The sequence below is a fragment of the Roseateles noduli genome (assembly GCF_050626985.1).
GTDB classification, from domain to species: Bacteria; Pseudomonadota; Gammaproteobacteria; order Burkholderiales; family Burkholderiaceae_C; genus Roseateles; species Roseateles noduli_A.
In genome coordinates this window covers 4120273-4177360 of sequence record NZ_CP192463.1, presented here as the reverse complement: position 1 = coordinate 4177360, position 57088 = coordinate 4120273, and the positions used below count along the sequence as shown (strand labels likewise).

Genomic DNA, 57088 nt, shown 5'->3' with positions numbered 1-57088 from the left:
CTCGCCTCGGCCTGCGCCGACCTGTCGGCCGGCGCGAGCGCGCTGGGCGCGACACGCGAGGCGGCGTTGTTCGGCGACCTGCCGGCGCGCACCGAGGACGTCGAAGACCCGGCGTCGGAGTCCGATCGCAAAACCTTCTTCCAGGGTGAGGGCGCGGCGCTGCTGCAGGCGCTCGCCCGGCTGGCCGTCGATCCGGCCATCGCCGCCTTGCTGCGGCGGGAACAGCTGGTCCTGGCCGCCGAGGCCATCGGCCTGTGCGTGAGAGGTTGCGTCACGGCCTTGCGCGACGCGGTGCACCGGCTGAGCTGCGCCGCGGGCGGTGCGACGCAGGCCGCCGCGCTGCGTCGCACCGAACTCATCCGGCAGACGCTGATCGAGGTCGTGCGCGCGACCGTGGGCCGTGATCCGGACGAAGGGTTCCGGTCGCTCGCGAATTACGAATCCCACTACGTCACCGCGCTGGAGCAGCGGTTGCGACTGCCGTTCGCCCCGGATCAGCCTCACGACCGCTACTTCGACGCCGGGACCTTGGCGCCCGAGATCGTGACGCGCGCCCGGCTCGCCTTGCGCCAGCGTGTGACGCCGACGGCGGTCGCGCGCTCGCTCGCCGAAGAGGCCTTGGAGCGCCTGCGCGCACGCCTGGGCGAGGCGGGTGTGAATCTGGCGTGCGTGTGGCCGGCGACTGCGGACCAGCAGGCGGTGATCGACGAGGAGATCGTCGCCATCGAGCGCGCGCTGGGACCGGTGGACCGCTGGGCCTTGTTCCATGAGGACGCCGACAGCGGCCAGGCCGGCCTGCTCTCACATCCGACCTGGCTGGCCGTGCAGGTGCTGCTGAACCTCATGCACAACGGGGCGCTGCCGGCCCGTGCGATCGACACGCGTCTGGCCTGGACGGCCGCCGACGGCCCCCACCGGCTGCGCCAGCTGGGCGAGGGACTCTGGTGGGTGCAGACCGGCCGCGCGGAGGACTTCGACCCCGGCGAGGCCTTGCCGGTTCGTGTCCGGCAGTTGCGCGAACTCGATCACGAGGAGACCCAGGGGCCGCCTCATCGCAGGCGCCTGGGCGCGGCGGAGCGCGAGGGCCTCGCGCGGATGCCGATCCTGTTCGATACCGAGGACGCCTTGCGATGGATCACCCCGCATTGGCTGGTGACCGATGAGCTCACCGGCATCTGGTGGCGCCGCATGGGCGAGGCGCGCTGCAAGGACTGGCTGCAGAGCCATCGGACCGATGGCCTGCCGGCGGATCTGCGTCATCGGCTGATGCTCGCCGCGGACGCCGCCGACCAGGCGTGGGCGTTCGCCCGCCTGCTGCCGAGGAAAGAGGAAGCCGCGGCCCGGGCATGGCTCGTGTGCGATGGCCCCGGCATCGTGGCCGCCGCGGTCCGGCGCGACGACGTCACGCGGCTCCAGCGTTGGCAGGTCCTGCTGCTGATCGCCGCGCCGGCGCTGGGCGCGCGGCAGCGCGGGCGGGCGCTGGTGGCTCGCGACGACCACGGGCAGGCCGCACTCGCGCGCGCCATGAGCCTGCCGCACGGCGCGGACACGGTGCGTGAACTGGTGGCGACGATGCTCGCGATCCGGGCGCATCCGCGGCCGGCGCCGCTGTCCATGTGGCCGCCCTTCAACGAGATCCTGGCCGGAGGCGACGCCGACTCGCTGGGAGCCATCGGCGTGGCGCTCGCGGAAGGCCGGGCCGCGCCGCTGCAGGCCTTCCTGGACGCCGTCGAGGTCGCCCACGAGCGTGGCGTGCTGACGCATCCGGAAGTCCGGGGGCTGCTGATGGGACTCGACGATGCGGACGGTCCCGGGCACTGGTGCGGATTCGAGTACGCGATGGCGCGCAACCACGCCGACGTGATCGTCGTCTGGACGCAGGCCCTCATCGGCATGGCGCGACAGGGCGTGCTCGACGGTCCTGATCTCTTCGATGCCTTGAAGGTGCCTCGCGTCGACGGCTCGGGCGTCTATCACCAGGCGATGCGCGAAGGATCGTGCGAGGCGGCGGCGAGCTATCGCGATGCGCTCCACGCCGCGCGGACGGATCGTCTCCTGTCGCGCGACCAGGTGAGCCGGCTGCTGCTCGGTGAGCGCGACGAGCCGCAGCCGCTGTGGCTCGCCGCCGCCGCGGGCCATGCGCGGGCGGTGGCGGAACATCTCCGGGAAGAGCTGACCGTGCTGGACCTCGGGCGCTTCTTCGACGTGGAAGACAGGGTGCATGCGCGCTGGTACCGGCGCGGTGGGCACGTCGCGATCGGCGCGGCGATGCGGTACGGCCAGGTCGAGGTCGTGGCTCTGCTGACCGGGCATGCGCTCGCACTGCAGCGTGCCCTCTGGCGGGGGGCGTTGTTCCCGTCCTTCGAGGGGGGGCCGGGCGACACGCCGGCGATCGTCGTCGCCGTGACGGCGGGCCATGTCGATGCGGTGAGCCTGTGGATGGGAGCGCTGGTCCGTGGCGTGGACATGGGCTGGATCTGCCGCCGGGACATGCTGGCCCTCATCGCGGCCAAGGACCGCCGCGGCGTTCGGCTCTTCCACATGGCCGCGCTGGTGCTGGAGCCGGTCGCCCTGGGCGAGCTGCTGGACCTGACGGTCGAGACCGTCCGCCCGGCGCGGCTGCGATCGTCGGATCTGATGCGACTGCTCGGGCCGGGGCGGCGCCAGCCGTCTCCGCTCGCGGCGGCCCTGCTCGCGGATCGGGCCGGGGCGGTGCGGCAGATCGGACGCTGCCTGCTGCGTCTGCACGGCGAGGGCACCTTGTCGTCGCGCGACCTGCACCGCCTGCTGGCGCTCCGGGGCCGACCCCGCTGGTGGGGCGGCAAGGCGCCGCGTCAGACGCCGGCGGCCGATTCGCAGCGTCCCGCGGCCGCGATCGAGGCCTACGTCGCGCTCATCCGGTCGGCCGTCAGCCGCGGCTGGGTGGACGAGCCACGCGCGCGTCGGTGGCTGCAGGCGTGGACCGCCGCTCCGGGCACCGTGCCGCCGACATCGACACACCAACTTGACGTCGACGCAGACGACGACGGCGCCGACGCAGACATAGTCGCAGCTGCCGACGCAGCCGCAGCCGCAGCCGCAACTGCAGACGCCGACGCCGACGCCGACGCCGACGCTCCAGCCGACTAATGCGGCGTCTTGAGCGGCGGCACGACGGGCGCCAGCAGCCGGGGGCCGTCGAAGCCGTGGACCGCGCCGAAGCGGCCGCCGTCCTCGCGGCTGTTCCATTCCTCGGCGTAGACCTGCATCTCCTCGCGCGTGCGGCCGACGAAGTTCCAGAACAGCAGTACCGGCTCGCCGAACGGCGGGCCGCCGAGCAGCAGCGCGCGGCTCTTGCCGCCGCCCGACAGCAGCGTCAGCGACTGCGCGCCCGGCGCGATGTAGAGCAGCTCGCCGGGCTTGCTCGCGCCGGTGGATTCGCCGTCGAGCGTCACCGACAGCTCGCCCTCCAGCACCATCAGTCCGTACTCCTGATCGGGGTGCAGCGGGATCGTCGCCTCCGCGGCGCGCGTGGCGCTCAGGTCCACGCCCAGCAGCGGCGTGTGGCTGGGCACCGGCGAGCGGTGACCGCCGAACTCGCCCACCAGCAGCATCGTGTCGAAGCCGCCCGTCGCGAACGACGGCAGCTCGGGGAAGTGCTCGAAGGCTGGCTCGCGATGGCGGTCCGCGTCCGGCAGGGCGATCCACAGCTGGGCCAGCTGCAGGCGGTCGGACTGCGACTCCTCCGTGTGGCTGATGCCGCGGCCCGCCGTCATGAGGTTCACCTGGCCGGGGCGCAGCATCTGCTCGGAGCCCAGGCTGTCGCGGTGCAGCACCTCGCCTTCGATCATCCAGCTGAAGGTCTGCAGGCCGGTGTGCGGATGCGGGCCGACGCGCATGGCGTTCTCCGGCGTCAGGTCGGCGGGACCCGCGTGGTCGAGGAAGCACCAGGCGGCGATCATGCGGCGCTTGGGCGTCGGCACCGCGCGCCGGATCGTCAGGCCGCCGACGTTGCCGAGATGCGCGGTGATGCGCTCCCAGCGGGCCGGGACGGGATCGGCAGGGCTGCCGGACGTGGGATCGGAATCGAGGGGGGCGCTCATGGGGCGGCTCCTTGTGCGAGGTCGTCGAGGATGGGGCAATCGGGGCGGTCGTCGCCGTGGCAGCAGTGTGCGAGCTCGGCCAGCGCGCGGCGCATCGCCTGCATCTCCGCCATGCGGCGGTCGAGGTCGGCGATGTGCGTCTCGGCGATGCGCTTGACCTGGCCGCTGGCGCGGCGGCGGTTCTGCCAGAGCTTGAGCAGCTCGGCGATCTCCGCCATCGAGAAGCCCAGGTCGCGCGCGCGGCGGATGAAGCGCAGCGTGTGCACCTCCTTCTCGCCGTAGAGGCGGTAACCCGCCTCCGTGCGCGCCACCGGCGGCAGCAGGCCCAGCGATTCGTAGTGGCGCAGCATCTTCGGCGACACGCCGGAGCGCTCGGCGGCCTGGCCGATGGTCAGCGGCGCGCCCTGCGCGGCGGCGGCCCTGGCCGGCGGGGCCGAAGTCGTCGAAGTGTCCGAACGGGGCGAAGTGACCGCCGAGGACGCGGAGGACGAGGAGACGCTCATCGGGAAGCTCCTTTCCAACGCTTGAGCAGCAGCGCGTTGCCCAGCACCGAGACGCTGGACAGCGCCATCGCCGCGCCGGCGATCACCGGGCTCAGCAGTCCCAGCGCGGCCAGCGGCACGCCCAGCAGGTTGTAGATGAAGGCCCAGAACAGGTTCTGTCGGATCTTGGCGACCGTGGCGCGCGACAGCGCGATCGCTTCCGCGACGAGCCGCGGATCGCCGCGCATCAGCGTGATGCCGGCGGCTTCCATCGCGACGTCCGTGCCGCCGCCCATCGCCATGCCGACGTCCGCGGCGGCCAGCGCCGGCGCATCGTTGATGCCGTCGCCCACCATCGCCACGTGCGTGCCGTCGGCGCGCAGCCCGGCCACGATGCGGGCCTTGTCCTCGGGCAGCAGCTCGGCGCGGACGTCGTCCAGCCCCAGGGCATCGCCCGCGGCCTGCGCGGCGGCGGCGTTGTCGCCGCTGAGCATCAGCGTGCGCAGGCCCAGCGCCTTCAGATCGGCGATCGCCGCGGCCGACGAGGCCTTGACCCGGTCGCCGAACGCCAGCATCGCGAGCAGCACCGGCGCGCCGGGACCATCGGCGGCGGCCAGCCACGACAGCGTGCGGCCTTGCGCCATCGCCGCCTGGGCCTGCACCTCCAGCGCCGACAGGTCGACGCCGAGTTCGGTCATCCATCGCCCGCTGCCCAGCATCAACGCGCGGGCCTGGACACGGCCTTCGATGCCGCGTCCCGCGATCGCGCGCACCGAGGCCGCCGGCGCCGTCGTCAGCGCACGCTCGAAGGCGGCGTCGCGCACCGCGCGGGCCAGCGGATGCTCGCTGCCCATCTGCAGCGCGGCCGCGAGGCCGAGCGCATCGTCCTCGCGCACGCCGGGCGCCGCGACGAAGTCCGTCAAGCGCGGCTTGCCCTCGGTCAACGTGCCGGTCTTGTCGAACACGACCAGCTCGACGCGCCGTGCCTGCTCCAGCGCCTCGGCGTCCTTGATCAGCAGCCCGCGCCGCGCGGCCACCCCGGTGCCGACCATGATCGCCGCGGGCGTCGCCAGACCCAGCGCGCAGGGGCAGGCGATCACCAGCACGGCGACCGCATGGATGAGCGCGCGTTCCCAGTCGCCCGTGAACAGGCCCCACGCCAGCAACGTCACCGCCGCGATGCCGAGCACCGCCGGCACGAACACCGCGCTCACCTGGTCCACCAGCCGCTGGATCGGGGCCTTGTGGGCCTGCGCGGATTCGACCAGACGCACGATCCGCGACAGCGTGGACTCCGCGCCCAGCGCCGTGACCTCGACGAGCAGCAGCCCGTCGCCGTTGACCGCGCCGCCGACGACGCGGTCTCCTTCGGCCTTGTCCACCGGCAGGCTCTCGCCGCTGATCAGCGACTCGTCGACGGGACTGCGGCCCTCGCGGATGCGGCCGTCGGCGGGAATACGTTCGCCGGGACGAACCACCATCAGGTCCTTCAAGCGCAGCTGCGCGAGCGGGACCTCGATGTCCGTCAGCGCGCCGGCGGGTCCGCGGCGCACGCGCGCGTTGTCGGGGCGGAGCTGCTTGAGCGCGGCGATCGCGCTGAGCGTCTGACGCTTGGCGCGGCCTTCCAGCCACTTGCCCAGCAGCACCAGCGTGATGACGGCGGCGGCCGATTCGAAGTACAGCGCCGTGCTCATCGGACCTTGCCGGAGGAGTTCGTAGATGCTGAGGCCATAGGCGGCGCTGGTGCCCAGCGCGACGAGCAGGTCCATGTTGCCGCTGCGGTCCTTCAGCGCGGCCCAGCCGGCGCGGTAGAAGCGCGCGCCGAGCCAGAACTGGACGGGGGTGGCGAGCGCCAGCTGCCACCAGCCGGACAGCATCCAGTGGTCGCCCCAGGCCATGGCGACCATCGGCGCGATCAGCGGCAGCGTGAGCAGCGCGGCGGTGAGCACTGGCCAGCCGGTCGTGGCCCAGGGGGGCGGCGGAGGCGGCGTGTCGTCTTCGGCAATGATCTCGCGGGCCTCGTAGCCGGCCTTCGTGATGGCGGCGATGAGCGCGTCGGCGGCGATGCCGGATTGCGTGCGCACGGTGGCGCTTTCCGTGGCGAGATTGACTTCGGCGCCTTCGACGCCGGGCACCTTGCGCAGTGCGCGTTCGACGCGGCTGACGCAGCTGGCGCAGGTCATGCCGGACACGGCGAGCTGGAGTTCGCCCGTGACTCCGGCAGCGGCAGCGGCGATGGTGGGGGTGGTGGCGATGTTCATGGCGTCAGTCTCAAGCTTGCCATGATGGGAAGGTCAAGGCCATGCCCCTGATGGGAGAGGTGTCCGAGGCCCGAGCGACGCGGTGGATCGGTCTGCGGGATCCGGTGCCGGCCGACCGATTTGCGGAACATGTGCAGCGTATGAGGGCGGCCGGCACCGGATCCCGCAGACGTGCTCGACGGTGGCAGGCTTGACCTTCCCCTCATGGCAAGGTTTACGCTTCGGGCTGAAGACTGATCCGAAGGAGATCCCCATGCATGAATTCAAGCTTCCCGACATGAGCTGCGGCCACTGCCTGGCTGCCGTGACCGAGGCGGTGAAGGAGGCCGACGCGCACGCCGAGGTGAACGTCGACCTGCCGCAGAAGACGGTGAAGGTGGAGAGCGGCCTGAGCCGAGAGCAGCTGGCGGGTGTGCTCAGCGAGGCCGGCTACCCGCCGGCCTCCTGAGCGTGGGACAGGCGCTCAGGCGCCTGCTTGATCAAGCCTGCTTGAGCGCCTCGCTGTCGAACGGCAGCTGGCGCAGCCGCTTCCCGGTGGCTGCGAAGATCGCGTTGGCCACGGCCGGCGCGATCGGCGGCGTGCCGGGTTCGCCGATGCCGCCGGGCGCTTCGTTGCTCTGCACGATGTGCACGTCGACCTTGGGCATCTCGTTCAGTCGCAGCACCGGGTAGTCGTGGAAGTTGCTCTGTTCGACCTTCCCGTCCTTGAACGTGATGCGCCCGTACAGCGCCGCCGACAGCCCGTAGACCACCGCGCCCTCGATCTGCCGGACGATCGTCTGCGGGTTGACGGTCTGGCCGCAGTCCACCGCCGCGGTCACGCGATGGACCTTGATGCCGCCGTCCTTGGCCACGGACACCTCCGCCACCTCGGCGACCCAGGTCCCGAAGCTTTCCGCCACCGCGATGCCGCGATGCCGGCCCTTGGGCAGCGCCCGGCTCCAGCCGGCCTTCTCGGCCGCCATCAGCAGGACGCCCCGGGCGCGCGGGTGCTTCTCGAGCAACGCCAGCCGGTACTTCAGCGGATCGGCCTTGGCGGCGTGCGCCAGTTCGTCGATGAAGCTCTCGATGAAGAACGCGTTCTGCGAATGCCCCACCGAACGCCAGAACCACACCTGCGGCCCCGGCTCCGCGCGGCCGTAGGCGATGCGCTGGTGCGGGATCTCGTAGGGGTGGTCCGCGAGCCCTTCGACGGCCATTGCATCGACGCCGTTCTCGGGGATCTTCATGAAGCCCGATGCCGCCATGATCGACGGGCTCGCGACATCGGCGCGCAGCATCAGCGGCTGGCCCTTGTCGTCGAGCCCCGCCTCGAAGCGCACGCGCGACGTCGGCCGGTAGTAGCCGGCGGCCATGTCGTCCTCGCGGGCGTAGACCAGCTTGACCGGGCTGCCGCTGAGCTTGGACAACAGCGTCGCGTCGATGGTGAAGTCCGGCGCGAAGCGGCGTCCGAAGCCCCCGCCCAGCAGCATCGTGTTGACCTTCACCTTGGCCGGGGTGACCTGAGCGACCTGCGACAGGATGCCCTGCGCCGGCCCCTGGCTCTGCGTGCCGGCCCAGATGGTGACCTCGTCGCCCTTGACCCAGGCCAGGCAGTTCAGCGGCTCCATCGCGGCGTGGGCGAGGTAGGGCACGTCGTACTGCGCGGACAGGTTGCGCGCCGCGTTGGCGCTGCCGTCCTTGACGTTGCCCACGTCGCGTGCGATCGCGGTGGCGTTCTGCAGGCCGTCATCGAGCGTGCTCGAGACCTTCTCCGACGACAGGTCCGCATGCGCGCCCAGGTCCCATTCGATGCCGAGCGCGTCGCGTCCCTGCTTCGCCGCCCAGTAGCCGTCGGCCAGCACGGCCACGCCCGACGGGATGGTGATGACCTTGCGCACGCCCTTGATGGCCTTGGCCTTGCCTTCGTCGAAGGCCTTGGGCTTGGCGCCGGCGATCGGCGCGCGCGCCATCACCGCGACCAGCAGGCCGTCCACGTGCGCGTCGATGCCGAACTTGGCCGTGCCGTTGATCTTGGCCGCGCTGTCCAGCCGGCGCGTCGGCTTGCCCATGATGCGGAAGTCCTTGCGGTCCTTCAGCGTGGGCTTGTCCGGCACCGGCTGTTTCGCGGCGGCGTCGACCAGCGAGCCGTAGCTGGCCTTGCGGCCGTTCGGGCCGATCACCTGGCCGCGTTCGGTGCGCAGCGAGGAGGCGTCCACGCCCCATTGCTTCGCCGCCGCGGCGACCAGCATCTGGCGCGCGGCGGCGCCGGCCTGGCGCACCGGCGTCCAGTGCGCGCGCACCGTCGTGCTGCCGCCGGTGGCCTGCATGCCGAACATCGGATTGTTGTAGGCGGCGTCCGCCGGCGCCTGCTCGACGGAGACCAGCGCCCAGTCAGCGTCCAGTTCCTCGGCCACCATCATCGGGATCGCGGTCAGCACGCCTTGGCCCATCTCGGCCGAGCCGCAGACGACCGTGACCTTGTTGTCCGGCGTGATCCGCAGCCAGGCGTTGGGCGCGAAGGTGTTGGAGGCTGCGCCGGGCTGTGCCAGCGCCGCGCGACCCGCGGCCAGCGGCAGCGCGAACGACACGGTCAGCGCCGCACCGCCCTTGAGCAACGAACGGCGGCTCGTGGAAACCGGAGAGGCGGGAGCAGCAGGAGAAGCGGGCGAGGACGGCGTTGTCATCGCGTCCTGGTCGAACATCATGCTCATGATCAGCCTCCCTTCGCCAGCGTGGTCGAGGCGTCGTGGATCGCCGCCCGGATCTGGTTGTAGGTGCCGCAGCGGCAGACGTTGCCGCTCATCGCGCCGTCGATGTCGGCGTCGGTGGGCTTTTTCTTGCCGGCCAGCAGCGCGCAGGCGCTCATGATCTGGCCGCTCTGGCAGTAGCCGCACTGCGGCACGTCGATCTTGAGCCAGGCGTGCTGCACCGCGCGGCCGGTGGGCGTGGCGCCCACGCCCTCGATCGTGGTGATCTTCTTGCCCGCGGCCGCCTCCAGCGGCGTCTGGCACGAGCGCACCGGCTGCCCGTCCAGGTGCACGGTGCAGGCGCCGCACAGCGCCATGCCGCAGCCGAACTTGGTGCCGGTCAGTTGCAGGTCTTCGCGCAGCGCCCACAGCAGGGGCATCTGCGGATCGGCATCGAGCGTCACCGCCTTGCCGTTCACGGTCATCGAAATGGACATGGGGGGTTCCTCCTGGGGACGCCTGGGCGGATCCGTCGCGCCCGGCCCTTCTGAAAGGGGGTCGGGTCTTGCGTCGGGGGTGCGCAAGCGTATCGCTTTCGAACTTCCAGCGTGCGGGGTCAGGGTTTGAGGGGGGCGTTGCCCGCCGAAGTCCTGAATCCTTCGAGGAGCCCCACAGGGTTAACTCGCATGAAAGGGCGGTCAGCGCACCTGAATGGTGCCGCCTTCAACTCAGAGGGTTTTCCCTTCCTGGAACCGCTGTCATGCCCCGTTTCCACGCGCCCTTCGCCCGCTTTTGCGGCATCGGGGCGTTGATCGCCCTCCAATGCGAAGAGTGAATGCTGCGATGTGAATGATTGTTGCGGTTTTGCAATGGATGACGACGGACATGGGGGAGGGGGCTCCCCAGAATCCGCCCCCTCGCGCCCTTCGGGAGATCCCCCGGACGCGACCCCGGTGCCCACCCGGCTGCCGGTCTCCTCGGCCGATGCCACCCATCCGGCCCTTCATCAATTCGCAAGTGGAAGTATGAGAAAAAACACCCAGCTCTCCCTGTCCCTGAGCGCCGCCGCGGCGCTGCTGTGCTGCGTCCAGATCGCGCAGGCCCAGGCACAGGACACGACCCAGCTTCAGCGCGTCGAGGTGACCGGCTCCAACATCAAGCGCCTGGCCTCCGAGACGGCCTCGCCGGTGCAGGTCTACAACCGTGACGAGATCCGCCGCACCGGCGCCAACACCGTGCGCCAGGTGCTGGACACGCTGACCTCGACCTCGAGCAGCGAGATCAGGGACGACGGCAACACCTCCAGCTTCGCGTCGGGCGCCTCGGGCGTGTCGATGCGCGGCCTGGGCAAGGGCGCCACGCTGGTGCTGCTGAACGGCCGCCGCGTCGCCAACTTCGGCCTGGCGGACGGCGCCAAGGACACCTTCGTCAACGTCGACTCGATCCCGGCCGACGTGGTCGAGCGCATCGAGGTGCTCAAGGACGGCGCGTCCGCCATCTACGGCTCCGACGCGATGGCCGGCGTGATCAACATCATCACGCGCCGCTCGTACAACGGCGTCGGCGCTTCGGCCAGCTACACGTTCAACGAGCACCCCAGCGTCGGCGCGCAGCGCCAGGCCAGCGTCGTGGCCGGTTTCGGCGACCTGGACAAGGACCGCTTCAACGTCTTCGCCAACATCGAGGCGTACCGGCGCGAGGGCTACACCGTGGCCGACGTGAAGGACGACTATCCGGCCTGGCACAAGGGCTTCTACAACCCGGCCTTCGGCGACCCGAGCCTGAGCTCCTACCCGGGCAACCTGCGCGTGGGCACGACCCGCGTGCCGGTGGCGGGCTGCACGACGCTGAATTCGGCGGGCCAGTGCGTGACCGACATCAACGGGCTGAATCCGGTCTCCGACCCGGCCCGGCGCGTGAACCTGTTCAGCGCGGGGCGCCTGAAGGTCACCGAGGACATCCAGGCCTTCGCCGAGGTGTCCTACTCGAAGACGACCACCGAGTACCTGACCGTGCCGATGACCATCGGCGCCGGCGCCACCTCGCGCTGGTACGACGGCTACAACAAGGTCGCGCAGTCGGTGCCGCATCCGGTGCTGTCGGCCACGAACCCGGCCAATCCCACGGGCCAGGCCCGCGGCATCGACTACCGGTTCATGGACGACCCCAGCCTGTTCAACTATGACGGCACCGGCAAGCAGTACCGCGCGATGACCGGCCTGCAGGGCACGTTCCGCGACATGGACTGGGAAGTCTCGATCGGCCGCAACGCCGCCGAGGCCGAGAAGCTGGCCCGCTGGGGCTCGCGCGACCTGTTCGCGGCCGTCGCGTCGGGCGAGTACAAGATCGGCGGCGGCAACAGCCGCGAGCTGCTGGAGCGCCTGTTCCCGGTCAACGGCTCCAAGGGCAAGAACCACCAGACCTGGGTGGACGCCAAGCTGAGCGGCGAACTGTTCCAGCTGCCGGGCGGTCCGCTGGCTTTCGCGCTGGGCGCCGAGCACCGTCAGGAAGGCGTGTCGATCAAGTCGACCGACAACGTCCTGAAGGCGCAGATCGTCGGCCGTGGGTCGGTGCTGATCGACGGCGAGCGCAACCTCGACGCCGCCTTCCTGGAGCTGAACGCCCCCGTGCTGAAGAAGCTGGAGCTGAACGGCGCGCTGCGCTTCGACAAGGCCTCGGGCTTCGACGGCCGCGTGTCGCCGAAGCTGGGTGTCCGCTTTGAGGTGCTGCCGCAGCTGCTGCTGCGCGGCACGGTCGCCGGCGGCTTCCGCGCGCCCAACATCCCCGAGACGCTGGGCCAGGTCGGCGTGACCGGCTTCTTCAACAACACGGTGGATCCGGCGCGCTGCGCGACCGCCACGGCCATCAGCGACATCCTCAAGAAGGGCAACGCCGCCGACCAGTCCGATGCCGCGCTGGCCCTGGCCAGCGGCTGCCGCGCCTCGGTGCCGGCGATGATCTCGGCCAACCCGGACCTGAAGCCGGAGACGTCCAAGAGCGTGACCGTGGGCTTCGTGTTCGAGCCGACCAAGAACGCGTCGATCGCCGTCGACTACTTCAAGATCGAGCGCAAGAACGAGATCAACTCCCGTGATCCGTCCTACGTGCTGGACCGTGAAGGCAAGCCCGGCTACGAGAACATGATCAGCCGCGGCGCGCTGACCGCGCAGGAGCAGGCCTGGGCGACCCGCGCCAACCAGCTGTCCGGCGGCACGCTCGCGTGGCAGGCGGGCCAGATCACCTCGCTGCTGCTGCAGTACGAGAACTTCGGCAAGACCGAGACCTCGGGCGTGGACATCGACGTCAAGGGCCGCGTGGCGGCGGGCTCGTTCGGCACGCTGAACCTCGGCGTGGCGGCGACCTATGCGCTGACCTACAAGGCCTGGGACATCGACGCGAACACGTGGCGTCCCAACCAGGTCGGCCTGTACGAGAACCCGCGCCTGAAGGCCGTGTTCTCGGCCGCCTGGAACAAGGGCGACTGGACGACCGGCCTGCGCTTCAACTACACGTCCCGCACCGCGCTGAACCGCGACGAGACGGACGTGGCCAGCTGGGGCGAGGAGGGTTGCCAGAAGACCCTGAAGCCGGGCGCGCTGCCCTGCTACATCGACGAGGACATCCGCACCGACTTCAGTCTGGGCTACACCGGCATCAAGAACCTGCGCCTGTCGCTGAACATCAACAACCTGATGGGCGACGAGCGTCCGGTCAACCTCCGCGATGGCTACCGGATCCGTCCGCGCAGCTACAAGGTGGGCGCGTCCTACGACTTCTGATCGCCGCGCGCGATCTCCGGACACCGCCGTCGGGTTTGCCCCGGCGCGGTGCGCCGCACCCAAGCCCGGCCTCGGCCGGGCTTTTTTTCGTCCGCCGATCACGGCGAGGAGGCCTCAGGCATGTCGAACCGGACAAGAACCGCGGAGGACCCCCTGCCTTTTGACACCGTGGATGCCTGCGTCATGGGAATGACCCGGCATATCCGTGTGATTTGCGCCTGCATTTGAGGGGGTTTGTGGGGATAGGGTTCCCCCTGCTTTGACCCATGACTTTCGGGTTTCTTCTTATAGGTCTGTCGCTCTTTTGCTGCGCGATGTAGCAAATGTTTAAGTCGGTGAACCACTTGTTTGAGCTGCTGAAAAAATCCCGTCACGCATCGCACCGGGCACATCGACCGGGGTGCGCTCTGCAACCGTTCGGGAAACAGCGCCATTACCGGGTGCGACCCCACTTCAGAAGAGGACCGCAATGTCTCGTCAACTTACCCACAGGGCGCTGGTACTCACCAGCATCGCGATCGCCAGCACGCTGGCCTGCGGCATCGCCGCCGCGCAGGAGTCGCAGCAACTGGAGCGCGTGGAGGTCACCGGCTCCAACATCCGCCGGACATCCGCCGAAGGCACCTCGCCGATCGACCGGATCACCGCCGCGGAAATCCGCGCCAGCGGTGCGAAGACCGCGCTCGAGCTGATGAAGATGGTGCCCGCGGTGGGCACCGATGGCTTCAACGACACCCCGACGCAGAACGGCTTCTCGCGCGGCGTCGCGACGGTGTCGCTGCGTGGCCTGAGCTCCACCTCGACGCTGATCCTGCTGAACGGTCGCCGCATCGTCCCGGCCGCCTACGCGAACCCGAACAACGGCACGTCGACGCTGTACGACCTGAACTCGATCCCCGCCTCGGCGATCGAGCGCGTTGAAATCTTCAAGGACGGCGCGTCCGCGGTGTACGGCTCCGACGCGGTCGGCGGCGTCATCAACTTCATCACGAAGCAGGACTTCCAGGGCGCCCAGATGGGCGCCACGCTCGGCGCCAACGACGACGGCGAATTCTCGCGCCAGACGATCAACGGCAGCTTCGGCATCGGCGACTTCGCCAAGCAGGGCTTCAACGTGATGATCGGCGCGGACCTGACCCACCGCGGCCGCACGATGACCCGCGACGTCAAGGACATCCACGCCGACGACTATCGCGCCATCAACCTGCGTCTGAACCCGTTCGGCTCGAGCGTGTCCAACCAGGCCTTCTTCACGAAGGAATCGGCACCCAACAGCCTGAACTTCCCGCAGAACACGGCGGCGTCGCGCGTGATCAACCAGACGAACTGCGATCCGTCGCGCCTGCTCACCGGCAGCGCCGTGCACGGCATCAGCACGTTGCCGCTGCTGGGCCGCACCTTCTGCAACTTCAACCTCGACGACTACAACGAGGCGCAGAACAAGGGCACCGACCTCAGCCTGATGAGCCGCGGCACCTTCCGCGTCACCAACGACATCACCGCCTTCGCCGAAGCGGGCTACTCGCGCGTCGAGCGCGATTACCTGGCCGCCTCGCGCACCATCAGCGGCCTGAGCCCGACCAGCAACTTCATCATCGGCGGCGGCACGGTCCCGACCTACCAGGCGATCCTGCCGATCGGCCACCCGGACAACCCGTTCAACAACGACGCCGTCCCGGGCCGCGCCGCGGTGCAGTACCGCTTCGAGAACGCCCCCGGCGGCACCAATCTGGTCAACCAGCAGTACCGCGCGCTGGCCGGCGTGAAGGGCTCGTTCGGCAACTGGGACTGGGAAACCGCCCTGCTGTGGAACAAGGCCAAGCGTGACGAGACCTCCAACGGGTTCCTGAACCTGGACGTGCTGCGCACCCTGCTGACCGGTCGCACGATCGCGCAGGTCGCGGCCGACCCCAACCTGTCGCCGTCGCTGACCAACAAGGCCGATTCGACGATCACGCAGTGGGATGCGAAGGTCGCGACCGAATTCGGCTCGCTGCCGGGCGGCGCGATCGGCATGGCGACCGGCGTCGAACTGCGTCGCGAGTCCATCGGCATCAATCCCGATCCGCTGAACGCCGCGGGCAAGATCCTGGGTCTGGCCAACACGGCCGTCGACGGCGGACGTAACGTCAAGTCGGCGTTCGTCGAGTTCCGTACCCCCTGGTTCAAGTCCTTCGAAATGGACTTCGCCGGTCGCTACGACAAGTACGACAAGATGAAGGGCAACTTCGTGCCGAAGGTCGGCGCGAAGTGGACCGTGATCCCCACCCTGTCGTTCCGCGGCACGTACTCCGAGGGCTTCCGCGCTCCGGCGGTGTCGCAGGTCAGCGCGGGCGGCGCGCAGTTCTTCGTGAACGGCCTGATCGACCCGGTGCGTTGCGAAGAGGACGGCGTGACGCCGAAGCCCGGCGCGGCGGCCTCGGACTGCTCGAAGAGCGTGTCCGGCACCGGCGGCGCGAACCCGGCGCTGAAGCCCGAGAAGTCCAAGAGCCACTCGCTGGGCATCGTGTTCTCGCCCAGCAAGCACCTGGACATCCTGGTCGACTACTTCAACATCAAGAAGAAGGGCGAAGTGGCGCTGGGTTCGGCGCAGGACGTGATCGACCACCCCGAGCGTTATGACCCGGGCGCGCTGATCCGCGACACCAATCCCGCGCTGCTGCTCAACGGCGTGGCCGGTACCGGCCCGCTGCTGGTGGTGGCGACGCCCTGGACCAACCAGGGTTCGACGGAAGTGTCGGGCGTCGACTTCGAGGTCAAGACCAACATGAACCTCAAGGAAGGTCTGCGTTGGACCAACCAGCTGCGCGGCACGTACATGACCAAGTACAGCCGCGTCGAGGTGCCGGGCTACGACGACAACAACCTGGTGGGCACCAACGGCGGCCTGTACGACTGGGCGACCTCGGCCGGCGACATCCCGCGCCTGAAGTTCCGCGCCACCTCGACGCTGGACATCGACAGCAAGCACTCGATCATGGGTGCGATGAACTGGATCAGCGGCGTGTCCTTCCTGCGTCACATGGACAGCTCGTCGAACCCGGCGATCATCTACAACGGCACGACCTGCCATTGGGGTGGCCCGAGCTCGGATCCGCGCATCACCGGCCGGACCACGCTGGGCGTGGCGCCGACGCCGACCAACGGTCGCGACCTGTACATCAACCGCTACCCGAATTGCGCGGTCGCCAAGTGGATGACGTTCGACCTGGCCTACACCTACACGGGCTTCAAGGATCTGGCGCTGACGCTGAACATCCAGAACATCACCGACGAGAAGGCGCCGTACTACCCGACGACCAACAACAGCGCGACGGCCATTCCTGGCTGGAACGCCGGCATGCATAGCGGCACCGGCCGCTACTGGACGCTGAACGCCAGCTACAGCTTCAAGTGATCGACACCGGCTCCGGCCGGTTCGAACCTCACTCTGAACGTCACTCCGAAGGGGACCGCAAGGTCCCCTTTTTTCGTCTGTACGGGCTCAACGTCGACGCTTCTTCTTGGGCGAGGGCACTCGCACGCGGGCCTGGTCCTTGAAATGCTCGAAGCGCGCGGCTTCTGACCTTCCCAGGTCTTGCGCGCCGGGGCGCGATGCGCTGAGGGTCAGGGCTTGCCGTGGTCGGGCTTGGATTGGCGGTGCTCACTGTGCTCATCGAACGACGGGCTCGCTGACTTCCGCGATGACCGCAATGAGGAAGGGCGACCGCATGCGGTCGCCCTTTCGCTGGGAATCAGCTTGCCAGTGCAGAGGCTGAGGGGTCCGGCCAGTTCTGTCGCGTATGGACGATGTCCAGCACTTGGATCGCCTCGGGCGTGACTCGATACGGAACGAAGTAGTTGGGGGTCACGACGATCTCTCGTGTACCGGTCACACGAGAGGAGGCTCGGTACAGCATCGGGAACCGCGAGGCCAGGCCAATCTTCTTGGTGACCAGCCGAGCAAAGTCGTCTGCAGCCATTGCGTTGTGCTGACCAATCTCGTCGATCAGGAGGTCGAAGCGAAGCAGGGCTCGGGGCCGCCATTCAAGCGTTGCAGGATTGAGCATGGCGGCTCCTTAGCGATTGAAGCTTGCGTTCCATCCAGTCGAGGACGTCTTCATGAGGGATGCTGGGTCGCGGGTCCTCGATGGACAGGCGAATTTGCTCCCGGTACCACTCGTCCCAGGCTTCCTGATCAAAGTTGTCCTCGCTGATGCGAGGCGCGTACTCGCCGGGGGCAGTGGGTGGAGGGATCTGCATCGGCGCATGGCCGGTGCCTCGCAGCTCTTGAGCCGCGGGATCGATGTCGTGGTTCACGTTGTCGGTCTCCATGGAATGACTCGAAGTCGGAGCCGTCATCGTTCCCGAACAGGGGCCGTCGAGCTATGACCTCAACTGCTGATCTTTTGACCTTCCCAGGTCTTGCGCCCGTCGCCGTGTTGCGCTGAGGGTCAGGCCTTGCCGTCGATGGCGTCCATGCCGCCGCCGTCCAGCGCCTCGGCCACGCGGGCCTTCAGGCGGCGCAGGGCCTTGAGTTCCTGGTCCGGCGCCTGCAGCGCCGGCCACAGCAGCGCGACCAGATCGCGCGCCGCCGCGTCCACCTGGATCTGCCGGCCGGCGATGATCACCTCCCACAGCATGTGCTCCATCGGCCCGAACACCAGCGAGCGCAGCAGCCGCAGCGGAATGTCCTGCCGCACCTCGCCCTGCGTCTGGCCGCGTGCCAGCAGGTCCATCAGCGGCGCCGTGTAGCGCCGCTGCAGGTCGACGAAGGCCGCGCCGAAGTCCTGGCCCTCGCCGCGCGCCACCGGCGCCTCGCGCTTGCGGCCTTCCGACAGCACCAGCTCGCACAACCCCGTGCCCTGGATCAGGAACAGCCGCAGGTGGGTGTGGACCACGAACTCCAACTGGTCCCGGATCGGCCGCTCGCGCGGCAGGCCCGATTCGATGGCCTCGATGATCTCGTCGTACCAGTCGCCGATCACCCGCATGCAGAGCTCGCGCTTGCCGCGGAAGTAGGTGAAGACCGTCGCCTCGGAGATCCCCAGCCGCTGCGCGATCTCGGTCGTCGTGGCGCGCTCGTAGCCGCGCTCGGCGAAGACCGCGCGGCTCGCGCGCAGGATGTCCTTCACCCGCTGCTCGGCCTTCGCGCCCACCGGCGAACGGCGCTGCGCGGGCAGGGCGGCCGCGGAGGGCGGATCGAGGCGGGCGTCGAGGCGGGTGTCCTCTCGGGACATCGGTGCGGGGCTCATGTGGAACGCATTCTCCGGGTTTGTTGAGCCGGGCTCAAGTCGTTTCTCCGCAGGCTTGGAAACCCCCGCCATCTCGCTTATGCTTCGCGCCTTGCGTCGTTCCGGCGATCCCGGAACGGCGCCGTCAGCCAGCGCTCCTGCACCGAATTGAGCGTGGCTCATAAGACCGTCCCCGACGGTCACAAGACCGGAGACCCAGAACCATGCCCTTGCTGCCCACCAAGCTCAACGCCCGTTCGGCCGACTTCAAGGCCAACGCGGACGCGATGCGCGGCCTGATCGACGACCTCAACGCCCGCCTGGCGAAGATCGCCGAGGGCGGCGGCGAGGCGGCGCGCGCCAAGCACGTCGGGCGCGGCAAGCTGCTGCCGCGGGACCGCGTGGAGATGCTGCTCGACCCGGGCACGCCCTTCCTGGAACTGGCGCCGCTGGCGGGCCTGGACATGTATGACAACGCCGCCCCGGGCGGCGGCGTGATCGCGGGCATCGGCCGGGTGTCCGGCGTCGAGTGCGTGATCGTCTGCAACGACGCGACCGTCAAGGGCGGCACCTACTACCCGATCACCGTCAAGAAGCACCTGCGCGCGCAGGAGATCGCCGACCAGAACCGCCTGCCCTGCATCTACCTCGTGGACAGCGGCGGCGCCAACCTGCCCAACCAGGACGAGGTCTTCCCGGACCGCGACCACTTCGGCCGCATCTTCTTCAACCAGGCGAATCTCTCGGCCAAGGGCATCCCGCAGATCGCCGTGGTGATGGGCTCCTGCACGGCGGGCGGCGCCTACGTGCCGGCGATGAGCGACGAGACCGTCATCGTCAAGAACCAGGGCACGATCTTTCTGGGCGGCCCGCCGCTGGTGAAGGCCGCGACCGGCGAGGTCGTCAGCGCCGAGGACCTGGGCGGCGGCGACGTGCACACGCGCCTGTCCGGCGTGGCGGATCATCTGGCCGAGAACGACACGCACGCGCTGGCGATCGCGCGTCAGTCCGTCGCGCGGTTGAACTGGCGCAAGCAGGGCGAGCTGCTGACGCAGGCGCCCCAGGCGCCGGCCTACGATCCCGCCGAGCTGCACGGCGTGATCCCCACCGACACGCGCAAGCCCTTCGACGTGCGCGAGGTCATCGCCCGCATCGTCGACGGCAGCGCGTTCGATGAATTCAAGGCCCGCTACGGCAACACGCTGGTCTGCGGCTTCGCGCACATCGAGGGCATGCCCGTCGGCATCGTCGCCAACAACGGCATCCTGTTCGCGGAGAGCGCCAACAAGGGCGCGCACTTCATCGAGCTGTGCTGCCAACGCAAGATCCCGCTGGTGTTCCTGCAGAACATCACCGGCTTCATGGTCGGTCGCAAGTACGAGAACGAAGGCATCGCCCGCGCCGGCGCCAAGATGGTGACGGCGGTGGCGTGCGCGCAGGTGCCCAAGTTCACCGTGATCATCGGCGGCAGCTTCGGCGCGGGGAACTACGGCATGTGCGGCCGCGCCTACTCGCCGCGTTTCCTGTGGATGTGGCCGAACGCCCGCATCTCGGTCATGGGCGGCGAGCAGGCCGCGTCGGTGCTGGCGACGGTCAAGCGCGACGGCATCGAGGGCAAGGGCGGCCAGTGGTCCGCGGACGAGGAAGAGGCCTTCAAGGCGCCGATCCGCCAGCAGTACGAGGACCAGGGCCATCCGTACTACGCCAGCGCCCGGCTCTGGGACGACGGCGTCATCGATCCGGCCGACACGCGCCGCGTGCTGGCGCTGGGCCTGTCGGCCGCGCTGAATGCGGAGATCCCCGAGACGAAGTTCGGCGTGTTCCGGATGTAAGGTGCCGAGTTTTCGACCGTGCCCATGCCCGTTCCGACGATGACCGACCTCACCCTGCGGCCCCTTGCGCCTGACGATTCCATCGAGGCCCTGACCGCGCTGCTGCACGCGTCCTACGCGTCGCTCGCGGCGCAGGGCTGGAACTTCACGGCCGTCGACCAGAGCGTGCAGACGACGCGCGAGCGCGTGGCCGCCGGGCAGGCCTTCGTCGCGCTGACCGCGACCGGCGAACTGGTGGGCACCATCACCATCGCGCCGCCGAAGCGACCCGATGGCCGCTATCTCGGCGATCCGGTGCCCGAGTGTTACACGCAGAGCGACACCGCCATCCTGGCCCAACTGGCCGTGCATCCGTCGTGCCGCGGGCAGGGCGTCGCCGAACGGCTGATGGACATCGCCGAAGCCTGGGCGCTGGCCCAGGGATATGCGCACGTGGCGCTCGACACCGCCGTGCCCGCCGAGGCGCTGCGTCGGCGCTACGAGCGCCGCGGCTACGCCTATGTGGGCGACGTGCAATGGGCCGGCAAGACCTATCCCAGCGTGCTGATGCGCAAGGTGCTCGTGCGCCCGACAGGACGCGCAGGAACCGCATGAAGGACGAGGACCGCATGAACGTCGTTCCGCGCTCACGCCCACGCCCCGCACACAGGGTGGCGCTGGGCCTCGTGATCGCGCTGGGCCTCATCGCCGCCGGCGCGCGCGCGCAGGACGCGACCGTCGGCGAGGCGCAGCAGGCCGCGCCGGCGCGACTGGCCACCGACATCCGCGAGGCCGTCGTGCGCGTGCCGGTGTCGGTCGAGAACCACATCGGCCGCACCGTCCAGGCAGACCTGATCGTGACGACCTTCCGGCCGGCGGGACAGGGGCCGTTCCCGCTGGTGGTGCTCAACCACGGGCGCCCGGTCTACGAGCAGGAACGCGCCGCGATGAAGCGTCAGCGGCTGGAAAGCGCGGCGCGCTTCTTCGTCCGCAAGGGCTTTGCCGTCGCCGTCCCGACACGCATCGGTTACGGCGAGCTGGCCTCGGTCGGCGATCCGGAATCCAGCATCAAGTGCGATGCGCCGCGCTACGAGACCGCCGCGGCCGCGGCGGCCGCGCAGGTGGCCGCCGTCGTGCGCTTCATGCAGTCCGCAGCCGACATCGACGCGCGACGCGTGGTGCTGGCCGGCCAGTCCCTGGGCGGCTTCGCGACGATGGCCGCGACCGGCGAGCGACTGCCCGGCGTCGTGGCCGCGATCGATTTCGCCGGCGGCCACGGCGGCAGCCCGGATCTGCATAGCGGCGAGCCCTGCCGCCCCGACGAACTCACGCGCCGCTTCGCCGACTTCGGCCGCCGTGCCGCCGAAGGCGGTCATCCGGTGCCCACGCTATGGGTGTTCACCGAGAACGACCGCTTCATCGCGCCGCGTTTCCAGGAACGCTGGTCCGCGGCCTACCGCGAAGCCGGCGGGCTGGCGCAGACGCGGCTGATGCCGGCCTTCGGCGAGGACGGCCATTCGCTCTTCGTCAAGGGCAACGACCTCTGGCAGCCGATCGTCGACGACTTCCTGAGGCCGCTGGGCTTTCCGATTCCCGGCGCGCTGGCGGTGCCGTCCGGCGGCACGGTCGCCGTCGAGGACACGTCGGCGCTGCCCTCGGACGGGCGCGTCGTCAACGGCTACCGCAAGTTCCTCGCGGCCAAGGAGCCGCGCGCCTTCGCGACCAACGGCAACCATTGGGGACTCGCGACCGGCGACGACGCGCCGTCGCGCGCGCTCGCGTTCTGCGATCAGCACACCGACGGCGAAGAACGCTGCCGTCTCTACGCCATCAACCGGACCGTCGTCTGGAGCCACCCATGATCCCGACCCGCTCGACTGATGCCCCGACCCCGACCCCGACCACGCTGCGCGTCGAGCGCTCCGGCCCGGCCGATGCCGTCGCCCGCGTCACGCTGAACCGGCCCGACGTCCGCAACGCCTTCGACGACACCGTCATCGGCGAGCTGACCGCGGTGTTCGAGGCGCTCGGCCGCGACCCGTCGCTGCGCGCGATCGTGCTGGCCGCCGAAGGCAAGGCCTTCTGCGCCGGCGCCGACCTGAACTGGATGAAGGCGATGGCCGGCTACAGCTGGGACGAGAACCACGCCGACGCCGGCCGCCTCGCCCACATGCTGTGGACGCTCTACAGCTGCCCGGTGCCGGTGATCGCGCGCGTGCAGGGCGACGTCTACGCCGGCGGTGTCGGGCTGGTGTCGGTGTGCGACATCGTCGTGGCCGCCGAGTCCGCCGGCTTCTGCCTGTCCGAGGCCAGGCTCGGCCTGCTGCCGGCGACGATCGGTCCCTATGTCGTGCGCGCGCTCGGCGAGCAGGCGTCGCGCCGATACTTCGTCACGGCCGAACGTTTCTCCGCGGCCGACGCGTATCGCCTGGGTCTCGTCCACGAACTGGCGACCGATGCCGAAGCGCTGGACGCGAAGGTCGAGGCGCTCGTCGCGTCGCTGCTGGCTAATGGGCCGGCCGCCGTGCGGGCGTGCAAGCGCCTCGTCCAGGACGTCGCGCATGCCCCGATCAGCGCGGCGCTGCGCGACGACACCGCGCGCCGCATCGCCGACATCCGCGCCAGCGACGAGGGTCGCGAGGGCGTGCAGAGTTTCCTGTCGAAGGGCAAGCCCTCGTGGCTCGCCTGATCGATCCCGCCGATCCGACGCGGGTGCCCGCTCGAGCACCGCGTCCTTGTTTTCCGAGAGCAGGTCTTTTGAATGTCTGAAGCAGTACGACAAGATTGGCAGCGCCGCAGCCTCGCGGCGGTCTGGCACCCGTGCACGCAGATGGCGCGCGCGCAGGACGTGCCGCCGCTGCCCATCGCCCGCGGCGAGGGCCCCTGGTTGTTCGACCACGAGGGCCGGCGCTATTTCGACGCCAACAGCTCGTGGTGGGTCAACCTGTTCGGCCATGCCGACCGGGGCCTGAACGACGCGATCAAGCGGCAGCTCGACACGTTGCCGCACGTGATGCTGGCCGGCTGCACGCACGAGCCGGCGGTGCGCCTGGCCGAGCGCCTGTCCGCGCGCACCGGCGGCGCGCTGGGACATCTGTTCTTCGGCAGCGACGGCGCCTCGGCGGTCGAGATCGCGCTGAAGCAGAGCTTCCATTCCTGGCGCAATCGCGGTCTCACGGACAAGCGCGAGTTCGTCTGCTTGAAGAACGGCTATCACGGCGAAACCATCGGCGCGCTGGCCGTCACCGACGTCGCGATCTTCCGCGACGCCTACGACCCGCTGCTGATGCGCAGCCACATCGTGACCTCGCCCGACCAGCGGCTGGGCAACGAGGCGCAGGCGATCGACGAGATGCGGGCACTGCTGGCCGATCGCCACGACCACATCGCCGCCGTCATCGTCGAGCCGCTGGTGCAGGGCGCCGCGGGCATGTCGATGTATGCGCCGAGTTATCTGAAGGCGCTGCGCGCGCTGTGCACCGAGTTCAAGGTGCATCTGATCGCCGACGAGATCGCCGTCGGCTGCGGCCGCACCGGCACCTTCTTCGCGTGGGAGCAGACGGCTCCCGCCGCCAAGGCCGACTGGCCCGATTTCCTGCTGCTCTCGAAGGGCATCACCGGCGGCACGATGCCGCTGTCGCTGGTGCTGACGACCGATGACGTCTATGAAGCCTTCTGGTCGCAGGACGTGACGCGGGGCTTCCTGCACTCGCACAGCTACACCGGCAATCCGCTGGCATGCGCCGCCGCGAACGCGGTGCTGGACCGCTTCGATGCGGGCCAGCTCGATCGCAACCAGCAGCAGGCCGCATGGCTCACCGCAGCCTTCGCGCCGCTGGCCGCCGATCCGCGCGTCACGCATCTGCGCCAGCGCGGCATGATCCTGGCCTTCGACATCAATCCGAAGACGACGGTGCCCGTCGAGCGCTTCTCCGAGAAGTTCCACCTGGCGGCGCGCCAGCACGAACTGCTGATCCGCCCGATCGGCCAGACCGTGTACCTGATGCCGCCGTACCTGATCGACGAGGCGGCCGCGAAGTTCCTGGCGAATGCCGTGACCGTGACGCTGGAGGAGGTGCTCCATGCTGCTTGATCACCTGCAGTCGAAGCTGGACGCGATCCGCGCCCAGGACCTGACACGCGTCACCCGCATCGCCGAGACCGGCACCGCGGCGCGTCAGATGGTGCGTGGCGCCGACGGCGTCGCGCGTGAGCTGACGATGTTCTGCAGCAATGACTACCTCGGTCTCGCCGCGCATCCGGCGGTGGCAGACGCGCTGATCGAGGGCGCGCACGTCTACGGCGGCGGCTCGGGCGCATCGCCATTGGTGAGCGGCCATTCGCGTGCGCACCATGACGTGGAAGCGCTGCTGGGCCGCTGGTTCGAGCCTCACATCCCGAGCGCCAAGGCGATCGGCTTCTGCACCGGCTACATGGCCAACCTCGCGGTGGTGACCGCGCTCGGCGACGCCGATGCGGAGATCTTCAGCGAGACGCTGAACCACGCCTCGCTGATCGACGGCACGCGGCTGGCGAAGGCCAAGGTCTCGCGCTACGGGCATTGCGACGTCGAGGACCTGCGCGCGCAGCTCGCGGCCAGCGCCTCGCGCGTGAAGCTGATCGTCACCGATGCGGTCTTCAGCATGGACGGCGACATCGCGCCGCTGCCGGCGCTGCTGGCCGCGGCCGAGGAATTCGACGCCTGGCTGATCATCGACGACGCGCACGGTCTGGGCGTGCTCGGCGACAACGGCGTCGGCTCGCTGGAGCACTTCCAATTGCGCAGCGAGCGGCTGATCCTCGTCGGCACGCTGGGCAAGGCGGCGGGACTGGCCGGCGCCTTCGTCGTCGCGCATTCGACGATCACCGACTACCTGCTGCAGGCGGCGCGCAACTACATCTTCTCGACGGCCTCGCCGCCCGCGGTGGAACACGCGCTGCTGACCAGCCTGGACCTGATCCGCGGCGATGTCGGGCGCGAGCGTCGCGCGTCCTTGCGCGCATTGCAGGCGCGCTTGCGCGATGGCATCGGGGCGCTGCTCGATCGGCATCCGACGCTCACCTGGAAGCTCGCCGATTCTCAGACGCCGATCCAGCCGCTGATCGTCGGCGGCAACGCCGAGGTGATGGCGCTCGCCGCCGCGCTGGAACGCGAAGGCCTGCGCGTGCCCGGCATCCGCCCGCCGACGGTGCCCAAGGGCGAGGCGCGTCTACGCATCACGCTGTGCGCGACGCACACCGAGGCGGATGTCGATCGCCTCGTCGCCGCGCTGGAGGCCTGCGCATGAGCACGATGCATCCGCTCCACGGCTTCTTCATCACCGGCACCGACACCGAGATCGGCAAGACCTGCATCACCGCCGGCCTGACGCGCGCGTTCGACGGCCTGGGCCGTTACGTGACGCCGATCAAGTCGCTGGCCGCCGGTCAGACGCAGAACGCCGACGGCGTCTGGGTCAACGACGACGTCGCCCTGTTGCATGCCGCGCAGCAGCAGGGCATGACGATGGACGAGGTCGGCCCGCTGCAGTTCCGCGAGCCGTGCGCCCCGCACATCGCCGCGAAGCTTGAAGGCCGCGAGATCGATCGCGCCGCGTTGCTGGCCGCGATCCGGCGCTCGGCGTCCAAGGGCGACTTCGCGCTGATCGAAGGCGTCGGCGGCTTCCGCGTGCCGCTCACCGACGACTGGGACACCGCCGACCTGGCCGTCGACCTGGCGATGCCGGTGGTGCTCGTGGTCGGGCTGCGACTGGGCTGCATCAACCACGCGCTGCTGACGGCCGAGGCCATCCTCGCGCGCGGCCTGCGCCTGGCCGGCTGGGTCGCGAACACCGCCGACCCCCATCAGCCGCATGTGTCGGACAATCTGGCCGCCTTGCGCGCGCGCCTCGACGAGGCGCTCGGCGTGCCGTGCTGGGGCCATGTGCCCCGACTCCAAGATCCCTCTCCCGCGGCCGTGGCCGCGCACCTGCAGCAGCCGCTGCTGTTGAACGCATTGAAAGCATGACGATGAAGCAGACCGTCAACCAGATCCAGACGCTGACGCCCACCACCGACGAGCAACGTCGCAACGCCAAGCCCTGGACCGTCAACGAGATCGCCGCGCTGTTCGAGCTGCCGTTCAACGACCTGCTGTTCCGCGCGCAGCAGGTGCATCGCGAGCACTTCGACCCGAACGCGGTGCAGCTGTCCACGCTGCTGTCGATCAAGACCGGCGGCTGCGAGGAGGACTGCAAGTACTGCCCGCAGTCGGCGCACTTTGATACCGGCCTGAAGGCCGAGAAGCTGATCCCGCTGCAGGAGGTGATGGAAGCCGCCCGCGCCGCCAAGGCCAACGGCGCGACCCGCTTCTGCATGGGCGCCGCCTGGCGTTCGCCGAAGGAGCGCCACCTGGAGGCCATCGGCGAGATGATTTCCGAGGTCAAGGCGATGGGCCTGGAGACCTGCCTGACCGCCGGCATGCTGGGCGACGGCCAGGCCGAGCAACTGCGCGAGGCGGGGCTGGACTACTACAACCACAACCTCGACACCTCGCCGGAGTTCTACGGCCAGATCATCACGACGCGGACCTACCAGGACCGCCTGGACACGCTGGAGCGCGTGCGCGGCGTCGGCCTGAAGGTGTGCTCGGGCGGCATCGTCGGCATGGGCGAGACCCGCCGCCAGCGCGCCGGCCTGATCGCGCAGCTGGCCAACCTGGATCCGTATCCGGAGTCGGTGCCCATCAACAACCTGGTGCAGGTCGAGGGCACGCCGCTGGCGGGCACCGAGGCGCTGGACCCGTTCGAGTTCATTCGCACGATCGCGGTGGCCCGCATCACGATGCCGCGCGCGATGGTGCGCCTGTCCGCCGGCCGCGAGGAGATGCCCGAGACGATGCAGTCGCTGTGCTTCCTGGCCGGCGCGAACAGCATGTTCTACGGCGACAAGCTGCTGACCACCAGCAACCCGCAGGCCGAGAAGGACCGCCAGCTGATCGATCGCCTGGGCATGCACTGCGCGACCGAGGCCGAGCTGAGCGCCGACACCGTGCCCGGCTGCGCGCCGGTGGGCGAGGACGCCGCGGCGTCCTGCGGCCATCGCCATTGAGCTGAACCGACCTGACCTGAACCGACCCGACGACGCGTGACGGCCCCAGCCGGCACGCGGCCCCGGACGATCGCGAAGCGCGCTCGTCCGGGCGCACCCGGCGCGAAGCGGCCACAAGCCGCGACACGTCGAGGACCCGAAACATGAGGAGACACCCGTGTTCAAGAAGATCCTGATCGCCAACCGCGGCGAAATCGCCTGCCGCGTCGCCGCCACGGCACGCCGTCTCGGCGTGAAGACCGTCGCCGTCTATTCCGACGCGGACGCGAACGCGCGCCACGTCCAGGTCTGCGACGAGGCCGTGCGCATCGGCGGTCCCGCGCCGCGCGACAGCTACCTGCAGTGGCAGCGCATCCTCGAGGCCGCGAAGGCCACGGGCGCGCAGGCCGTCCACCCCGGCTACGGCTTCCTGAGCGAGAACGAGGAGTTCGCGCAGGCTTGCGCCGACGCGGGCCTGGTGTTCATCGGCCCGCCGCCGTCGGCGATCCAGGCGATGGGCCTGAAGGCCGAGTCCAAGCGGCTGATGGAACAGGCCGGCGTGCCGCTGGTGCCGGGGTATCACGGTGCCGATCAGGATCCGGCGTTGCTGCGTCGCGAGGCCCAGCGCATCGGGTATCCGGTGCTGATCAAGGCCAGCGCGGGCGGCGGCGGCAAGGGCATGCGCGCGGTCCACGCGGACGAGGAATTCGACGCCGCGCTCGCGTCCTGCAAGCGCGAGGCGATCAACAGCTTCGGCGACGACGCGGTGCTGATCGAGCGCTACGTGCAGCGCCCGCGTCACATCGAGATCCAGGTCTTCGGCGACAGCCACGGCGATTGCGTCTACCTGTTCGAGCGCGACTGCTCGGTGCAGCGCCGGCATCAGAAGGTCCTCGAGGAAGCGCCGGCCCCCGGCATGACGGCCGAGCGCCGCGCCGAGATGGGCATGGCCGCGGTCTCGGCCGCGAAGGCGGTCGGTTACCAGGGCGCGGGCACCGTCGAGTTCATCGCGGAACAGGACGGCCGCTTCTATTTCATGGAGATGAACACGCGGCTGCAGGTCGAGCATCCGGTGACGGAGGCGATCACCGGACAGGACCTGGTCGAGTGGCAACTGCGCGTCGCCGCCGGCGAACCGCTGCCGCTGAAGCAGGACCAGCTGCGCATGCACGGCCACGCGATCGAGGCCCGCATCTGCGCCGAGAACCCCGAGGGCGGTTTCCTGCCCGCGACCGGCACGCTGTCGGTGGCGCGCTGGCCGGCGCACGAGGCGTTCCGCCGCGCCGACGTGCGCATCGATTCGGGCGTGGGCGAGGGCGACGCGATCAGCCCGTTCTACGACTCGATGATCGCCAAGCTGATCGTCTGGGGCGAGACGCGCGAGCAGGCGCTGGCGCTGCTGGACGCGTCGCTGCGCGACACGCACATCGTCGGGCTGCATACCAACGTCGCGTTCCTGCGCCGCTGCGCAGCGACGGCGTCGTTCACGAACGCCGACCTGGACACCGCGCTGATTGAGCGCGAGAAGACCGCGCTGTTCGGCCAGCCGGGCCTGCCGCTGGCGGAAGCCGCGGCGGCCGTCATCGCCCATACGCTGGCGGAAGAATCGCTGACCGAATCCGACGATCCATGGAGCCGTCGCGACGGCTGGCGGATGTTCGGCGCGGCACAGCGCCGCTTCGAGCTGGACGTCGACGGCGAGCACCATCAGGTGCTGCTGGCGCGCCACCATCACGGCAGTCTCTCGCTGACGGTGGGCGGCGAGTCGATCGCGCTCGCGTTGCGCTCGGCGGGACCGGAGCGCCATGAGCTCTACCTGAACGAGCGCCGCGTCGCGGTGTCGACCTACAAGGTCGGCGAGCAGGTGGCGGTGTTCGGTGCGTACGGATCGGCGCTCGTGACCGAGGTCGACGTCATCGCCCACGCGGGCCAGGGGCAATCGGAAGGCGGCCGCCTGACCGCGCCGATGCCTGGCAAGCTGGTGGCCTTCCTGGCGCAGCCCGGCGATGCGATCACCAAGGGCCAGCCGCTGGCGGTCATGGAAGCGATGAAGATGGAGCACACCATCACCGCGCCGCGCGACGGCGTCGTGGCGGAGCTGCTGTTCGCGATCGGCGATCAGGTCGGCGACGGCGCCGAGCTGCTGCGCCTGCAGGCGTGAGGCTGCTGGCCCTCACCCCCACCCTTTCCTGAAAGCGGGAGAGGGAGTAAGCCAGACAGACAGCCAGAGGATCAAGCCATGAAGACATTGCCAACTCGCGTCACGCTCGTGGACGTCGGCCCGCGCGACGGTCTGCAGAACGAGAAGGAAAACGTCGGCACGGCCGACAAGGCCAGGCTGGTCTCGCTGCTGCAGGACGCCGGCCTGAAGGAGATCGAGGTCACCAGCTTCGTCTCGCCGAAGTGGGTGCCGCAGATGGCGGACAACACGGCGGTGATGGCGGCGATCGAGCGCCGGCCCGGCGTGCGGCACAGCGTGCTGGTGCCCAACATGAAGGGCCTGGAGGCCGCGCTGCCGACGAAGCCGGACGAGATCGTCGTCTTCGCGGCCGCGTCGGAAGCCTTCTCGCAGAAGAACATCAACTGCTCGATCGCGGAGAGCATCGAGCGCTTCGCGCCGGTCGTGGCCGCGGCGCACGAGGCGGGCATCAAGGTGCGCGGCGCGTTGTCGTGTTCCGTCGGCTGCCCGTACCAGGGCGATGTGTCGGCGGACGAGGTCGAGCGCGTGGTGCAGCTGATGAAGGCCATCGGCGTGGATCACCTCGGCGTGGCCGACACGATCGGCGTCGGCACGCCGCGCAAGGTGCAGGCCGCGATGGAACGTGCGCTCAAGCACTACCCGCTGGTCGAGGTCAGCGGACATTTCCACGACACCTACGGCCAGGCGCTGACCAACATCTACGCCTGCCTGGAGATGGGCATCCACACCTTCGACGCGAGCGTCGCCGGCCTCGGCGGCTGCCCGTACGCGAAGGGCGCGACCGGCAACGTCGCGACCGAGGACGTGGTGTTCCTGCTGAACGGCCTGGGGATCGAGACCGGCATCGACATCGACAAGCTGGTCGATGCGGGGGCGTTCATCTCGGGCGTGCTGGGCCGGCCGCCCGTCTCGCGCGTGGGGAAGGCGATCCTGGCGAAGCGCAAGGGCTGACCAGCGCGAGCATCTGGATCAGAGGCCGAAGAGTTCGTCGAAGAACGCGACGATCTGCTTGGGCCGATCAAGCTTCAAGCCTTCGGTGCCGAGCCAGTCGTTGTCCTGGATGGATACTTGAACGGCCTTGCCGGGACGCAGGAGCGTGGAGATCGAGCCCACGAGTGCCTTCTTCTGACCCGCTGGCAAATGCAGGTCCTTGAAGCTCGGCTTCGGACAGTGCGGCATCGCAGAGGCGATGAAGTCTTTCGCTGCCTGGAGGTGATGCGGATAGACCGCCTCGCCACACTCGATCAGCAGATCCTCCAGCGTGCCGAGTGCCACGTTGTCCGGCAGCACATAGACGCCGCAACGGGGTGTTCCCGTGCTCACGACGCCAGGCAGGGCAGGAAACGAGATCGACGCGTCCTTCGCCAGCGTCAGCAACTGCGCATGGCGTTCTGTTGGCGTCTTCTTCGAGTCGGAGTCGAGGATCGCGCCGACGGCGATGAAATCGCTCGGGGATAGCAGCGTGAAGGTGTCGATCAAGCAATCTGCGATCTTGGAGTCGCCGCCTGCGGAATGCACCGCAACAGCGAGATCGGCGTTCTGAAGGAAGGTAGGGACTGGCACGCGCTTCAGCAAGTCTCCATCGTGCGGGAACTTGCTCGGCACGAGGTGACGCAACGGCGATTCGAGCTGGTCCTCCTTGGATACGCGCGCTAGGTTGGCGCGGTCCTTCAGCAGCCGACAGGCAAACTCGACGTCATGTGGTCCCTCGACCACCAGGTAACCCAACTTCCGCATGCGATCGATTACCTGATGTCGAGGCCGCGCTCATAGCGCAGACGCTTGAGGGAGTCGAAGGAGAAGCGTTGGCACTCGGTACGTTCATCGCCCTGTCTGATTCGATACGCGGCAAGGTCCGCTTCACCGACTTCCGCGGCAAGTAACGCGTCCAGCACTTCTAGGCTGTGGGTTGTTGCGAAGACCTGGACGCCAAGTTGGCGCGCCGCACGGGCCAGCCAACGGAAGACTTTCGGTAAGGATTCAATATGGATGCCAACCTCAACTTCGTCGAGAAGCAAAGCTGAACCCGCACTCAGGCTTGTCAAAGTAGTTGCTAGAAGAAGGCACCTGCGCATCGCGTCCCCAAACGCCGAGAGCGGCACGACTCCCAAGCGACGATGCTTGATGTAGATCGCTGGTCGCAGCCCGGCAAAGGACGCCACTTCGACGTTCTGAACGTCTTGGTCGAACTCTCGCATCAGCTCAAGAAGCAGGAGAGGACCCTCTTCAACAAAAAGCTGAGATGACCTGGCTCCTACTTGCAGAGTGTTTAGCTGATACGAATAGGGCAGCAGCGCTGCGTATCCGCATCCGTAGCCTGACCTTTGCGTCGTGGCCGGAGTGGCCCTTCTCAAGAACTCTTCTGAAAAATCGTTCAAGAGAAGTCCGCTGGATTCAGGTGGGTGCCGTGCGGTGGAAGAGGGTGAAGACGCCAACGTCTCAGCGGCCCATCGGAACTTCGTGTCCACAACCGCGCTGAGGATCTGCGTCGCATCAACGCCGGGATAAAGGCGAGAGATCTCTTCGATCTGCGAATGCGTCAGTGTTGCCGGGCGTTCGTAGTAGTGAGAGATCATCTCGCGGATCGGGGTTGCTCCGTCCACGGTGAATCGGCTGACCAACGTCTGAGGATCACCCTGGCTCTGCGGTTCAGACCAACCATGTTGAGCGCCAAAGCACCACCGCAAGGACTGCACAATGGACTCGTCCAGACGCCCATAGTCGCGGCGACGGATGATTTGTACCCACTCGTAGCTGCTCGTAGGGTTTGAGAGCAACGCGAGCACCTCGAGCACGCTCGTCTTCCCCGAATTGTTCCCTCCCACGAAGACATTGATCCCACGAAGCTCGCTCACTTCCAGCGAGCGAAGACCCCGAAAGCCGTCTGCGGTGAATGCACTGAAGGGAAGGGAGGACATGAGGGGTGGGCGCGGTCGATGAGCCGATCGATGCCGCCTAGTGTAGGTTCCCATGCCAGGCGCCGCAGGCGCCTCTGTTGCCTCAGCCTCTGACCCGCTCCACGAACCACCACAGGTGGCCGCCGAGGTCGAGCACGCCGTAGCTCTTGTCGGCCCAGTACTCGGGGCCGTAGTCCTCGATCTTCGGCTCGTAGACGATCGTGGCGCCCGCGGCGCGGGCGCGCTCGCAGTGCGCGGCGGCGTCGTCGACGTACACCATCAGGCTCTGCGTGTTGGCCCCGCCCACGCCCTTGGGGCTGCGCAGCGGGATGCCGAAGCGCTGCGAGCGCTCCCCTTCGCCGCCCTCGCTGACCATGATCAGCGCGTCCCCGTAGATCAGCTGGCTGTGGACGACCGAGCCGTCGTCGCCATCGACCCGCAACTGCACCTCGAACCCGAAGGCCTCGCACAACCATGGGATCGCCTCGGCGGCGCTGTCGTAGAACACGGCGCTGGACAGACGCGGCCAGCCGGCGGGCGTGGGTTTCATCGCAACTCCTGCGGGTCGGCTCCGGGGCGAAGCCAGGCTTCAGCATAGGCGATCGGAGGTCCGACGCGCGACGAGCCCATTTCGAACCATCTGTTCGATCCGCCAACCAAGACGCCTTTCCACGTTCGAAAGGCGCTTCGATGAAGGTCTCCCTGCGACAGATCGAGGGTCCTTGGACCGCTGGTTTCGTGCTCGACAAGCAGATGCTGAGCAGCGTCTACCTCGGCGACGACCGCGAGGGTCGTCCGCAGTTCGAGCACACACGCACCGACGCCGGCGAGGCCCTGTTCCAGCTGAAGTACCGCGGCGACAAGTCGCAGGCGGAGCCGCTCGCCCGCGCACTGCGCAACTTCATCCTGCCTCGTCTCGGATCGGTCGGTTTCATCGTGCCGATGCCGCCGTCGCGCGTGCGTCCGTGGGACCCGATGTCCCTGGTCGCGCGCGAGCTGGCGCTGCAGCTGCGCGTGCCCGTGTTCGAGCGGCTGCTGCTGAAGACGCCGCTGTCACGACCGCTGAAGGACTTCCCCACGCGCGAGGAAAGACTGCTGGCCCTCGCCCAGGCGTTCTCGCTGCACGACGAGGTCCGCAACCAGGGGCTGTGGAACGCCCTGCTGATCGATGACGTCGTCGACAGCGGCGCCACGATGGAGGCGGCCAGCCTGATGCTGCGCAAGTACCGCAAGGTCAACCACCTGTACGTCGCGGCGGTGACCTGGACATGAAGGCAGTGGGTGTCGATGATCAGCCGGCGGTGAGCGTTCGCGCGACGCTGTCGCGGAACTTGGCCGCGCGCTCGGCGTCGGATTCGGCCTCGATGCGCTCGCAGCAGAGGTCGATCCATTCGAGGAAGCGGCTCTCGGTGTCGGCCTGCCGTGCCAGGTCTCGCAGTTCACCTTCGCGGCCGGCCAGCATCCGGGTGACGAGGTCGAGACCGAAGAACTTCGCGGACACGAGCCGGCGCGCCCGCTCCTGTGCGGCGCGCGCCAGCGCGGCGGCTTCGAGTACTTCGGCCTCGTGGATGACGTCGAGGCCGGTGACGATCGGAGGCGTCGCGGCCACCGTCGGCGGCATGACGATGGCCGGCACCTCGACCAGCCCCTGGTCGACCAGGCGCGTCAGGCCGTCGTCGCCCAGGCCCAGGCCGCGGCCGAGCTGACGCAGTTCTTCGGCGTTGCGCTTGCCGTCGACGGTGATGAGCAGCGCGCGCAGCGCGGGCGGCAGCCGGCGCTGCCCCGGCGCGAGCATTTCTCGCGCCAGGTCCGTCTTGCGGGGAGGTGTTACGGATGCTTGCATGGCGGGCGGATCTTGCGTAGCCCGCGTGCACGCTTGATGACACCCCCCCATAGGCCTCCTGCCGCGGCGGCCGCGGAGGGCAGGGCAGACCTGAACTAGGATCCACGTGTTCCGGGCGGCGGGCCGGACCAAGGAGGACCTCCATGGACAAGCTGGTGATCGTTCATCGCGGCGCGCTGCGCGCCAAGTACGGCGCGACCGCGCTCACGAAGATCGACGCGGCGTTGAAGGCGCTGGCCGCCGCGGACAAGCGGCGCGGCGTCGACACGCTGATCGTGGCCGTGGACCTGGCGTCGGTGATGAAACCCTACAGCGTCGCGCCCGTGCCGGCCCGGCCGGACGCCAAATCGCTCAAGGGCGTCATCGACGCGTTGGCCCATGCGCGTCTGCCGCATTACTTCGTGCTGCTGGGCGGGCCCGACGTGCTGCCGATGGTCCCGCTGAAGAACCCGGCCCATGGGGGAGAGCTCGGGGACTCGGACAAGCTGGTCCCCAGCGACCTGCCCTATGCCTGCGAGGCCGCCTACTCGACCGATCCGAACCGCTTCCTCGGGCCGACGCGCGTCGTGGGGCGGCTGCCTGACCTCCCAGGCGCGACGAAGCCCGACCTGCTGCTCCAGTTGATCCGCGCCGCCGCCCGCCACAAGGGCCTGCCGCGCGACGCCTTCGCCGACAGCTTCGGCCTGTCCGCCGAGGTGTGGCAGGGCTCGACGCGGCTGAGCCTGACCAACACCTTCGGCAATGCCGACCGACTGCACCTGTCCCCGCCCGGCGGCCCGAAGTGGACCAAGGCGGACCTGGCGCCGCGGATGCACTTCATCAACTGTCACGGCGCCGAGGACCTGCCCGAGTACTACGGCCAGCGCGACGAAGACTTCCCGGTCTCGATGCGATCGGCGCTGCTGCGTGACCGCGTCACCGCCGGCACCGTGGTCGCGGCCGAGTGCTGCTACGGCGCGCAGCTCTTCGATCCGGCGCGGGCCGACGGCGACTGGCCGATGGCGCTGCGCTATCTGGCCGACGGCGCCTGCGGCTTCCTCGGCAGCACGACCGTGGCCTACGGCCCCAGCGACGGCAACGGCTCGGCCGACCTGATCTGCCAGTATTTCCTGCAACGGGTCCTGGCCGGCGCCTCGCTGGGGCGGGCCCTGCTGGAGGCTCGCCAGAAATTCGCCGGCGAGCGCACCCACCTCGATCCGATGGACCTCAAGACGCTCGGACAGTTCTACCTGCTGGGCGACCCGTCGCTGCAGCCGGTGGCCGGGGCGGGGCATGCGCTCTCGCGGACGAAGGCGTTCCGCAAGGCCTTCGCCTCAGTCGAGGATCGCGGTGTGCGTGGCTTGCGGCGCGAGCGGCTCGAGCGCGAGGGGCGCAACCTGGCGCGTTCGTTGCCCCGTCTTCAGTCCACCGACGCCGCGCCCGCCAAGGCCGTCGCCGACGCCGTGCGGCCGATGCTCAAGGAGTCCGGCATCGACGCCGACCACTGCGTCCCCGTCAGCTACCGCATCGCCGGCGCGCCGGGCCATCGCACGATCCATGTCTACAAGGGCTGGGTCGATCGCCGGCTGCTGGCGCTGATCGCGACCGAACAGGACGGCCGCCTCCTGCACGTGAGACGCATGCATGCCCGCTGACCTCGACGAATCGACCGCCCCCGCCCCCACGGAGCAGTTGCGTGGCCGCCTGTGCCGCGAGCGCGTCGACGCCGGCAGCAAGAGCGAGCGCCAGGCCTTGCTGCTCGCGGTGGCCGGCGGCGAACGCGTCGCGTTGCGTCGCGCCGGCGCCAATCCCTTCCGCGATCCGGAGCTGGAGGCGCTGGAGGGTCAGGTCTTGATCGTTGAAGGCGAACGCCGCGCGCGTTATTTCCTGGTGCGCCACTACACCGTTTGCGCCGACGATGGCGGGTCGCCGGGGTGATTTCGCCGCTCTCGCACGCCTACCGGGAGCGAAATCTGCCGGAAGCCGTCGCATGGCCCGTGCATTGGCAAAACCGCGCGCCGCGGTCGGACACCCGTCGGGGCGACTTGCCGGAGACTGCTCGACAGACGTACAACCGGACTCCGTCCCGCGCCGATGCGCTTTCTGATCCCACAAACCGACCAAAAGGAGTAACGCTCATGGCCAAGACCTCTCCCTCCGACCGCCTGCTGACCGACCTGCATCAGGTGGTGACCGACGCCGAATCGCTGCTGCGCGCCACGGCCGACCAGACGAGCGCCGGCGCCTCCGAGCTGCGTGCCCGCGTCCAGGCGACACTGGATCGCGCCAAGTCCAGCCTGGGCGAGTTCCAGTCTGTGGCGGTCGAGCGCGCGAAGGCCGCCAGCAAGGCGACCGACGACTACGTTCATGACAACCCGTGGCAATCGATCGGCGTGGCGGCCGGTGTCGGCCTGCTGATCGGACTGCTGCTCAGCCGCAAGTAAGCCGGCAAGAGGAGATCGACGACGGCGCTCGCGCCGCCGTCGATCGGCGGCTGCGGCGTTGGGCGCCGCGGTCCGACGACCGCCGGCTCCAGGGCGACTGTTCAGTGGCCGCCGCTGCTGGCCGGCGCCGCGCAAGGCGCGGCCAGCACTGTCGGCGTGAGGGGCGGGGGCGGGTTCGTTTCCCAGGATTTGGGCGCGGCCAGCCAGCGATCCAGTTCGTCCGCCGGCATGGGCTTGGCGAACAGCCAGCCCTGACCCTCATGGCAACCCAGCGCCAGCAGATGCTGGCGCTGTTCCTCGGTTTCGATGCCTTCGGCCACGACGCGCATGCCGAGGCTGCATCCCAGATTCACCACCATCTGCGCGATCGTCGCGCCGGCGGCGGAGCTTTGCGCCTCGCGGACGAAGGCGCGGTCGATCTTGAGCCGTTCGACGTCCAGCCGGCGCAACTGGCTCAGCGATGAGAACCCGGTCCCGAAGTCGTCGATCGCGACCGAGGCGCCGGTCCCGCGGATTTCCGCGAGCACGCGCAGCACGGCCGAGACTTCTTCCATCGCCATCGATTCGGTGATCTCCAGCTCCAGCGCGGCACCGGGCACGTCGGCGTCAGCCAGCGCGCGGCGGACCGTGTCGATGAAGGCGGGATGGCGGAACTGCGCCAGCGAGATATTCACCGCGATGCGGAAGTCCGAATAGCCGGCGTCGCGCAATAGGCGCACCTGGCGGCAGGCGGTCCTCAGCACGAATTCGCCGATCGGGACGATCAGCCCCGACTGCTCGGCCAACGGGATGAACTGGTCGGGCGGCACGAACCGGCCCTCGTCGGTGCGCCAGCGCAGCAGCGCCTCGGCACCGATCACGCGGTGCGTGGCCAGCTCGACCTGCGGCTGGTAGACGACGAACAGCCGCCGCTCCTCGAAGCTGGCGCGCAGGCCCTTGAGCAGCTTGAAGCGCTCGCGCGCATCGATGCCCATTTCCGGAGAGAAGTACTGCGACGCGCCGCGGTTGCCCGCCTTGGCGCGCTTGAGCGCGATCTGCGCGTCCAGCAGCAGTTCGGATCCCAGCGCGCGCGACTGGGCCAGGCGCACCAGGCCGGTCGTCGCCGACAGCTGCAGCCGCTCGCCGGCGACGGTGAAGGGATCCTGGAAGGCGCTGCCGATGCGCTGGCCGTTGACCATGTCGTCCGGCCCGAGCAGGCCGAAGGCGTTCGACGAGATGCGCGCCATCGCCGTGTTGAACCCGAGCCGCTGCGCCAGCCGTTGCGAGACGGCCTGCAGCACCTGATCGCCGAAGCGGTGACCGAAGGCATCGTTCACATCGGCGAAGTCGTCCAGGTCGATCAGCGCCAGCGTGATGCCTTCGGGCGACTTGAGGTTGTGCTCCAGCAGTTCGATGAAGCGGGTGCGGTTCGGCAGCTGCAGCAGCGGGTCGTTGTAGGCCTGGTCCGTCAGCTGCGTGTAGAGCATGACGTTCTCGAAACCGACGGCGATGTTGGAGCAGAAGGCGCGCAGCAGCTGGCGGTCGAGCTCGTCGAGCTCGCGCTGGACCTCGACCAGCGCCGCCATCGCACGCCCGCTGGGCAGGCCGAAGAACAGGACGGTGCAGCCGTCCTCGTACAGGTTGTGGCCCAAGGACAGGCAGCGCGAGAGCAGCTCGCGGATCTTGCCGGCCGGCACCGCGTGCAGCGGGCGGTTGATCAGCGAGCTGTACTGGCCGGCGGCCGCGATCACGCGGGCTTCCTCGCTGACCTCGCCGCTGTTGTGCTTGGGGGCCTGCACGCAGACCAGGCCCTCGGGCAGCGTGCCCAGCAGCGCGCACAGCTGCGTGACCACGCCCTCGGCGAAGCGGTGCAGGCCGTGCTGGCGGCCCAGCTCGGTGCTGGCCTCGACGATCATCTCCAGGCCCTGCCGGTTCGCCTCCAGCGCGCGGATCTGCCGGTACGACCGGATCGCGGCGGTCAGCACCGTGTAGAGCCGGGTGCGGGTCAGCTCCGACTTGGTCTTGTAGTCGTTGATGTCGTAGGCCTGGACCGTCTCGATCTCCGGCGCGTAGCCCGGCTGGCCGGTGCGCAGCACGATGCGCACGGCGCGCTGGCGCAGCTCCTCGCGGATGTGGCGCACCAGTTGCAGGCCGGCGTCGTCGGATTCCATGACGACGTCCAGCAGCACGACGGCGATGTCGGGTTCGTGGCCCAGCAGCGAGCGGGCCTCGGCCGCGGATTTGGCGTGCAGGAAGGCCAACGGCTGGCCCTCGACCTGCAGTCCCTGCATGGCGAGCTCGGTGGCCTTGTGGACGTCGGTGTCGTCGTCGACGATCAGCACCCGCCAGGGCTTGCGCGCCTCTTGGGGCTCTTCGGCCGCGTGCTCGTGGTCATCCAGGAACTGCAGCAGGTCATCGTCTTCGACGACGGCGGAGTGCGGCGTGTGCTGGCGATCAGGCATTGAATGAACCTTGTCAGGCAGGCGGCGCGGCGTGCGCGCAACCAAGCGTTACCGCACTGTAGCCCAAGCCCTGCGGGCGGATCGGACAAAGAACGCCCTCGTTTCCCCCGATTCAGTGATAGCTTTGGCACACCGAGAGGACGGACACAGAGGAGAAACAATCGATGGAATCACGCGATCCGGGGCTGACGGAGCGGCTGCGGCGAGTGGCCGACCGGGCGCTCGAACTGGCCCGCGTGCGGCTGGAACTGCTGGGCGTGGAACTGCAGACGGAGCTGCTGCGCCTGTTCGGCGCGCTGACCGCGCTGTTGCTGGCCTTGCTGCTTGGCGTGGCGGCCTTGCTGATGCTGGTGTTCGCCGCACTCCTGTGGGTGCCCGACGTCTGGCGGGCCCCGGTAGGGGCGGGGCTGGGCGCGGCTTTCCTGATCGGCGCCGCAGGATGCTGGCTCTGGGCGAAGCGGCAACTCGCGGCGGGAAAGCCGTTCGCGGCGAGCGTCGCCGAACTGGCGCGGGACCGGCGGGCGCTCGAGCCTGACGACGGGCCGGAAGGCGGCCCGGGAGTGCGGCCGTGATGTGGGGCGACGCGCGCCAGCGGCTCCAGTTGCGGCAGCTCGAACTGCAACTGCGCAGCGCCGAGTTGCGGCTCGGTTTGCGGCACGAGGTGCGGAAGCTGGAAGGTCCGATGCGTTGGGCCAACCGCGGGCATGCGCTCTATCGGCTGGCCGGCAGTCTGCCGCGGCTGTGGCGGACCGTGGCGGCGCTCGCCGCGGCGGGTGGCCTGGCGGGCTTGATGCGGACCTTCCGCCGGCACGATCCCGAGGCAGCCGACAGTTCGCCCGGGCGGATCGCCCGGCTCTGGGCGTGGATCAGCTTGGGGTGGAAGGTGTGGCAGTGGGTGAAGCCGGCGCCGCCGGCCGGGCCGTCGACCTCGTCGACCTCGTCGACGTCGCCCGACGCCGACGACTGCTGACTGAGCTGCTGCCTCAGCGCGGGCCGCGCTTGGCGCCCGCTGCTTTTGTGCCCGCTTTTACGCCGACCTTCGTCGCCGCGCTGCTGCCGCCCGTCTTGACGAAGGGCTTGGCCGGCGACCGCTGCGGGGTCCGCGCCGCGCCGGTCTCGCGCGGCGGCAAGCCGGTGTGCTGGGTCAGGATCTGGCCCGAGCGCGGCTTGTTGGGCGCGACCTTCTGCCCGGCCTGTGTCGAGTTCTTGCGCCGTGCCGACTCGTAGCCGCCGTCGGTCGCCGGCTGGAAGGTCGGGATCAGGTGGTGCTTGCCGTTGCCGATCAGGTCGGCGCGGCCCATGTCCTTGAGTGTCTCGCGCAGCAGCGGCCAGTTGTTGGGGTCGTGGTAACGCAGGAAGGCCTTGTGCAGGCGCCGGCGGCGCTCGCCCTTGACGATGTCGACCGGCTCGCTGTCGCGCGTCACCTTCTTCAGCGGGTTCTTGCCCGAGTGGTACATCGCCGTGGCCGTGGCCATCGGGCTCGGATAGAAGGTCTGCACCTGGTCCGCGCGGAAGCCGTTGCGCTTGAGCCAGAGGGCCAGGTTCATCATGTCCTCGTCGGCCGTGCCCGGGTGGGCCGCGATGAAGTACGGGATCAGGAACTGCTTCTTGCCCGCCGCCGCGCTGGCCTGCTCGAACAGCTGCTTGAAGCGGTCGTAGGTGCCGATGCCGGGCTTCATCATCTTCGAGAGCGGACCGCCCTCGGTGTGCTCCGGCGCGATCTTCAGGTAGCCGCCGACGTGGTGCGTGACCAGCTCCTGGATGTACTCCGGCGATTCGATCGCCAGGTCGTAGCGCAGGCCGGAGCCGATCAGGATCTTCTTCACGCCGCGCAGCGCGCGGGCGCGCCGGTACAGCTTGATCAGCGGACCGTGGTCGGTGTGCAGGTTCGGGCAGATGCCCGGATAGACGCAGCTGGGCTTGCGGCAGGCGGCCTCGATCTCGGGACTCTTGCAGCCGATGTGCCACATGTTGGCGGTCGGGCCGCCGAGGTCCGAGATGATGCCGGTGAAGCCCTTGACCTTGTCGCGGATGTCCTCGATCTCGCGGATGACCGAGTCCTCGCTGCGGCTCTGGATCACGCGGCCCTCGTGCTCGGTGATCGAGCAGAAGGTGCAGCCGCCGAAGCAGCCGCGCATGATGTTCACCGAGAAGCGGATCATTTCCCACGCCGGGATCTTGGTGGCGTGGTCGTGGCTGCCGTTCTCGTCCGCGTAGACCGGATGCGGGCTGCGGGCGTAGGGCAGGTCGAAGACGTGGTCCATCTCGACCGTCGTCAGCGGGATCGGCGGCGGATTCAGCCAGACGTCGCGATCGACGCCGCCCGACGAATGCCGCTGCACCAGCGCGCGCGCGTTGCCGGGATTGGTCTCCAGGTGCAGCACGCGGTTGGCGTGGGCGTAGAGGACCGGGTCGCTCTTGACCTGCTCGTAGGCCGGCAGCCGGATCACGGTGCGGTCGCGCGGCGTGACCAGCGCGCGGCCGTCGGTCTTCGACAGCGTCTGGCGGATGATCTTGATCGGCTTGATCTCGGGCATGCCCGGCTGCGGCGGAGCACCCGTCGCGGGAGCGCCCGGCGCGCCTGGCATGGCGGCCGCCTGCGCCTGTTCCTGCTGCTTCGAGCAATCGGTGCCCTGATCGGCGGCCGCTTCCTCGGTGGTCATGTAGGGACTCAGCAGCGCGTCGATCTTGCCGGGGGCGTCGACGTCGGTCGAGTCGATCTCGAACCAGCCGTCCAGCGAGACCTCGTCCGGCTTGCGCATGAACGCGGTGCCGCGCACGTCGGTGATCGACTCGATCGGCTTCTTCTGCGACAGGCGGTGCGCGATCTCGATGATCGCGCGCTCGGCGTTGCCGTAGACCAGCAGGTCGGCCTTCGAGTCCACCAGGATCGAGCGCCGGACCTTGTCCTGCCAGTAGTCGTAATGGGCGATGCGGCGCAGCGAGGCCTCGATGCCGCCGATGATCACGGGGACGTCCTTGAACGCCTCCTTGCAGCGCTGCGTGTAGACCAGCGTCGCGCGGTCGGGCCGCTTGCCGGCGCCGCCGCCCGGCGTGTAGACGTCATCCGAGCGGATCTTCCGGTCCGCCGTGTAGTGGTTGATCATCGAATCCATGTTCCCGGCCGCCACGCCGAAGAACAGGTTGGGCTTGCCCAGGGCCCGGAACGCGTCCGGCGAGTGCCAGTCCGGCTGCGCGATGATTCCCACGCGGAAGCCCTGCGCCTCCAGCGTCCGTCCGATGACCGCCATGCCGAAGCTCGGGTGGTCCACGTAGGCGTCGCCGCTGACGATGATGATGTCGCAGCTGTCCCAGCCCAGTTGCGTCATCTCCTCCCGCGACATCGGCAGGAAGGGGGCGGGGCCGAACCGTTTCGCCCAGAACGGGCGGTACGAGGTCAGCGCCTTCTGGCCGGTCTTCTTCAGATCGGACAGTGGACGGGTGGGCGGAGGTGCGATGGACACGGCGGCGGCTCGGGCGTGGGCAACCGGGTATTGTCGCCGCTGACTGGGGTTCTCCCCAGGGCAGCCTGCATAAATGCAGGGCTTTCCAACGGAATAGGCGTCAGTCTCGAGGCACGGCGGGGTGGGCGGCACGCCCGACGCCATCGGCGCCTCTGTCTTCCGCGCCGCCGGCGCCGTGGTCGTGACCGGGCAGGTCGTGGCCGCGGCTCGCCTCGCAGACCGGCTGCCGGCCCAGCGCGCCACGCTCGGCGGCGGTCAGCGGCGGGAAGCGGTTCGGCACCACGACCGTCAGCGAGGACAGGTAATGCTCCAGCCGCGCCTGGCCGACCTCGATCAGGTCGAAGGCCTCCGGATCCAGGATCCAGTGATGCAGCAGCCCGCCGATCAGCGCCATCAGCCCGATGGCGGCCTGATGGGCGTCGACGTCCTGGGGCAGTTGGCCGAGCGCCTTGGCGCGCTCGAAGGCGTCCCGGTTGTGCGCGGTCCACTCCCGGTGGGCGGCGACCTTGCGGCCGCGGATCGATGCCATTTCCCCGACGAATTCGACGCGCAGGTTGGCGATCTCGAAGGCGCGGCGGGTGCGGGCATTGAACACCGCGCAGTGCATGACGTTCATCAGTCTCAGCCGCAGATCGTCCAATGGCCGGTCCGGTCCGGGGGACACCGATGCCTCGAAGTCCTCTTCCAGCGGCATGGTGGCGCGTTCCATCATCGCGTTGAAGAGCTGGACCTTGTCCTCGAAGTGCCAGTACACGGCGCCGCGGGTCACGCCGGCGGCCTGTGCAATGTCCTGCAGCGAGGTGCGGGAGACACCGCGCTCATGGAACAGCTGTTCCGCGGCGTCCAGCAGACGGGCGCGGGTTTCCTGGGCTTCCTGTTTGGTTCGACGAGCCATGCCCCGATTGTAGGAGCACAAGCCAGAAACATACATGCATGAATGTATGTATATACTGCGAGACTTGGGTCGAACCGTACCGATGCCGTACGTCGTGGCGGTAGGGCTGCGGTTTGCCCCGTCCGCCCGGCTGTTCGAGCCGGGCCGACCATCCGAATCTGCGAATCTGTACTTCGAGAGGAATCCCATCGTGATCTCTACCCCTCTGACAAAAGCAACGCCGGGGTCGGAGCGCCCGAGCCTGAAAGTCGGCGCGCGCATGCTTTATCTGCTGCCGCTGGTGATTTCGATCGCGGCGGTGCTGACCGCCTGCGGCAAGGAGGAGAAGGCCGCGGGCGCGCCCGGCGGCGGCATGCCGCCGGCCAACGTCGGCGTGGTGACGGTGGGCGAGCAGGCGGTGGCGTTGCAGACCGAGCTGCCGGGCCGCGTCGAGGCGCTGCGCACCGCGCAGGTCCGCGCCCGTGTCAACGGCGTGATCCTGAAGCGCCTGTTCACCGAAGGCTCCGAGGTGAAGGCCGGCCAGCCGCTGTTCCTGATCGACCCGGCGCCGTACCAGGCCCAGCTCGACAGCGCCAATGCCAACGTGGCCAAGGCGCAGGCCAATGAAGCCCAGGCCGCCGCGCAGGCCGCGCGCAACAAGCCGCTGGCCGACGCGAAGGCGATCAGCCAGCAGGAATACATTACCTCGGTCGCGACCGCCAAGGCCGCCGCGGCCGACGTTGCCGCCGCCAAGGCCACCGCGGTGACGGCCAAGCTGAGCCTGGACTACGCCCACGTCTACGCCCCGATCGCCGGCCGCATCGGCCGCGCGCTGGTGACCGAAGGCGCGCTGGTCGGCGCGTCGGACGCCACGCAGCTCGCGCTGATCCAGCAGGTCAGCAGCGTCTACGTGAACTTCACGCAGTCGGCCAACGAGGTGCAGGCGATGCGCCGCGCCCTGGCGGCCGGCCAGCTTCGCAGCGCGGGCACGAACGCCGCGCAGGTGGAGATCGTCGGCGACGACGGCACCGTGCTCCCGCGGACCGGCAAGCTGCTGTTCACGGACCTGACGGTCGATCCGACCTCGGGTCAGGTCACGCTGCGCGCCGAAGTGCCGAACCCCGACAGCGCCCTGCTGCCCGGCCAGTACGTCCGCGTGCGCGTGGCGCAGGCGGAACTGCCGTCGGCGATCCTGCTGCCGCAGCAGGCGGTGACGCGCGGTTCGTCCGGCGACACGGTGCTGGTGGTCGGTCCCGACAACAAGCCCGCGCCGCGCAAGGTCAAGATCGGCAATGCCATCGGCAACCAGTGGGTGGTGCTCGACGGCCTGAAGACCGGCGAGAAGGTCATCGCCGACGGCTTCCAGAAGATGTTCGTGCCGGGCGCGCCGGTCAATCCGGTGCCGTTCAACCCGGCCAGCGCCGCCTCCGGCGCAGCTCCCGCGGCCTCGGCCGCGGCGAGCCGCTGAGCGCCTGACGCTCAGGAAGGATCCAAGACATGGCACGTTTCTTCATTGATCGCCCCATCTTCGCGTGGGTGATCGCCTTGTTCATCCTGGTCTTCGGCGGGGTGGCCATCACCCAGCTGCCGGTGGCGCAGTACCCCACCGTCGCGCCGCCGTCGCTGTCCATCAACGTCGCCTACCCGGGCGCGTCGGCCAAGACGCTGGACGAGTCGGTGATCTCCGTCATCGAGCAGGAGCTCAACGGCGCCCCCGGCCTGGCCTACATGGAATCGGTCAGCCAGGCCAACGGCACGGGCGCCATCACGGTGACCTTCGAGTCGGGCACCAACATCGACCTGGCGCAGGTGGAAGTGCAGAACCGCCTCTCGCGGGCGACGCCCCGGCTGCCCGCCGCGGTGACGCAGCAGGGCGTGCGCGTCGACAAGGCGCGTTCCAACTTCCTGCTGTTCGTGACGCTGTCGTCCAAGGACGGCTCGATGGACCCCATCGCGCTGGGCGACTACGCCGCCCGCAACGTCGTGCCCGAGATCCAGCGGATCGCCGGCGTCGGCCAGGCGCAGCTGTTCGGTTCCGAGCAGGCGATGCGCATCTGGCTGGATCCGGCCAAGATGGAGTCGTACAAGCTCAGCCCCGCCGAGGTCAACGCCGCCATCACCGCGCAGAACGCGCTGGTCCCCGCCGGCGTGCTGGGCGACCGCCCGAACACGAGCAGCCAGACCATGTCCGCGACCATCGTGGTCAAGGGCCAGCTGGAGAACAAGGAGCAGTTCGGCAACATCGTGCTGCGCGCCAACACCGACGGCTCCACCGTGAAGCTGAAGGATGTCGCGCGCATCGAGATGGGCGGCCAGAGCTACAGCACCTACGCGCGACTGAACGGCCAGCCGTCGACCGGCGTGGGCGTGCAGCTGTCGCCGACCGGCAATGCGCTGGGCACCGCCAAGGCGGTCAAGGCGCGCATGGAAGAGCTGAAGAAGTACTTCCCCGCTGGCGTCGAATACAAGGTGCCGTACGACTCGTCCAAGTTCGTGCAGATCTCCATCGCCCAGGTGGTGGAGACGCTGATCGAGGCGATCGTGCTGGTGTTCCTGGTGATGTACCTGTTCCTGCAGGACTGGCGCTACACGCTGATCCCGACACTGGTGGTGCCGGTGGCGCTGCTGGGGACCTTCGGGATCATGCTGGCGCTGGGCTTCTCGATCAACGTGCTGACGCTGTTCGGCATGGTGCTGGCGATCGGCATCCTGGTCGACGATGCGATCGTGGTCGTCGAGAACGTCGAGCGCATCATGAGCGAGGAGGGGCTCAGTCCCCGTGAAGCGACCAAGAAGGCGATGGGCCAGATCTCGGGCGCCATCATCGGCATCACCACGGTGCTGATCGCGGTGTTCATCCCGATGGCCTTCTTCGCCGGCTCGGTGGGCAACATCTACCGCCAGTTCTCGCTGGCGATGGTGGCCTCGATGGCGCTGTCGGCGCTGATGGCGCTGTCGCTCACGCCGGCGCTGTGCGCGACGCTGCTCAAGCCGGTCGACGCCGGTCACCACCACGAGAAGCGCGGCTTCTTCGGCTGGTTCAACCGCGGCTTCTCGCGCACGGCCAAGGGCTACGAGGGCTGGGTCGCCAAGCTGCTCAAGCGCGCCGGGCCGATGATGGTGGCCTTCGTCGCCGTGGTCGCGGTCGTGGGATGGCTGTACGTCCGCATGCCGACGTCCTTCCTGCCGAATGAAGACCAGGGCTACCTGATCGTCAACGTGCAGCTGCCGCCGGGCGCGACGTCCAATCGGACCGAAGCCGCCGTGGCGACGCTGGAGCAGTTCCTGCACAAGCAGCCGGAAGTCGCCGACACCATCGGCGTCATCGGCTTCTCCTTCTCCGGCCAGGGGCAGAACGCCGCGCTGGTGTTCGTGCCGCTCAAGCCGTGGGACGAACGCAAGGGCAAGGACCACAGCGCGCAGGCGGTGGCCGGCCGCGTGATGGGCGCGATGATGGTGGGCGTGCGTGACGCGTTCATCTTCCCGCTCTCGCCGCCGCCGATCCAGGAACTGGGCAACGCCACCGGCTTCGCGCTGCGTCTGCAGGACCGCGCCGGCCTCGGCCACGAAGCCTTGCTGAACGCGCGCAATCAGCTGATGGGCATGGCCTCCAAGAGCAAGCTCATCACCGGCATGCGTCCGGACGGCCTGGAAGACGCGCCGCAGCTGCAGATCGACATCGACCGCGCCAAGGCGCAGGCGCTGGGCGTCGGCTTCGACACCATCGCGCGCGTGCTGGGCACGCAGCTGGGTTCCGCCTACGTGAACGACTTCCCGAGCACCGGCCGCATGCAGCGCGTCGTGGTGCAGGCCGACGCGGCGCGCCGCTCGACGCCGGAAGACGTGCTCAAGCTGAACGTGACGAACGCGGCGGGCGCCAACGTGCCGGTCTCGGCCTTCGCGTCCAGCAAGTGGATCACCGGGCAGATGCAGGCCACGCGCTACAACGGCTATCCGGCGATGCGTCTGGCGGGCGATCCCGCGCCGGGCGTGTCCTCGGGCCAGGCGATGAAGGAACTGGAGAACATGGTCGCGCAGCTCCCCGCCGGCATCGGCTTCGAGTGGACGGGCCTGTCGCGTGAAGAGCAGCTGTCGGGCTCGCAGGCGGGCATCCTGCTGGCGTTCTCGCTGCTGGCGGTCTTCCTCTGCCTGGCCGCGCTGTACGAGAGCTGGTCCATCCCGATGTCGGTGATGCTGGTGGTGCCGCTGGGCCTGCTGGGCGCGCTGGCCGGGGCGACCTTGCGCGGCATGCCCAACGACGTGTACTTCAAGGTCGGCCTGATCACCATCATCGGCCTGTCGGCGAAGAACGCGATCCTGATCATCGAGTTCGCCAAGGACCTGCAGGCGCAGGGCAAGGGCCTGGTCGAGGCGATCCTGGAGGCGGCGCACCTGCGCTTCCGCCCGATCATCATGACCTCGCTGGCCTTCATCCTGGGCGTGACGCCGCTGTTCTTCGCGAGCGGCGCGGGCTCGGCGAGCCAGCGCGCCATCGGCACCGGCGTGCTGTCGGGCATGGTCACCGCGACCTTGCTGGCGGTGATCTTCGTGCCGGTGTTCTTCCTGGTGGTGCGCCGCTTCTTCAAGGGCAGCGACCGCCAGAACAAGCTGTATGCCCACGAACTGGACGGTCCGGATCCGACCAGGGCCATCGCGGCCGCCAAGAACGCGGACGGAGTCTGAGCATGATGAAGAGCAAACTTTCCGTGATGGCCGCCGCGGCCGCGACCGTGGCGCTGCTGACCGGCTGCGTGAACCTCGCGCCGGACCACAAGCGTCCGGACGCGCCGGTGGCGCCACAGTGGCCGCAGGGCCCGGGCGCCGAGTCGACCGACGCCAAGGCGGCGACTGAACTGCAATGGCAGCAGTTCTTCCGCGACGAGCGGCTCAAGCAGTTGATCGACCTTGCGCTGAAGAACAACCGCGACCTGCGCATCGCGCTGCTGAACGTCGACGTCGCACGCGCGCAGGCCAACGTCACCGCGGCGAGCCGCTGGCCGACGGTCAACGCCGGGCTCTCGGCGTCGCGCGGTCCGCAGACCACGTCCAACGGCGACAGCCGCATCGTCAACGCCTACCAGGCGGGTCTGCAGATCACTTCGTACGAGATCGACCTGTTCAGCCGCGTCAAGAACCAGAGTGCCGCGTCCTTCGCGCAGTACCTGGCGACGGGCGAGGCGGCGCGGTCGGCGCAGATCAGCCTGGTGGCGGGGGTCGCGTCGGCCTATCTGGCGGTGCAGGCCGACGAGGAGCTGCTGGCGTTGACGCGCCAGACGCTGTCGACGCGCGAGGACAGCCTGAAGCTGATGCAGCTGAAGTTCGACAACGGCGCCGCGTCCAACCTCGACCTGAGCACGGCGAAGTCGTCGTACGAATCGGCGCGTGCCACCTTGGCCCAGGCCGAGCGCACGCGCCAGCAGGACCTGAACGCGCTGACGCTGCTGGTGGGGCAGGGGGTGCCGGATTCGCTGCCGCAGTCCAGGCCGCTGAGCGACCAGACCATGGGCGCGCTGCTGGCGGGCATGCCGTCGCAGGTGCTGGTGGGCCGGCCTGACGTGGTCCAGGCGGAGCAGCAGCTGGTGGCGGCCGAAGCCAACATCGGCGTTGCGCGGGCGGCCTACTTCCCGAGCATCACGCTGACGAGCAGCGTGGGCACGGCGAGCAGCGCATTGCGTGACCTGTTCAGCCAGAGCGCGTGGAGCATCGCGGGTTCAGCGCTGATGCCGATCTTCGATGCGGGGCGCGTGCGCAACAACGTCGATGCGGCCAAGGCCAACCGCGAGATCGCGGTCGCCCAGTATGAGAAGGTCGTGCAGACGGCGTTCCGCGAAGTGGCCGATGCCTTGGCCGGCCGCGCGACGCTCGACGAGCAACTGCGCGCGCAGGATGCGCAGGCGGCCGCGGAAGCGACCCGTCTGGAGCTGGTCGACCTGAGCTTCCGCAACGGCGCGGCGTCGAGCCTGGATCTGCTGGACGCGCAACGCGCGACCTTCGCAGCGCAACAGGCGGCGCTGCAGGTGCGCCTGGCGCAGCTGCAGAACCAGGTCCAGCTCTACAAGGTGCTGGGTGGCGGGGTGTCGAGCGGAGCCGTGGTTAGCCAGTGATGGTGGGGCCGGAATGACGCGAGGGGTTCCCGGAGGGATGCCCCTTGCGTCGTGGAGAGCCCGCGCTTGGCCTGCCGACCGACAGCGTCCCCGACGATCAGCGCAGGCGCTTGATCAAGCTCGACGTATCGAAGCGATTCCCGCCCATCTCCTGCACATCCGCATAGAACTGGTCGACCAGCGCCGTCAGCGGCAACCGGGCGCCATTGCGGCGGGCTTCGTCGAGCACCAGTCCGAGGTCCTTGCGCATCCAGTCCACGGCGAAGCCGAAGTCGAACTTGTCCTCGACCATGGTCTTGCCGCGGTTGTCCATCTGCCAGCTCTGCGCGGCGCCCTTGCCGATGACGTCGAGCACCAGCGGCATCGGCAGGCCGCTCTTCTGTCCGAAGGCGATGGCTTCCGACAGTCCCTGGACGATGCCGGCGATGCAGATCTGGTTGACCATCTTGGCCAGCTGTCCGGCGCCGGCATCGCCGACGCGGGTGACCGCCTTGGCGAAGTGGATCGCGTAGGGGCGGATCTTGTCGAACACGGCCTCCTCGCCGCCACACATGACCGTCAGCGCGCCGTTGACCGCGCCGGCCTGTCCACCGGAGACGGGGGCGTCGATGAAGTGGAGACCGAGCTTCCCTGCTTCGGCGAAGAGCTCGCGGGCGACCTCGGCCGAGGCCGTCGTGTGGTCGACGAAGACCGTGCCGGGCTTCATGCCGGCGAAGGCGCCGTCGGGGCCCAGCACGACCGAGCGCAGGTCGGCGTCGTTGCCGACGCAGCAGAAGACGATGTCCGCGTCCTTGGCCGCTTCACGCGGCGTCGCGGCGGATTGGCCGCCGAACTCGGAGGTCCAGGCTTGCGCCTTCGCGGGCGACCGGTTGTAGACCGTGACCTGCTGGCCGGCCTTGGCCAGATGGCCTGCCATCGGGAAGCCCATCACGCCGAGTCCCAGGAAGGACACGCGGAGGGACGGAGTCGATTCGTACGAACGCTGGCCGATGCTGCTCATGGAAGGACCTGTCACGGGGTGTTGAAGACCGCGTGATTGTGGCCCTTCCATCGGGCTCGGAACGCTTCAGACGATGGTCAGATGCTCGGTGCCCGACGACAGATCGCCGCTGCGCGCCCGCTCGCTGTTGAGCTTGATCTGCAGGCGCAGGTCGTTCACGGAGTCGGCGTTGCGCAGCGCGTCCTCGTAGGTCACCTTGCCCATCTCGTAGAGGTCGAACAGCGCCTGGTCGAAGGTCTGCATGCCGAGCTCGCGCGAGCGCTTCATGATCTCCTTGATCTCGCCCACCTCGCCCTTGAAGATCAGGTCGCTGATCAGCGGCGTGTTCAGCAGGATCTCGACCGCCGCGATCCGGCCCTTGCCCTCCTGGCGCGGCAGCAGCCGCTGCGACACCAGCGCCTTCAGGTTGAGCGACAGGTCCATCAGCAGCTGCGCGCGCCGCTCTTCGGGGAAGAAGTTGATGATCCGGTCCAGCGCCTGGTTGGCGCTGTTGGCGTGCAGCGTGGCCATGCACAGGTGGCCCGTTTCAGCGAAGGCCACCGCGTGCTCCATCGTCTCGCGGTCGCGGATCTCGCCCATCAGGATCACGTCCGGCGCCTGGCGCAGCGTGTTCTTCAGCGCCTGCTCCCAGCCTTCGGTGTCGAGGCCGACCTCGCGCTGGCTGACGATGCAGTTCTTGTGCGGATGCACGAACTCGACCGGATCCTCGATCGTGATGATGTGGCCGTAGGTCGTCTGGTTGCGGTGGTCCACCATCGCCGCCAGCGAGGTGCTCTTGCCCGAACCGGTCGCGCCCACCAGGATCACCAGGCCGCGCTTGGTCTGCACCACGTCCTTGAGGATGTGCGGCAGTTCCAGCGACTCGACGGTCGGCAGCGTCTGCGGGATCGTCCGCAGCACCAGCGCCACGTGGCCCTGCTGGATATAGGCGTTGACACGGAAGCGGCCGATGCCTTGCGGCGAGATCGCGAAGTTGCACTCCTTGGTGCGTTCGAAATCGGCGGCCTGCTTGTCGTTCATGATGGCCCGCGCCAGCTGCAGCGTGTGCTGGCCGGTCAGCGGTTGCGGCGACACCTTGGTCACCTTGCCGTCGACCTTGACCGCCGGCGGGAACTCCGCCGTCAGGAACAGGTCGGAGCCCTTGCGCGACACCATCAGGCGAAGCAGGTCGTTGATGAACTTGGTGGCCTGATCGCGTTCCATGGCGGCGTCCTGTCCTGTGTGCCGGGGTGTGGCGGTCAGCCGCCCGCGCCCGATCGATTTGTCGTTGTGGTGGGGGCCGGCCCGCTCAGCCCGGGAAGTTCTCAGGCATCTTGGCCTTCGCGCGTGCCTCGGCCGGCGAGATGATGTTGCGGCGGACCAGGTCGGTGAGGTTCTGGTCCAGCGTCTGCATGCCCAGGTTGTTGCCCGTCTGGATCGACGAGTACATCTGCGCGACCTTGTTCTCCCGGATCAGGTTCCGGATGGCCGAGGTGCCCAGCATGATCTCGTGCGCCGCGACGCGGCCATTGCCGTCCTTGGTCTTGCACAGCGTCTGCGAGATCACCGCCTGCAGCGACTCGGACAGCATGGCGCGGACCATGTCCTTCTCGGCGGCGGGGAAGACGTCGACGATCCGGTCCACCGTCTTGGCGGCCGACGACGTGTGCAGCGTGCCGAAGACCAGGTGGCCCGTTTCCGCGGCGGTCAGCGCCAGGCGGATGGTTTCCAGGTCGCGCATTTCGCCGACCAGGATGCAGTCCGGGTCCTCGCGCAGCGCCGAGCGCAACGCGTTGGAGAAGCTCAGCGTCTGCGGACCCACCTCGCGCTGGTTGACCAGGCACTTCTTGGATTCGTGGACGAATTCGATCGGGTCCTCGACGGTCAGGATGTGGCCGTACTCGTTCTCGTTGAGGTGGTTGACCATCGCGGCCAGCGTCGTGCTCTTGCCCGAACCGGTCGGTCCCGTCACCAGCACCATGCCGCGGGGCTTCATCGCCAGCTCGGTGAACACCTTCGGGCAGTTCAACTGCTCGAGCGTCAGGATCTTGCTCGGAATGGTCCGGAACACCGCCCCGGCGCCGCGGTTGTGGTTGAACGCGTTGACGCGGAAGCGCGCCAGGCCCTGGATCTCGAACGAGAAGTCGACTTCCAGCGTCTCCTCGTAGGCCTTGCGCTGGGCGTCGCTCATGATGTCGTAGACCATGTCGTGCACCTGGCGGTGCTCGAGGGCTTCGACGTTGATGCGGCGCACGTCGCCATGGACGCGGATCATGGGGGGCAGCCCGGCGGACAAGTGAAGGTCGGAGGCCTTGTTCTTGACCGAGAATGCCAGCAGTTGGGTGATGTCCATGGGATGAGGGAAAGCGTGGGCGATTATGGCGACGATCTCCGAGAACATACAACAGCTCCACGACCGCATTGAGAGGGCTTGCCAGCAGGCGTCGCGGCCTGTCGACAGCGTCACGCTGCTGGTGGTAACAAAGACTTTCCCGGCTTCGGATGTGAGAGAGGCCTTCGAGGCGGGCGAGCACCGCTTCGGGGAGAACTACGTCCAGGAGGGCCTCGACAAGATCGACGCCCTGGCCGATCTGCGCGCGCAGGTCGAATGGCACCTGATCGGCCCGCTGCAGAGCAACAAGACCCGCGTCGTGGCCGAGCGCTTCGACTGGGTGCACGGCGTGGACCGCCTCAAGATCGCCCAGCGGCTCGCGGAACAGCGGCCCAAGGACCTGCCGCCCCTGAACGTCTGCCTGCAGGTCAATATCAGCGGCGAGGACAGCAAGAGCGGCCTGGCGCCGGCGGAAGTCGCCGACCTGGCCCGGGCCGTCGCCGCGCTGCCGGCCCTGCGCCTGCGCGGGTTGATGGCCATCCCCGAGCCGGCGGCCACGCTGGAGGACCAGCGCCGACCGCACCGCGCGCTCGCCGGGTTGATGGCCGCCTTGAACAGGGACCTGGGCCTGGGCCTGGACACGCTCAGCATGGGCATGAGCGCCGACATGGACGCCGCGATCCTCGAAGGCGCCACGATGGTGCGCGTCGGCTCGGCGATCTTCGGCGCACGTTCCAGACCGGAGCCTCCGTCCGATCCGTCTCCCCCGGCGGCCTGAATGGATGCGCTGCAGCGCCCCGCAGATCTGGTGCCCCAGACGCCGGGCAGCCTGTCTGTCCGGGCGCTGTGGCGCGAGGGGCGCGCGGCGGAGCGCGCTTGGCTGCTCGGCGGCTGGCTCGCGACGATCGCCGCGTGCGTCGTGCTCGGACTCGTCACGATCCGCGAAGGCTGGTCCGGCATCCCCGTCGACCTCGGCGGCGCCAACGCGTTCCTGACCTTCTATCCCCCGGTTCCGTTGTGCCTGTGGTGGACGCTGTGCTTCGGCTGGCGGTGGGGGGCCGTGCCGGCCTGGCTGGCGACCTTCGTCCTGGCGCTGGCCGCCGGCATGACGACGGCCTGGGCGGCACTGTTCGCCTGCGCCAACCCGCTGGGGCTGGGCGTGCTGGCGCTGGGCTACCGTGCCGTCGGCGCCCCGCGCGGGCTGGGCAGCCTGCGCGCCTGGCTGTTCTTCGTGCCGCTGTGCTTCGTCGCGGCGGTGTTCAGCTCCTCGGGGGCGCTGATCTGGAATTTCAGCCACGACCTCCCCGCGCATCGCCAGCTGCCGATCTGGCAAGGCTGGTGGCTGGGCGCGTTCCTGCAGAGTGTCCTGCTCGGCGGACCGTTGATGGCGCTGACCTGGCCCCGCCTGTCACGTTGGATCGCGGCGCGGCCGGTGCTGTTCACGCCGCCACCCACCGGCCGGCGGGCGATGGGCCTGGGCCTGCTGTTCTCGATCGTGCTGGCGGTGCAGGGCTACGGCCTGGTCAGTCTCGGGCTGGGCTCGCTGCAGCTCCGGACCGCGCTGGGCAGCCACGATTGGGCGAAGCTGGACGAAGCCTCCCGAGTCATGCTCAGCACCGCCTGGGTGTTCTTCTGGGTCTTCACGCTGATCGTGCTGTTCGTCGCCCAGTTCGGCTACCAGGCGCTCTCTCGCTGGCTGCGCTCGACCGAGGCGCTCGTGACGCAACTGGCGCGGGTGAACGCGGAACTGGAGCAGCGCTCGCGCACCGACGGGCTCACCGGCCTGGCCAACCGCATGGCGACGGAAGAGGGCCTGCGCGCCTTGCTGCGCACGGTGCGGCGCTACCGGACGCCGTCCGCGCTGCTCATGCTCGACATCGACCACTTCAAGGAGGTCAACGATCGTCACGGCCACGCGGCCGGGGACGCAGTGATCCGCTCGTTGGCGCAGGTGCTGAAGGCGTCCTCGCGGGACGTGGATCTGCCCGGGCGTTTCGGCGGAGAGGAATTCGTCATCGGGCTCGCCCACACGGACCTGCCCGGCGCACGCCGTTTCGCGGAACGGCTGCGCGAGCGCATCGCGGCCACGCCGGTGGCGATCGACCCGAAGGATGGCGGCGCGGCGTCGGTCGCGTACACCGTCAGCATCGGCGTCACCGTGCTGCGCGACAGCGATCCGGGCATCGAGGACGTGCTGCGTCGCGCCGACGCGGCGATGTACCGGGCGAAGGAGGGCGGGCGCAATCGCGTCGAGGTCCTGGACACGGACGCCGCCTCGCTGCCCGAGGCGCCGCCGCCGACCTCAGGCAACGCCTGACCCTTGCCGGACCTGGACGCCCGCGGTTACTGCGCGGGTACGTGCTCCGCGCCGGCGTCCTGCGCAGGAATATGCAGGAATCATGAAACCCCGCCGAGCGGCTCATTAGGGCTTCTACCGAGTGGCCCGGACGGCCGTTTTCATTCAGTTGCAAGTGACGCGTCAGAATTCACGGGGCCTTGGTCCCGCCATGGGTTCCCCGAATCAAGTCCAACGATGATCGCGCCGAAGCCGATGGTCGGTCCACACGCCGGCGCCACGAGCGCTCGAAGCTCGCCGCGGTCGGCCATTCAAACAACTCAATCGTTGCGAGGGAATCGATGTCGTTTCTGTCCCGCCTGCGTATCGGCCAGCGCCTGACGCTGAGCTACGCGCTGCTGATCCTGCTGCTGGTCGTGATCGGCGCCTTCGGCGCCCACAACGCCAGCCGCCTGTCCCATGACCTGAGCACGACGGCCAATTCCAGCCTGGTGAAGATCGCCCTGGCCAACGCGCTGGAGAGCGACGTCAACGTCATCGCCCGCGCCTCGCGCGACCTGCTGCTGCTGGACACCGCCAACGCGATCAAGCGCCAGAAGGCCGACATCGCCGCCGCCCTCGAAGACGGCCAGAAGCAACTGACCGAACTCGACGGCAAGGTCTCCGACGCCAAGGACAAGGAGCTCGCCGCCAAGGTGCGCGATGCCCAGACCAAGTTCGTCGACGCGGTGTCGAAGTTCCTGAAGGTCCAGCAGGACGGCAGCCCCGACGAAGCCCGCGAAGCGCTGATCAAGGACGTGCGTCCCGCGCAGAAGGACTACCAGGACACGCTGAAGAGCCTGGTCGACCTGCAGTTCGCCAACGGCCGCGACCTCGCCGAAGGCGGCGCCAAGCTGGCCAACCAGTCGATCGTCATCACCGGCATCCTGGTGGTGATCGCCGTGGTCATCGGCAGCGTGGGCGGCCTGACGATCGCCCGCTCGATCATCGTGCCGGCCCGCAAGGCCAAGGACGCCGCCCAGGCGATCAGCTCCGGCGACCTGTCGCAGCACATCGAGGTCGAAGGCTCCGACGAACTGGCGCAGATGCTGCACGCCATGCGCGACATGCAGACCGCGCTGTCCGGCGTCGTCGCCAGCGTCAGCTCGGCGGCCGGCGAAGTGGCCCAGAACTCCAACGAGATCGCCGGCAGCAACGTCGATCTGTCGGACCGCACCGCGCGTTCCGCCGAGAGCCTGCAGAACACCGCCGCGTCGGTCGAGCAGATCGCCTCCAACCTGAACGGCGCCAGCGAACTGACCCGCAAGGCCGCGAGCATCGCGACCAAGGCGCGCCAGTCGGCCTCGGCCGGCGGCACCGTGGTGAGCCAGGTCGTGTCGACGATGGAAGAGATCAGCGCGAGCTCGCGCAAGATCGGCGACATCATCGGCGTCATCGACGGCATCGCCTTCCAGACCAACATCCTGGCGCTGAACGCCGCCGTGGAAGCGGCCCGTGCCGGCGAGCACGGCAAGGGCTTCGCGGTGGTGGCGTCGGAAGTGCGCGCGCTGGCCTCGCGCTCGGCGCAGGCCGCCAAGGAGATCAAGGTGCTGATCCAGGAATCGTCCGTCAAGGTCGAGAACGGCACCGCCCTCGTCAACAACGCCGGCGCGACCATCCGCTCGGTCGTCGACGAGGTCAACAACATGGGCCAGTTGATCGAGGAGATCTCGCACTCGGCCCAGGAGCAGGCGGCCGGCGTCGGCGTCGTGAACAACGCGATGAACGAACTGGACCGCGCGACGCAGCAGAACACCACGCTGGTGGACGAACTGACCCGCTCGACCGATTCGCTGCGCGACAGCAGCTCGCGCCTGGTGCAGGCCGTGGG

At 68.9% G+C, this 57088-nt stretch carries 44 protein-coding genes (2 of these 44 running past the window's edge); 26 read left to right on the top strand and 18 right to left on the bottom strand.

Annotation, left to right across the window (positions count from 1 at the left end; all coding sequences use genetic code 11):
- Positions 1-3129 carry the 3' portion of a hypothetical protein gene (locus ACQ4L4_RS18220; protein ID WP_431100322.1) on the top strand. 144 nt of this gene lie to the left of the window's left edge, so the window shows 3129 of its 3273 coding nt (coding positions 145-3273); its start codon lies off the left edge, out of view; the stop codon is at positions 3127-3129.
- On the opposite strand, the gene ACQ4L4_RS18215 is transcribed toward ACQ4L4_RS18220, so the two are convergent.
- From ACQ4L4_RS18215 to ACQ4L4_RS18205, 3 genes are read right to left on the bottom strand one after another with little or no spacing between them, the layout of a single operon-like run.
- A complete protein-coding gene (locus ACQ4L4_RS18215; protein WP_431100320.1) occupies positions 3126-4082 on the bottom strand; it encodes a pirin family protein in 957 nt (318 codons plus the stop codon). The genes ACQ4L4_RS18220 and ACQ4L4_RS18215 overlap by 4 nt on opposite strands.
- Entirely contained in the window at positions 4079-4585 is a 507-nt protein-coding gene (gene cueR / locus ACQ4L4_RS18210) for a Cu(I)-responsive transcriptional regulator (RefSeq protein ID WP_431100319.1), read from the bottom strand. Before cueR ends, ACQ4L4_RS18215 begins: the two co-directional genes overlap by 4 nt.
- Complete coding sequence (locus tag ACQ4L4_RS18205; protein ID WP_431100317.1) at positions 4582-6825, bottom strand: heavy metal translocating P-type ATPase; 2244 nt, start codon at positions 6823-6825, stop codon at positions 4582-4584. The genes cueR and ACQ4L4_RS18205 overlap by 4 nt, the downstream gene beginning before the upstream one ends.
- A 253-nt stretch (positions 6826-7078) precedes the next feature.
- On the opposite strand from ACQ4L4_RS18205, the gene ACQ4L4_RS18200 reads away from it, so the two are divergent.
- Positions 7079-7273: a heavy-metal-associated domain-containing protein gene (locus ACQ4L4_RS18200; RefSeq protein ID WP_377159922.1), complete on the top strand. Its 195-nt coding sequence runs from the start codon at positions 7079-7081 to the stop codon at positions 7271-7273.
- Positions 7274-7304: 31 nt separating this feature from the next.
- On the opposite strand, the gene ACQ4L4_RS18195 is transcribed toward ACQ4L4_RS18200, so the two are convergent.
- Both ACQ4L4_RS18195 and ACQ4L4_RS18190 read right to left on the bottom strand, forming a co-directional pair.
- A complete protein-coding gene (locus ACQ4L4_RS18195; RefSeq protein ID WP_431100316.1) occupies positions 7305-9518 on the bottom strand; it encodes a molybdopterin cofactor-binding domain-containing protein in 2214 nt (737 codons plus the stop codon).
- Positions 9519-9520: 2 nt separating this feature from the next.
- The gene (locus tag ACQ4L4_RS18190) at positions 9521-9991 is read right to left on the bottom strand and encodes a (2Fe-2S)-binding protein (protein WP_377159926.1); all 471 of its coding nucleotides are present in this window, start codon (positions 9989-9991) and stop codon (positions 9521-9523) included.
- A gap of 528 nt (positions 9992-10519) precedes the next feature.
- Here ACQ4L4_RS18190 and ACQ4L4_RS18185 point away from each other — a divergent pair.
- Positions 10520-13273 carry a TonB-dependent receptor plug domain-containing protein gene (locus ACQ4L4_RS18185; RefSeq protein WP_431100315.1) on the top strand — a complete coding sequence of 918 codons (2754 nt, stop codon included), beginning with the start codon at positions 10520-10522 and terminating at the stop codon, positions 13271-13273.
- 469 nt (positions 13274-13742) lie between these two features.
- Entirely contained in the window at positions 13743-16670 is a 2928-nt protein-coding gene (locus tag ACQ4L4_RS18180; protein ID WP_431100313.1) for a TonB-dependent receptor plug domain-containing protein, read from the top strand.
- A gap of 337 nt (positions 16671-17007) precedes the next feature.
- On the opposite strand, the gene ACQ4L4_RS18175 is transcribed toward ACQ4L4_RS18180, so the two are convergent.
- The 3 genes from ACQ4L4_RS18175 to ACQ4L4_RS18165 form a co-directional block, all read right to left on the bottom strand.
- Positions 17008-17322: a type II toxin-antitoxin system RelE/ParE family toxin gene (locus ACQ4L4_RS18175; RefSeq protein ID WP_431100312.1), complete on the bottom strand. Its 315-nt coding sequence runs from the start codon at positions 17320-17322 to the stop codon at positions 17008-17010.
- On the bottom strand, positions 17300-17587 hold the full coding sequence (locus ACQ4L4_RS18170) for a hypothetical protein (RefSeq protein WP_431100311.1): 288 nt from the start codon (positions 17585-17587) through the stop codon (positions 17300-17302). The genes ACQ4L4_RS18175 and ACQ4L4_RS18170 overlap by 23 nt, the downstream gene beginning before the upstream one ends.
- 119 nt (positions 17588-17706) lie before the next feature.
- Complete coding sequence (locus tag ACQ4L4_RS18165) at positions 17707-18492, bottom strand: TetR/AcrR family transcriptional regulator (protein WP_431104970.1); 786 nt, start codon at positions 18490-18492, stop codon at positions 17707-17709.
- Positions 18493-18710: 218 nt separating this feature from the next.
- Here ACQ4L4_RS18165 and ACQ4L4_RS18160 point away from each other — a divergent pair, with 218 nt between their 5' ends.
- From ACQ4L4_RS18160 to ACQ4L4_RS18115, 10 genes are all read left to right on the top strand, one after another.
- Positions 18711-20318, top strand: coding sequence for a carboxyl transferase domain-containing protein (locus tag ACQ4L4_RS18160; protein ID WP_431100310.1), 1608 nt, complete (start codon positions 18711-18713; stop codon positions 20316-20318).
- Positions 20319-20357: 39 nt separating this feature from the next.
- Positions 20358-20912, top strand: coding sequence for a GNAT family N-acetyltransferase (locus ACQ4L4_RS18155; RefSeq protein WP_431100308.1), 555 nt, complete (start codon positions 20358-20360; stop codon positions 20910-20912).
- A 14-nt stretch (positions 20913-20926) separates the two neighbouring features.
- Positions 20927-22159, top strand: a complete 1233-nt coding sequence (locus ACQ4L4_RS18150) for an alpha/beta hydrolase family protein (RefSeq protein WP_431100307.1) — start codon at positions 20927-20929, stop codon at positions 22157-22159.
- Positions 22156-22986, top strand: a complete 831-nt coding sequence (locus ACQ4L4_RS18145) for an enoyl-CoA hydratase/isomerase family protein (protein ID WP_431100306.1) — start codon at positions 22156-22158, stop codon at positions 22984-22986. The genes ACQ4L4_RS18150 and ACQ4L4_RS18145 overlap by 4 nt, the downstream gene beginning before the upstream one ends.
- A gap of 72 nt (positions 22987-23058) precedes the next feature.
- Entirely contained in the window at positions 23059-24390 is a 1332-nt protein-coding gene (gene bioA / locus ACQ4L4_RS18140; RefSeq protein WP_431100305.1) for an adenosylmethionine--8-amino-7-oxononanoate transaminase, read from the top strand.
- On the top strand, positions 24380-25585 hold the full coding sequence (gene bioF, locus ACQ4L4_RS18135; protein ID WP_431100304.1) for an 8-amino-7-oxononanoate synthase: 1206 nt from the start codon (positions 24380-24382) through the stop codon (positions 25583-25585). Before bioA ends, bioF begins: the two co-directional genes overlap by 11 nt.
- A complete protein-coding gene (gene bioD / locus ACQ4L4_RS18130; RefSeq protein WP_431100303.1) occupies positions 25582-26304 on the top strand; it encodes a dethiobiotin synthase in 723 nt (240 codons plus the stop codon). Before bioF ends, bioD begins: the two co-directional genes overlap by 4 nt.
- Positions 26301-27386 carry a biotin synthase BioB gene (gene bioB / locus ACQ4L4_RS18125; protein WP_431100302.1) on the top strand — a complete coding sequence of 362 codons (1086 nt, stop codon included), beginning with the start codon at positions 26301-26303 and terminating at the stop codon, positions 27384-27386. Before bioD ends, bioB begins: the two co-directional genes overlap by 4 nt.
- A gap of 157 nt (positions 27387-27543) precedes the next feature.
- The gene (locus tag ACQ4L4_RS18120) at positions 27544-29526 is read left to right on the top strand and encodes an acetyl-CoA carboxylase biotin carboxylase subunit (RefSeq protein ID WP_431100301.1); all 1983 of its coding nucleotides are present in this window, start codon (positions 27544-27546) and stop codon (positions 29524-29526) included.
- Between the two features lie 78 nt (positions 29527-29604).
- Entirely contained in the window at positions 29605-30516 is a 912-nt protein-coding gene (locus ACQ4L4_RS18115; protein WP_431100300.1) for a hydroxymethylglutaryl-CoA lyase, read from the top strand.
- 18 nt (positions 30517-30534) lie between these two features.
- Here the strand turns inward: ACQ4L4_RS18115 and ACQ4L4_RS18110 are convergent, their stop codons facing one another.
- The 3 genes from ACQ4L4_RS18110 to ACQ4L4_RS18100 all read right to left on the bottom strand — a co-directional run bounded on the left by ACQ4L4_RS18110 (position 30535) and on the right by ACQ4L4_RS18100 (position 33012).
- The gene (locus tag ACQ4L4_RS18110; RefSeq protein WP_431100299.1) at positions 30535-31302 is read right to left on the bottom strand and encodes a DUF3226 domain-containing protein; all 768 of its coding nucleotides are present in this window, start codon (positions 31300-31302) and stop codon (positions 30535-30537) included.
- 8 nt (positions 31303-31310) lie between these two features.
- Positions 31311-32483, bottom strand: coding sequence for an AAA family ATPase (locus ACQ4L4_RS18105; protein WP_431100298.1), 1173 nt, complete (start codon positions 32481-32483; stop codon positions 31311-31313).
- Between the two features lie 82 nt (positions 32484-32565).
- Positions 32566-33012 (bottom strand): VOC family protein, encoded by a 447-nt coding sequence (locus ACQ4L4_RS18100; protein WP_431100297.1) that lies wholly within the window; start codon positions 33010-33012, stop codon positions 32566-32568.
- Between the two features lie 140 nt (positions 33013-33152).
- Here ACQ4L4_RS18100 and ACQ4L4_RS18095 point away from each other — a divergent pair, with 140 nt between their 5' ends.
- Complete coding sequence (locus ACQ4L4_RS18095; RefSeq protein ID WP_431100296.1) at positions 33153-33734, top strand: ComF family protein; 582 nt, start codon at positions 33153-33155, stop codon at positions 33732-33734.
- Between the two features lie 19 nt (positions 33735-33753).
- On the opposite strand, the gene ACQ4L4_RS18090 is transcribed toward ACQ4L4_RS18095, so the two are convergent.
- Positions 33754-34305 (bottom strand): hypothetical protein, encoded by a 552-nt coding sequence (locus ACQ4L4_RS18090; protein ID WP_431100295.1) that lies wholly within the window; start codon positions 34303-34305, stop codon positions 33754-33756.
- 143 nt (positions 34306-34448) lie between these two features.
- Here ACQ4L4_RS18090 and ACQ4L4_RS18085 point away from each other — a divergent pair, with 143 nt between their 5' ends.
- The 3 genes from ACQ4L4_RS18085 (at position 34449) to ACQ4L4_RS18075 (ending at position 36728) form a co-directional block, all read left to right on the top strand.
- Positions 34449-35939, top strand: a complete 1491-nt coding sequence (locus ACQ4L4_RS18085; protein WP_431100294.1) for a hypothetical protein — start codon at positions 34449-34451, stop codon at positions 35937-35939.
- Positions 35929-36222, top strand: coding sequence for a hypothetical protein (locus ACQ4L4_RS18080; protein ID WP_431100293.1), 294 nt, complete (start codon positions 35929-35931; stop codon positions 36220-36222). The genes ACQ4L4_RS18085 and ACQ4L4_RS18080 overlap by 11 nt, the downstream gene beginning before the upstream one ends.
- A 200-nt stretch (positions 36223-36422) precedes the next feature.
- Positions 36423-36728, top strand: a complete 306-nt coding sequence (locus tag ACQ4L4_RS18075; protein ID WP_431100292.1) for a DUF883 family protein — start codon at positions 36423-36425, stop codon at positions 36726-36728.
- A 101-nt stretch (positions 36729-36829) separates the two neighbouring features.
- Here ACQ4L4_RS18075 and ACQ4L4_RS18070 read toward each other — a convergent pair whose 3' ends face one another.
- Entirely contained in the window at positions 36830-39169 is a 2340-nt protein-coding gene (locus ACQ4L4_RS18070) for a GGDEF/EAL domain-containing response regulator (protein ID WP_431100291.1), read from the bottom strand.
- 164 nt (positions 39170-39333) lie between these two features.
- Here ACQ4L4_RS18070 and ACQ4L4_RS18065 point away from each other — a divergent pair, with 164 nt between their 5' ends.
- On the top strand, positions 39334-39741 hold the full coding sequence (locus ACQ4L4_RS18065) for a phage holin family protein (RefSeq protein ID WP_431100290.1): 408 nt from the start codon (positions 39334-39336) through the stop codon (positions 39739-39741).
- A complete protein-coding gene (locus ACQ4L4_RS18060; RefSeq protein WP_431100289.1) occupies positions 39738-40139 on the top strand; it encodes a hypothetical protein in 402 nt (133 codons plus the stop codon). Before ACQ4L4_RS18065 ends, ACQ4L4_RS18060 begins: the two co-directional genes overlap by 4 nt.
- Positions 40140-40152: 13 nt before the next feature.
- Here the strand turns inward: ACQ4L4_RS18060 and ACQ4L4_RS18055 are convergent, their stop codons facing one another.
- Both ACQ4L4_RS18055 and ACQ4L4_RS18050 read right to left on the bottom strand, forming a co-directional pair.
- Positions 40153-42633, bottom strand: coding sequence for a YgiQ family radical SAM protein (locus ACQ4L4_RS18055; RefSeq protein ID WP_431100288.1), 2481 nt, complete (start codon positions 42631-42633; stop codon positions 40153-40155).
- 100 nt (positions 42634-42733) lie between these two features.
- Positions 42734-43528 (bottom strand): TetR family transcriptional regulator, encoded by a 795-nt coding sequence (locus tag ACQ4L4_RS18050; protein WP_431100287.1) that lies wholly within the window; start codon positions 43526-43528, stop codon positions 42734-42736.
- A gap of 259 nt (positions 43529-43787) precedes the next feature.
- Here ACQ4L4_RS18050 and ACQ4L4_RS18045 point away from each other — a divergent pair, with 259 nt between their 5' ends.
- From ACQ4L4_RS18045 to ACQ4L4_RS18035, 3 genes are read left to right on the top strand one after another with little or no spacing between them, the layout of a single operon-like run.
- Complete coding sequence (locus ACQ4L4_RS18045; RefSeq protein WP_431100286.1) at positions 43788-44975, top strand: efflux RND transporter periplasmic adaptor subunit; 1188 nt, start codon at positions 43788-43790, stop codon at positions 44973-44975.
- Between the two features lie 29 nt (positions 44976-45004).
- The gene (locus ACQ4L4_RS18040; RefSeq protein WP_431100285.1) at positions 45005-48190 is read left to right on the top strand and encodes an efflux RND transporter permease subunit; all 3186 of its coding nucleotides are present in this window, start codon (positions 45005-45007) and stop codon (positions 48188-48190) included.
- 5 nt (positions 48191-48195) lie between these two features.
- Positions 48196-49611 (top strand): efflux transporter outer membrane subunit, encoded by a 1416-nt coding sequence (locus ACQ4L4_RS18035; protein WP_431100284.1) that lies wholly within the window; start codon positions 48196-48198, stop codon positions 49609-49611.
- 97 nt (positions 49612-49708) lie between these two features.
- Here ACQ4L4_RS18035 and ACQ4L4_RS18030 read toward each other — a convergent pair whose 3' ends face one another.
- The 3 genes from ACQ4L4_RS18030 to ACQ4L4_RS18020 all read right to left on the bottom strand — a co-directional run bounded on the left by ACQ4L4_RS18030 (position 49709) and on the right by ACQ4L4_RS18020 (position 52943).
- The gene (locus tag ACQ4L4_RS18030) at positions 49709-50611 is read right to left on the bottom strand and encodes an NAD(P)-dependent oxidoreductase (protein ID WP_431100283.1); all 903 of its coding nucleotides are present in this window, start codon (positions 50609-50611) and stop codon (positions 49709-49711) included.
- Positions 50612-50677: 66 nt separating this feature from the next.
- Positions 50678-51814: a PilT/PilU family type 4a pilus ATPase gene (locus ACQ4L4_RS18025; protein WP_088407837.1), complete on the bottom strand. Its 1137-nt coding sequence runs from the start codon at positions 51812-51814 to the stop codon at positions 50678-50680.
- A gap of 85 nt (positions 51815-51899) precedes the next feature.
- The gene (locus ACQ4L4_RS18020; protein ID WP_377159998.1) at positions 51900-52943 is read right to left on the bottom strand and encodes a type IV pilus twitching motility protein PilT; all 1044 of its coding nucleotides are present in this window, start codon (positions 52941-52943) and stop codon (positions 51900-51902) included.
- A 25-nt stretch (positions 52944-52968) separates the two neighbouring features.
- On the opposite strand from ACQ4L4_RS18020, the gene ACQ4L4_RS18015 reads away from it, so the two are divergent.
- The 3 genes from ACQ4L4_RS18015 to ACQ4L4_RS18005 all read left to right on the top strand — a co-directional run.
- Complete coding sequence (locus ACQ4L4_RS18015) at positions 52969-53700, top strand: YggS family pyridoxal phosphate-dependent enzyme (RefSeq protein WP_431100282.1); 732 nt, start codon at positions 52969-52971, stop codon at positions 53698-53700.
- Positions 53701-55239, top strand: coding sequence for a diguanylate cyclase (locus ACQ4L4_RS18010; RefSeq protein ID WP_431100281.1), 1539 nt, complete (start codon positions 53701-53703; stop codon positions 55237-55239).
- 320 nt (positions 55240-55559) lie between these two features.
- On the top strand, positions 55560-57088 hold the 5' portion of the coding sequence (locus ACQ4L4_RS18005; RefSeq protein ID WP_431100280.1) for a methyl-accepting chemotaxis protein. 31 nt of this gene lie beyond the right edge of the window; only the first 1529 of its 1560 coding nucleotides appear in the window; the start codon lies at positions 55560-55562; the stop codon falls past the right edge of the window.

What these genes read in the sequence shown, in the direction of transcription:
- ACQ4L4_RS18110 (WP_431100299.1), bottom strand. Translation starts at nt 31,302, where the DNA reads ATGCGGAAGTTGGGTTACCTGGTGGTCGAGGGACCACATGACGTCGAG.
- ACQ4L4_RS18160 (WP_431100310.1), top strand. Translation starts at nt 18,711, where the DNA reads ATGCCCTTGCTGCCCACCAAGCTCAACGCCCGTTCGGCCGACTTCAAG.
- ACQ4L4_RS18145 (WP_431100306.1), top strand. Translation starts at nt 22,156, where the DNA reads ATGATCCCGACCCGCTCGACTGATGCCCCGACCCCGACCCCGACCACG.
- ACQ4L4_RS18190 (WP_377159926.1), bottom strand. Translation starts at nt 9,991, where the DNA reads ATGTCCATTTCGATGACCGTGAACGGCAAGGCGGTGACGCTCGATGCC.
- ACQ4L4_RS18075 (WP_431100292.1), top strand. Translation starts at nt 36,423, where the DNA reads ATGGCCAAGACCTCTCCCTCCGACCGCCTGCTGACCGACCTGCATCAG.
- ACQ4L4_RS18155 (WP_431100308.1), top strand. Translation starts at nt 20,358, where the DNA reads ATGACCGACCTCACCCTGCGGCCCCTTGCGCCTGACGATTCCATCGAG.
- ACQ4L4_RS18085 (WP_431100294.1), top strand. Translation starts at nt 34,449, where the DNA reads ATGGACAAGCTGGTGATCGTTCATCGCGGCGCGCTGCGCGCCAAGTAC.
- ACQ4L4_RS18165 (WP_431104970.1), bottom strand. Translation starts at nt 18,492, where the DNA reads ATGTCCCGAGAGGACACCCGCCTCGACGCCCGCCTCGATCCGCCCTCC.
- ACQ4L4_RS18175 (WP_431100312.1), bottom strand. Translation starts at nt 17,322, where the DNA reads ATGCTCAATCCTGCAACGCTTGAATGGCGGCCCCGAGCCCTGCTTCGC.
- ACQ4L4_RS18030 (WP_431100283.1), bottom strand. Translation starts at nt 50,611, where the DNA reads ATGAGCAGCATCGGCCAGCGTTCGTACGAATCGACTCCGTCCCTCCGC.
- ACQ4L4_RS18095 (WP_431100296.1), top strand. Translation starts at nt 33,153, where the DNA reads ATGAAGGTCTCCCTGCGACAGATCGAGGGTCCTTGGACCGCTGGTTTC.
- ACQ4L4_RS18045 (WP_431100286.1), top strand. Translation starts at nt 43,788, where the DNA reads ATGCTTTATCTGCTGCCGCTGGTGATTTCGATCGCGGCGGTGCTGACC.
- ACQ4L4_RS18115 (WP_431100300.1), top strand. Translation starts at nt 29,605, where the DNA reads ATGAAGACATTGCCAACTCGCGTCACGCTCGTGGACGTCGGCCCGCGC.
- bioB (WP_431100302.1), top strand. Translation starts at nt 26,301, where the DNA reads ATGACGATGAAGCAGACCGTCAACCAGATCCAGACGCTGACGCCCACC.
- cueR (WP_431100319.1), bottom strand. Translation starts at nt 4,585, where the DNA reads ATGAGCGTCTCCTCGTCCTCCGCGTCCTCGGCGGTCACTTCGCCCCGT.
- ACQ4L4_RS18150 (WP_431100307.1), top strand. Translation starts at nt 20,927, where the DNA reads ATGAACGTCGTTCCGCGCTCACGCCCACGCCCCGCACACAGGGTGGCG.
- ACQ4L4_RS18185 (WP_431100315.1), top strand. Translation starts at nt 10,520, where the DNA reads ATGAGAAAAAACACCCAGCTCTCCCTGTCCCTGAGCGCCGCCGCGGCG.
- ACQ4L4_RS18080 (WP_431100293.1), top strand. Translation starts at nt 35,929, where the DNA reads ATGCCCGCTGACCTCGACGAATCGACCGCCCCCGCCCCCACGGAGCAG.
- ACQ4L4_RS18170 (WP_431100311.1), bottom strand. Translation starts at nt 17,587, where the DNA reads ATGGAGACCGACAACGTGAACCACGACATCGATCCCGCGGCTCAAGAG.
- ACQ4L4_RS18010 (WP_431100281.1), top strand. Translation starts at nt 53,701, where the DNA reads ATGGATGCGCTGCAGCGCCCCGCAGATCTGGTGCCCCAGACGCCGGGC.
- bioF (WP_431100304.1), top strand. Translation starts at nt 24,380, where the DNA reads ATGCTGCTTGATCACCTGCAGTCGAAGCTGGACGCGATCCGCGCCCAG.
- ACQ4L4_RS18090 (WP_431100295.1), bottom strand. Translation starts at nt 34,305, where the DNA reads ATGCAAGCATCCGTAACACCTCCCCGCAAGACGGACCTGGCGCGAGAA.
- ACQ4L4_RS18105 (WP_431100298.1), bottom strand. Translation starts at nt 32,483, where the DNA reads ATGTCCTCCCTTCCCTTCAGTGCATTCACCGCAGACGGCTTTCGGGGT.
- ACQ4L4_RS18035 (WP_431100284.1), top strand. Translation starts at nt 48,196, where the DNA reads ATGAAGAGCAAACTTTCCGTGATGGCCGCCGCGGCCGCGACCGTGGCG.
- ACQ4L4_RS18180 (WP_431100313.1), top strand. Translation starts at nt 13,743, where the DNA reads ATGTCTCGTCAACTTACCCACAGGGCGCTGGTACTCACCAGCATCGCG.
- bioD (WP_431100303.1), top strand. Translation starts at nt 25,582, where the DNA reads ATGAGCACGATGCATCCGCTCCACGGCTTCTTCATCACCGGCACCGAC.
- ACQ4L4_RS18040 (WP_431100285.1), top strand. Translation starts at nt 45,005, where the DNA reads ATGGCACGTTTCTTCATTGATCGCCCCATCTTCGCGTGGGTGATCGCC.
- ACQ4L4_RS18070 (WP_431100291.1), bottom strand. Translation starts at nt 39,169, where the DNA reads ATGCCTGATCGCCAGCACACGCCGCACTCCGCCGTCGTCGAAGACGAT.
- ACQ4L4_RS18065 (WP_431100290.1), top strand. Translation starts at nt 39,334, where the DNA reads ATGGAATCACGCGATCCGGGGCTGACGGAGCGGCTGCGGCGAGTGGCC.
- bioA (WP_431100305.1), top strand. Translation starts at nt 23,059, where the DNA reads ATGTCTGAAGCAGTACGACAAGATTGGCAGCGCCGCAGCCTCGCGGCG.
- ACQ4L4_RS18200 (WP_377159922.1), top strand. Translation starts at nt 7,079, where the DNA reads ATGCATGAATTCAAGCTTCCCGACATGAGCTGCGGCCACTGCCTGGCT.
- ACQ4L4_RS18050 (WP_431100287.1), bottom strand. Translation starts at nt 43,528, where the DNA reads ATGGCTCGTCGAACCAAACAGGAAGCCCAGGAAACCCGCGCCCGTCTG.
- ACQ4L4_RS18020 (WP_377159998.1), bottom strand. Translation starts at nt 52,943, where the DNA reads ATGGACATCACCCAACTGCTGGCATTCTCGGTCAAGAACAAGGCCTCC.
- ACQ4L4_RS18025 (WP_088407837.1), bottom strand. Translation starts at nt 51,814, where the DNA reads ATGGAACGCGATCAGGCCACCAAGTTCATCAACGACCTGCTTCGCCTG.
- ACQ4L4_RS18195 (WP_431100316.1), bottom strand. Translation starts at nt 9,518, where the DNA reads ATGAGCATGATGTTCGACCAGGACGCGATGACAACGCCGTCCTCGCCC.
- ACQ4L4_RS18015 (WP_431100282.1), top strand. Translation starts at nt 52,969, where the DNA reads ATGGCGACGATCTCCGAGAACATACAACAGCTCCACGACCGCATTGAG.
- ACQ4L4_RS18100 (WP_431100297.1), bottom strand. Translation starts at nt 33,012, where the DNA reads ATGAAACCCACGCCCGCCGGCTGGCCGCGTCTGTCCAGCGCCGTGTTC.
- ACQ4L4_RS18205 (WP_431100317.1), bottom strand. Translation starts at nt 6,825, where the DNA reads ATGAACATCGCCACCACCCCCACCATCGCCGCTGCCGCTGCCGGAGTC.
- ACQ4L4_RS18215 (WP_431100320.1), bottom strand. Translation starts at nt 4,082, where the DNA reads ATGAGCGCCCCCCTCGATTCCGATCCCACGTCCGGCAGCCCTGCCGAT.